46 protein-coding genes (2 of these 46 cut by a window edge) are annotated in these 57,671 nt (G+C 41.2%); 25 read left to right on the top strand and 21 right to left on the bottom strand.

The annotated features are described in order from the left end of the window. The 3 genes from glmS to QL984_RS06490 all read left to right on the top strand — a co-directional run. Positions 1-1,293, top strand: partial view of a glutamine--fructose-6-phosphate transaminase (isomerizing) gene (glmS, locus tag QL984_RS06500; protein WP_008466748.1) — the 3' portion only. It extends 528 nt beyond the left edge of the window; the window shows 1,293 of its 1,821 coding nt (coding positions 529-1,821); its start codon lies beyond the left edge, outside the window; the stop codon is at positions 1,291-1,293. Between the two features lie 110 nt (positions 1,294-1,403). Then, complete coding sequence (locus tag QL984_RS06495; RefSeq protein WP_128583406.1) at positions 1,404-2,594, top strand: alpha/beta hydrolase-fold protein; 1,191 nt, start codon at positions 1,404-1,406, stop codon at positions 2,592-2,594. A 150-nt stretch (positions 2,595-2,744) separates the two neighbouring features. Continuing rightward, positions 2,745-4,046 (top strand): DEAD/DEAH box helicase, encoded by a 1,302-nt coding sequence (locus QL984_RS06490; RefSeq protein ID WP_128583405.1) that lies wholly within the window; start codon positions 2,745-2,747, stop codon positions 4,044-4,046. A gap of 97 nt (positions 4,047-4,143) precedes the next feature. Here the strand turns inward: QL984_RS06490 and QL984_RS06485 are convergent, their stop codons facing one another. The 3 genes from QL984_RS06485 to QL984_RS06475 all read right to left on the bottom strand — a co-directional run bounded on the left by QL984_RS06485 (position 4,144) and on the right by QL984_RS06475 (position 11,343). Beyond that, positions 4,144-7,365 (bottom strand): S41 family peptidase, encoded by a 3,222-nt coding sequence (locus QL984_RS06485; RefSeq protein WP_082918294.1) that lies wholly within the window; start codon positions 7,363-7,365, stop codon positions 4,144-4,146. A 145-nt stretch (positions 7,366-7,510) separates the two neighbouring features. Next, complete coding sequence (locus QL984_RS06480) at positions 7,511-8,899, bottom strand: 5-methyltetrahydrofolate--homocysteine methyltransferase (RefSeq protein ID WP_138764426.1); 1,389 nt, start codon at positions 8,897-8,899, stop codon at positions 7,511-7,513. Between the two features lie 32 nt (positions 8,900-8,931). Beyond that, positions 8,932-11,343 (bottom strand): TonB-dependent receptor, encoded by a 2,412-nt coding sequence (locus tag QL984_RS06475; RefSeq protein ID WP_128583404.1) that lies wholly within the window; start codon positions 11,341-11,343, stop codon positions 8,932-8,934. Between the two features lie 330 nt (positions 11,344-11,673). On the opposite strand from QL984_RS06475, the gene QL984_RS06470 reads away from it, so the two are divergent. The 3 genes from QL984_RS06470 to QL984_RS06460 all read left to right on the top strand — a co-directional run bounded on the left by QL984_RS06470 (position 11,674) and on the right by QL984_RS06460 (position 13,491). Further along, a complete protein-coding gene (locus QL984_RS06470; protein ID WP_128583418.1) occupies positions 11,674-12,165 on the top strand; it encodes a transcriptional repressor in 492 nt (163 codons plus the stop codon). Then, entirely contained in the window at positions 12,165-12,581 is a 417-nt protein-coding gene (locus QL984_RS06465; RefSeq protein ID WP_033103579.1) for a MerC domain-containing protein, read from the top strand. Before QL984_RS06470 ends, QL984_RS06465 begins: the two co-directional genes overlap by 1 nt. A 73-nt stretch (positions 12,582-12,654) precedes the next feature. Further along, positions 12,655-13,491: an alpha/beta hydrolase-fold protein gene (locus QL984_RS06460; RefSeq protein ID WP_128583403.1), complete on the top strand. Its 837-nt coding sequence runs from the start codon at positions 12,655-12,657 to the stop codon at positions 13,489-13,491. Positions 13,492-13,535: 44 nt separating this feature from the next. On the opposite strand, the gene QL984_RS06455 is transcribed toward QL984_RS06460, so the two are convergent. From QL984_RS06455 to cynR, 3 genes are all read right to left on the bottom strand, one after another. Then, on the bottom strand, positions 13,536-14,438 hold the full coding sequence (locus tag QL984_RS06455; RefSeq protein ID WP_128583402.1) for a homocysteine S-methyltransferase family protein: 903 nt from the start codon (positions 14,436-14,438) through the stop codon (positions 13,536-13,538). A gap of 177 nt (positions 14,439-14,615) precedes the next feature. Beyond that, positions 14,616-14,861 (bottom strand): DUF3297 family protein, encoded by a 246-nt coding sequence (locus tag QL984_RS06450; RefSeq protein WP_008112798.1) that lies wholly within the window; start codon positions 14,859-14,861, stop codon positions 14,616-14,618. Positions 14,862-14,961: 100 nt separating this feature from the next. Next, positions 14,962-15,855, bottom strand: coding sequence for a transcriptional regulator CynR (cynR, locus tag QL984_RS06445; RefSeq protein ID WP_016898996.1), 894 nt, complete (start codon positions 15,853-15,855; stop codon positions 14,962-14,964). A 105-nt stretch (positions 15,856-15,960) separates the two neighbouring features. On the opposite strand from cynR, the gene QL984_RS06440 reads away from it, so the two are divergent. From QL984_RS06440 to QL984_RS06415, 6 genes are all read left to right on the top strand, one after another. Then, positions 15,961-16,620 (top strand): carbonic anhydrase, encoded by a 660-nt coding sequence (locus QL984_RS06440; protein WP_128583401.1) that lies wholly within the window; start codon positions 15,961-15,963, stop codon positions 16,618-16,620. 24 nt (positions 16,621-16,644) lie between these two features. Beyond that, the gene (gene cynS / locus QL984_RS06435; RefSeq protein WP_028834723.1) at positions 16,645-17,115 is read left to right on the top strand and encodes a cyanase; all 471 of its coding nucleotides are present in this window, start codon (positions 16,645-16,647) and stop codon (positions 17,113-17,115) included. Positions 17,116-17,192: 77 nt separating this feature from the next. Continuing rightward, entirely contained in the window at positions 17,193-18,401 is a 1,209-nt protein-coding gene (locus QL984_RS06430; protein ID WP_128583400.1) for a CynX/NimT family MFS transporter, read from the top strand. 187 nt (positions 18,402-18,588) lie between these two features. Next, entirely contained in the window at positions 18,589-20,178 is a 1,590-nt protein-coding gene (locus QL984_RS06425) for an alkaline phosphatase (protein ID WP_290172142.1), read from the top strand. An 11-nt stretch (positions 20,179-20,189) separates the two neighbouring features. Beyond that, complete coding sequence (locus tag QL984_RS06420; protein ID WP_058155545.1) at positions 20,190-21,986, top strand: alkaline phosphatase; 1,797 nt, start codon at positions 20,190-20,192, stop codon at positions 21,984-21,986. 120 nt (positions 21,987-22,106) lie between these two features. Beyond that, positions 22,107-22,835 (top strand): hypothetical protein, encoded by a 729-nt coding sequence (locus QL984_RS06415; RefSeq protein ID WP_290172138.1) that lies wholly within the window; start codon positions 22,107-22,109, stop codon positions 22,833-22,835. Here the strand turns inward: QL984_RS06415 and QL984_RS06410 are convergent. Continuing rightward, positions 22,810-24,705, bottom strand: coding sequence for a monovalent cation:proton antiporter-2 (CPA2) family protein (locus QL984_RS06410; RefSeq protein ID WP_290172136.1), 1,896 nt, complete (start codon positions 24,703-24,705; stop codon positions 22,810-22,812). The two genes, QL984_RS06415 and QL984_RS06410, sit on opposite strands and share 26 nt — an antisense overlap. 303 nt (positions 24,706-25,008) lie before the next feature. Between QL984_RS06410 and QL984_RS06405 the strand changes: the two genes are divergently transcribed. Further along, complete coding sequence (locus QL984_RS06405) at positions 25,009-25,533, top strand: hypothetical protein (protein WP_290172134.1); 525 nt, start codon at positions 25,009-25,011, stop codon at positions 25,531-25,533. Between the two features lie 38 nt (positions 25,534-25,571). Here QL984_RS06405 and QL984_RS06400 read toward each other — a convergent pair whose 3' ends face one another. From QL984_RS06400 to QL984_RS06365, 8 genes are all read right to left on the bottom strand, one after another. Beyond that, positions 25,572-26,462: a hypothetical protein gene (locus QL984_RS06400; RefSeq protein ID WP_290172132.1), complete on the bottom strand. Its 891-nt coding sequence runs from the start codon at positions 26,460-26,462 to the stop codon at positions 25,572-25,574. Positions 26,463-26,669: 207 nt separating this feature from the next. Further along, a complete protein-coding gene (locus QL984_RS06395; protein WP_290172130.1) occupies positions 26,670-29,204 on the bottom strand; it encodes a TonB-dependent receptor in 2,535 nt (844 codons plus the stop codon). A 275-nt stretch (positions 29,205-29,479) separates the two neighbouring features. Then, positions 29,480-30,325, bottom strand: a complete 846-nt coding sequence (locus QL984_RS06390; protein WP_290172128.1) for a DUF4198 domain-containing protein — start codon at positions 30,323-30,325, stop codon at positions 29,480-29,482. A gap of 34 nt (positions 30,326-30,359) precedes the next feature. After that, positions 30,360-30,869, bottom strand: a complete 510-nt coding sequence (locus QL984_RS06385; protein WP_290172126.1) for a DUF2271 domain-containing protein — start codon at positions 30,867-30,869, stop codon at positions 30,360-30,362. Continuing rightward, a complete protein-coding gene (locus QL984_RS06380; RefSeq protein ID WP_013466239.1) occupies positions 30,869-31,501 on the bottom strand; it encodes a PepSY-associated TM helix domain-containing protein in 633 nt (210 codons plus the stop codon). Before QL984_RS06380 ends, QL984_RS06385 begins: the two co-directional genes overlap by 1 nt. Before the next feature lie 82 nt (positions 31,502-31,583). After that, positions 31,584-31,979, bottom strand: coding sequence for a YbaN family protein (locus QL984_RS06375; protein ID WP_290172124.1), 396 nt, complete (start codon positions 31,977-31,979; stop codon positions 31,584-31,586). A gap of 142 nt (positions 31,980-32,121) precedes the next feature. Next, the gene (locus tag QL984_RS06370) at positions 32,122-33,408 is read right to left on the bottom strand and encodes a porin (RefSeq protein WP_290172121.1); all 1,287 of its coding nucleotides are present in this window, start codon (positions 33,406-33,408) and stop codon (positions 32,122-32,124) included. 111 nt (positions 33,409-33,519) lie between these two features. Continuing rightward, positions 33,520-34,002, bottom strand: coding sequence for a MarR family transcriptional regulator (locus QL984_RS06365; RefSeq protein ID WP_016899014.1), 483 nt, complete (start codon positions 34,000-34,002; stop codon positions 33,520-33,522). Between the two features lie 415 nt (positions 34,003-34,417). Between QL984_RS06365 and QL984_RS06360 the strand changes: the two genes are divergently transcribed. From QL984_RS06360 to QL984_RS06345, 4 genes are all read left to right on the top strand, one after another. Then, entirely contained in the window at positions 34,418-35,272 is an 855-nt protein-coding gene (locus tag QL984_RS06360) for a D-hexose-6-phosphate mutarotase (RefSeq protein WP_290172119.1), read from the top strand. Between the two features lie 16 nt (positions 35,273-35,288). After that, entirely contained in the window at positions 35,289-35,834 is a 546-nt protein-coding gene (locus QL984_RS06355; protein WP_036950028.1) for a PH domain-containing protein, read from the top strand. Continuing rightward, positions 35,824-37,374 (top strand): PH domain-containing protein, encoded by a 1,551-nt coding sequence (locus QL984_RS06350; RefSeq protein ID WP_290172117.1) that lies wholly within the window; start codon positions 35,824-35,826, stop codon positions 37,372-37,374. Before QL984_RS06355 ends, QL984_RS06350 begins: the two co-directional genes overlap by 11 nt. 143 nt (positions 37,375-37,517) lie before the next feature. Next, positions 37,518-40,331, top strand: a complete 2,814-nt coding sequence (locus QL984_RS06345) for a hypothetical protein (RefSeq protein WP_290172116.1) — start codon at positions 37,518-37,520, stop codon at positions 40,329-40,331. A 17-nt stretch (positions 40,332-40,348) separates the two neighbouring features. Here the strand turns inward: QL984_RS06345 and QL984_RS06340 are convergent, their stop codons facing one another. Together QL984_RS06340 and QL984_RS06335 are read right to left on the bottom strand one after the other, a co-directional pair. Beyond that, positions 40,349-41,512 (bottom strand): hypothetical protein, encoded by a 1,164-nt coding sequence (locus QL984_RS06340; protein WP_036957022.1) that lies wholly within the window; start codon positions 41,510-41,512, stop codon positions 40,349-40,351. Positions 41,513-41,560: 48 nt separating this feature from the next. After that, a complete protein-coding gene (locus tag QL984_RS06335; RefSeq protein WP_036957026.1) occupies positions 41,561-42,694 on the bottom strand; it encodes a PepSY-associated TM helix domain-containing protein in 1,134 nt (377 codons plus the stop codon). Positions 42,695-42,966: 272 nt separating this feature from the next. On the opposite strand from QL984_RS06335, the gene QL984_RS06330 reads away from it, so the two are divergent. Together QL984_RS06330 and QL984_RS06325 are read left to right on the top strand one after the other, a co-directional pair. After that, positions 42,967-43,581: a PQ-loop domain-containing transporter gene (locus tag QL984_RS06330; RefSeq protein ID WP_016899022.1), complete on the top strand. Its 615-nt coding sequence runs from the start codon at positions 42,967-42,969 to the stop codon at positions 43,579-43,581. A gap of 65 nt (positions 43,582-43,646) precedes the next feature. After that, on the top strand, positions 43,647-44,435 hold the full coding sequence (locus tag QL984_RS06325) for a PhzF family phenazine biosynthesis protein (protein ID WP_013466229.1): 789 nt from the start codon (positions 43,647-43,649) through the stop codon (positions 44,433-44,435). A 52-nt stretch (positions 44,436-44,487) separates the two neighbouring features. Here QL984_RS06325 and QL984_RS06320 read toward each other — a convergent pair whose 3' ends face one another. After that, the gene (locus QL984_RS06320) at positions 44,488-46,998 is read right to left on the bottom strand and encodes a zinc-dependent metalloprotease (RefSeq protein ID WP_013466228.1); all 2,511 of its coding nucleotides are present in this window, start codon (positions 46,996-46,998) and stop codon (positions 44,488-44,490) included. A 292-nt stretch (positions 46,999-47,290) separates the two neighbouring features. Here QL984_RS06320 and QL984_RS06315 point away from each other — a divergent pair, with 292 nt between their 5' ends. The 4 genes from QL984_RS06315 (at position 47,291) to QL984_RS06300 (ending at position 54,691) form a co-directional block, all read left to right on the top strand. Next, positions 47,291-48,469 carry an efflux RND transporter periplasmic adaptor subunit gene (locus QL984_RS06315; protein WP_028834707.1) on the top strand — a complete coding sequence of 393 codons (1,179 nt, stop codon included), beginning with the start codon at positions 47,291-47,293 and terminating at the stop codon, positions 48,467-48,469. A 13-nt stretch (positions 48,470-48,482) separates the two neighbouring features. Continuing rightward, positions 48,483-51,614, top strand: coding sequence for an efflux RND transporter permease subunit (locus QL984_RS06310; protein WP_013466226.1), 3,132 nt, complete (start codon positions 48,483-48,485; stop codon positions 51,612-51,614). 277 nt (positions 51,615-51,891) lie between these two features. Then, a complete protein-coding gene (locus QL984_RS06305) occupies positions 51,892-52,467 on the top strand; it encodes a hypothetical protein (protein WP_013466224.1) in 576 nt (191 codons plus the stop codon). A gap of 151 nt (positions 52,468-52,618) precedes the next feature. Continuing rightward, positions 52,619-54,691 carry an oligopeptidase B gene (locus QL984_RS06300; RefSeq protein WP_013466223.1) on the top strand — a complete coding sequence of 691 codons (2,073 nt, stop codon included), beginning with the start codon at positions 52,619-52,621 and terminating at the stop codon, positions 54,689-54,691. 64 nt (positions 54,692-54,755) lie between these two features. On the opposite strand, the gene QL984_RS06295 is transcribed toward QL984_RS06300, so the two are convergent. Beyond that, positions 54,756-55,229, bottom strand: coding sequence for a Dps family protein (locus QL984_RS06295; RefSeq protein ID WP_008112861.1), 474 nt, complete (start codon positions 55,227-55,229; stop codon positions 54,756-54,758). Positions 55,230-55,628: 399 nt separating this feature from the next. Between QL984_RS06295 and QL984_RS06290 the strand changes: the two genes are divergently transcribed. Next, the gene (locus tag QL984_RS06290; RefSeq protein ID WP_008112863.1) at positions 55,629-55,838 is read left to right on the top strand and encodes a hypothetical protein; all 210 of its coding nucleotides are present in this window, start codon (positions 55,629-55,631) and stop codon (positions 55,836-55,838) included. On the opposite strand, the gene QL984_RS06285 is transcribed toward QL984_RS06290, so the two are convergent. Beyond that, positions 55,835-56,440 (bottom strand): alpha/beta hydrolase, encoded by a 606-nt coding sequence (locus tag QL984_RS06285; protein WP_028834704.1) that lies wholly within the window; start codon positions 56,438-56,440, stop codon positions 55,835-55,837. The genes QL984_RS06290 and QL984_RS06285 overlap by 4 nt on opposite strands. Positions 56,441-56,624: 184 nt before the next feature. After that, entirely contained in the window at positions 56,625-57,161 is a 537-nt protein-coding gene (locus QL984_RS06280) for a YaeQ family protein (RefSeq protein WP_024602252.1), read from the bottom strand. A 91-nt stretch (positions 57,162-57,252) separates the two neighbouring features. Here QL984_RS06280 and ylqF point away from each other — a divergent pair, with 91 nt between their 5' ends. Next, positions 57,253-57,671: the start of a ribosome biogenesis GTPase YlqF gene (ylqF, locus tag QL984_RS06275; RefSeq protein ID WP_008465001.1), read on the top strand. Its footprint extends 526 nt past the window's final position; only the first 419 of its 945 coding nucleotides appear in the window; it begins with the start codon at positions 57,253-57,255; its stop codon lies beyond the right edge, outside the window.

Genomic DNA, 57,671 nt, shown 5'->3' with positions numbered 1-57,671 from the left:
AGCCCGTTAGTTATTGGTTTAGGCCTTGGTGAAAACTTTATTGCTTCTGATCAACTTGCATTATTACCAGTGACTCGCAGCTTTATCTTCTTAGAAGAAGGTGATGTAGCGCGTATTACTCGCGACACTGTAGAAATTTTTGATGCAGATGGCAACGCGGTTGAGCGTGAAGTTGTTGAATCAAACATCACACAAGATGCATCAGGCAAAGGTGATTACCGTCACTACATGCTAAAAGAAATTTATGAGCAGCCACTTGCAGTACGTAACACCCTTGAAGGACGTTTAAACGATGACCGCGTAGCGATTGATGCTTTTGGCGATAGCGCACAGCAAATATTTAAAGACGTAAAACACGTACAAATTATTGCCTGTGGTACGTCATACCACTCAGGTATGGTTGCTCGTTACTGGCTTGAGCAATTTGCAGGTGTTAGTTGTAACGTAGAAATTGCCTCTGAGTTCCGTTACCGTCAGTCATTTGTACACGAAAATAGCCTACTAGTAACTATTTCACAATCAGGCGAAACGGCTGATACTTTAGCTGCACTGCGTTTAGCTAAAGAGCAAGGCTATATGGGTTCAATGACTATTTGTAACGTACCAGGCTCATCGCTTGTGCGAGAATCAGACCTTGCCTTTATGACCAAAGCTGGCGCTGAAATTGGTGTAGCCTCTACTAAAGCATTTACTACGCAGCTTGTTGGTTTGTTAATGCTTACTGCGTCTATTGCGCAAGAGAAAGGCTTAGATCAAAGCGCGATTGTTAACGCTATTAAACTGCTACCAGCTAAATTAGAAGAAACGCTACTATTGGCTGATGGCATTGCAGACCTTGCTGAAGAATTTGCTGATAAACACCATTCACTGTTTTTAGGGCGCGGCTCACAATACCCAATCGCGATGGAAGGCGCACTTAAGCTTAAAGAGATTTCATACATTCACGCTGAAGCCTACGCAGCAGGTGAGCTTAAACACGGCCCATTAGCGCTTATTGATGCCGACATGCCAATTATTGTTGTAGCACCAAACAATGAATTGCTTGAAAAGCTTAAATCAAACGTAGAAGAAGTACGTGCTCGCGGCGGCATCATTTATGTATTCGCTGATAAAGACTCACACTTTGAGTCAGACGACACAATGCGTGTAATCAACGTAAACCACGTAGATGACGTAATTGCCCCTGTTGTATATACAATTCCACTACAGTTACTGTCGTACTATGTAGCGGTCATTAAAGGCACTGATGTTGACCAACCACGTAACCTAGCAAAATCGGTTACAGTTGAGTAAAATCAAAAGGTTATAGGTTTTTATTAATGTTAAAAAAGCGCTTAAGGCGCTTTTTTTGTGCCTGAAACTCTGTTAGCTTAAGTAACTTATTATTCTCTAAGGGATTAGTCATGCGTTTATTAACCGTTATTTGTTTTGTTAGCTTTAGTATTTTTAGTTCACAAAGTGCCTTTGCACAATCTGGCACTAAACAGCAAAGTACAGATTACTCTCAGTACACACATACTATTAAATCGGTTGTTTTAAACGAAGAACGCACAGTTGTCGTACAGTTACCAAAGAGTTATCAAGCTGAGCCAAATAAGGTATATCCTGTTATATATCGCTTAGATGGCGCGGGTAATATACCGCTTGCAAGTTCTGTTATTGAGCGTTTACAAAATGATAATCGTGCGCCTGAGGTTATTATTGTCGCTATTGAAAACACTAATCGACTTAGAGATTTTTACCCTACAGTGAATAAAGAGCCACAGGGCCCAGTTGGTGAAGGGGGCGGTGCGGCAACGTTTTTAGCGTTCTTTGAGCAAGAGCTCATTCCTTTAGTAAATAAGAACTATCGCACGCATGACTATAAGGTTATATCTGGCGCCTCTGCGGGCGGTGTATTTGCGCTATATGCTTTGCAGGCAAAGCCCGAACTATTTCAAGCGCATATTGCATATAGCCCTGCGGTTTGGTGGAATTATGGCGCATCGGTAAAAAGCACAAAATCGTTTATAACTAAAACGAAAGAACTTAACAATTACGTTTACATTAATATTGGCGAAGAAGCCGGTATAATGCGTGAAAGGTATGATGAATTACAGCAATCACTGCAATCACATAAAGTGCCAGGGTTACGCTTCTCTAGTGATGCGTTTGATGGTATCTCGCATAACTTAACCGCTGCTGCTGGCGTATTTAATGCCTATTACAACTTATTTTTACCTAAACAAATGCCTATAAGTGCTTTAACTGACGATGTAGCCTCTATTGATGGTTATTACAAAACATTATCTCACCAATGGGGCGAGCAGATATCTCCACCAGACCGTGCTGTTAGATCACTCGGTTATAACCTAACGGGCAGCAAGCAGTTTACCCGTGCTATTGAGGTGTTTAAGTACAATTTAAAAAACCACCCAAAATCAGTCGATGCGCTTTCTGCCTTATCTTATGGCTATGAAATGCAAGGTGATACTCGTCAAGCGCTTGAACAGATAGAGTCTGCATTAGCCATTGCAGATGACTCATACCCTTATATAAATTACTTAAAAGAAACAAAAGCTAGGTTACAAGCAGAGTTTGATAAGCGTAACTAGGGTTTTTAGTTACTGTTAAATAAAAACGACGCGCAAGCGTCTTTTTATTAGTTGTAGCTAAATATTATTTAAATCACTAACCCCTACTTAATACGTGCTAAATACGCTAAAATTACAGGCTACTTTTTTAGCAATAAGCCCGTAATAAATATGACCTCAGCCGCAAGCCCTAGCACGTTTACCGAACTTGGCCTTATCCCAGAGCTACTAGCTCGTTTGTCTGATCTTGAATACTCGCAACCTACGCCGATTCAGGCAAAAGCAATTCCAAGTATCTTGGCGGGGAGTGACTTAATTGCGGGGGCAAATACCGGCTCAGGTAAAACAGCAACCTTTGCTTTGCCTATGCTACAAACGCTATTTTTAGCAAAAGGCGCGAATAAAACGCCGAGCAAAGGTAACTTTGTTTCAGGGCTAATTTTAGTGCCTACTCGTGAGCTGGCAACGCAGGTGGCTGATAGTGTTAAATCATACTCTGCAAACTTTAATGGCGCGATTAAAACGGTAGCGGTGTTTGGCGGTGTATCGGTTAATACCCAAATGCAGGCACTACGTGGCGGTGCCGATATTATCGTGGCAACCCCTGGACGTTTGCTTGATTTGATCTCAAGTAATGCCATTAAGCTGGATAAAGTTTCAACCTTAGTGCTTGACGAAGCTGACCGCATGTTAAGCCTTGGCTTTACTGAAGAGCTTGCTGAGCTATTGGCATTAATGCCGGCTAAAAAGCAAACCATGTTGTTTTCAGCGACTTTCCCAGAGCAAGTAACGCTTTTAACGCAAGAGCTGTTAAATAATCCGGTTGAAATACAAGTTCAAAGTAAAGACGAAAGCACCTTAGTACAGCGCGTATTTACAGTTAATAAAGGCGAAAAAACCACGGTTTTAGCGCATTTAATTAAGCAGCACAAATGGCGCCAAGCGCTGATATTTGTCAACGCTAAAAAAGATTGTGAGCACTTAGCCAGCAAGCTTGAAAAGCGCGGCGTGAATGCGCAAGTGTTCCATGGTGATAAAGGCCAAAGCGAGCGTTCTCGGGTAATAGAAAAGTTTAAAGCGGGCGAAATAGAAGTACTAATTGCCACCGACATTGCAGCCCGTGGTTTAGATATTGAAAAGCTACCAGTAGTAATTAACTTTAACTTACCACGCAGCCCCGCTGATTACATGCACCGTATTGGCCGAAGCGGCCGTGCCGGCGAAGTCGGTTTAGCGTTATCGTTAATTGATTATGAAGACTTCCATCACTTTAGAATTATTGAAAAGAAAAACAAACTACGTTTAGAGCGCGAAGAGGTTACAGGCTTTGCAGTAAATCAAGCCAACCTTGATGCCGCACAAGCACTTAAAAATGATAAGCCAATGGCAAAGCCTGAAGGCACAGGTAAGAAAAAGAAGAAAAACAAATCCAACCAAGAAGATGACGTATGGAGCGGCTGGAGAAAAAGATAAGCCTTAATACATATAAGTCATTAAACTCGAATTATAAAAAAACCTGCAAATTTGCAGGGTTTTTTATTGGTATTAGCTTGTTTAGCTATGCAGCAAATTAAAACTTAGAAGGTGCTGGTGGTATCACTAAGGGTTGTTTAGGATTTTCTTTAAGCTCCTTTAATAACTCTTGTACAGCACGCTCTATTGATGGGTCTTGGCCTTTATAAATAAGCTCAGGACGATCGATTACTTTAATATCTGGTGCAACACCTTCGTTTTCTATGATCCAGTTACCTTTTGTATCTAAAATACGGAATGTAGCAGCAATTACTTGCCCGCCGTCTACAAGGCTTGGGTTACCAGAAATACCAATTAAACCACCCCATGTACGGGTACCAATTAGCTTACCTAGACCAGCTTGGCGGAAGTAGTAAGGAATTGCGTCACCACCAGAACTTGAATAGCCATTTATTAGCATGGCTTTAGGACCATTGTGTGCAAACTGCGGTGTTTTAGTTGGTTCTACACCACGGCGTTTCCAATAGTTAAGCGGTTTACGCGCAAGCCAGGTGATCATATGCTCAGGAATAAAACCGCCGCCATTGTAACGGTCATCAATAATCATGGCGTCTTTGGTTGTTTGCGGCATGTAGTTTTTAAACATGGCGCGGTTACCCTCATAGGCTGTATTTGGCAGGTGCACATAGCCAATACGCCCACTTGATAGCTTATCAACGTAGGCTGCACGCGAATTAACCCAGTTTAAATAACGTAGGCCTTGCTCACTTGCTATCGGTTTTACAGTTATTTGCCATGCGCCTTTGCTACGCGGCTTGTTGTTTAGCACTAGCTCTACTTGCTCGCCTTGGGTGTTTTCAAGGAGTTCGTAAAAGTTAGCAACGTCTTTTACTGAGCGGCCATTTACCGTAATAATGTAATCGCCGTTATGTGCTTTTACACCTGTGGTGCCAAGCGGTGAACGGAAATCGTCATGCCAGTTTTCACCTTTAAAGATTTGTTCTATTTTTACATAACCAGATGGGTCGCTTGCAAGCTTAGCGCCTAATAAACCATGGTTTTTACGCTCTGCTTTAGGCATATCACCCGACTGCACATAAATATGGCCAGAGTTAATTTCACCGGCAATTTCGCTAAGAACATAATCAAGGTCGCTACGATGGCTAATGGCATCAGCCATAGGTTGGTATTTAGCTAAAATAGCATCCCAATCTTGTCCGTGATGGTTTTCGTCGTAGAACCAATCGCGCAGTGTGCGCCAACCTTCTACATACATTTGTTGCCACTCTGCTTGCGGATTAATTTTAAGCGTCATTTTGCTTAAATCGAGCTTATTTGCGTCTAAATCTTGTTTTGGCTTAGGTTCAATTAAGCTGTAACCGCCATCTGTATGTACAAGTAGGTGTTCGCTATTGCTTGAAATGGTGTAATTACTAACGCCTTTGGCGACTATTTCTAGCTCACTGTTGTGATCGGTGCCTATTAGCTGTAAACCGCCATTAGCAAGAGTCAGTACGCCGTCTTTTACTGCGGTTAAGCCACGGTAATCGCCCGCAGGGGCATTAAGTGCGGTAACACGTTGCATAAAGTCATTGCTTTGCAGTGCATTTTTAACTTTTTTGTCGTCTTCTTTTTCATCTTCTTTATCTTGGACAATCGTGGCTTCGTCACTTTGTAAGGCAATAAGCGGTTTAACACTATCGTTTACTGCAGCTGCATAAATACGAGTTGCACGATTAAACATGTAATCAAACTCGTAGCTACTAAATGCCAGGTTAAAGTCGCGCTCTGAGCTAAAGTAAAGATATTGACCATCAGGCGAAAAAGTAGGGTTTTGCTCATTACTCATTTCGTCTGTTAAGCGCGTTACCTTTTTCTTTTTAAGGTTGTAGTGCCATAGCGAGGTATAACGGTTTTCATTATTTTTAACAAATACAATGTCTTGGCTGTTAGGCGACCAAGTATATTGAGTAATGCCGTCTTCGTCGTAAATACCGGTATCAATTTTGTGTTGCTTGCCCGATTTTGCATCTAACCACCAAAGTGTGTTGTTTTTATCTGAAAACAACAATTTAGAGCTATCTGGTGACCAAATAGGCGTAAAGCGCCAAATAGTGCCATTGCTAGTGAGTTGCTTAATAGCATTATTTTTACTGCGATCTTTTAAGTAAATTTCGTACTCGCCGCTTTCATCGCTCATGTAGGCTATGTAGCGCCCATTTGGTGACCAGCTTGCATCTATTTCGCGGCTTTTTTCTGTGTAAGATAAGTTGCGTGTAGGCCCTTGTTTAATTGGTACACTAAACAACTCACCACGGGCAGTAAATACAGCACGTTTACCATCGTGAGAGAGCGACATAGAATCAATAAAATCGCTAACATTTTTGCTATACGGCATTGCGTATTGGCGCACGCCAGCAATGTTAATGCTTAGCTTAGCGCTTTTTTGTGTTTTTGCGTCAAAGCGATATAAATAACCGCCGTTTTCATAAACAATCGCATTTGGGCCAGCTGAAGGCCAAAGTACGTCAAAGTTTTTATAGTTGGTAAGTTTTTTTGGTTCGCTGCCTTTGCGGTACTGGTAAAGGTTTAGCGTGTAATCACGGTCAGACACAAAGTAAATATTGTCACCAACCCAAGTTGGTTGCTGGTCGGTTGCACGGTTTGTAGTTAGTTGTTCTGAGGTGTTTTTTTCTAAATCATAAATCCATACATCTTGCGCACGACCACCACGAGTACGTTTCCACGTACGAAACTCTCGGTCAATTGGCGTATAAACATACTTGCTGCCATCTGGAGATAGCATGCCGCCACCAGTTTCTGGAATCGCTAATGGCTGCTCAAGTCCGCCATCTGCAGGAACCATGTAAGGGCGGCCCATACGTTTTCCCCATGGTGTGCGGTTAGCTCTAAATACCACATTTTTACCATCGGCGGTCCAATCTAAAACGCGGTAATCAAAACCTCCACGCGGTGGCATTGGGCCAACGTCATTATAATAAGTAAGTTGCTTTAGGTTTGAACCGTCACTGTTGATCACATAAATTTGTCGGCTACCGTTATACTCGGCTGAAAATGCAATGCGCTTACCGTCAGGGGAAAACTTAGGAAATGTTTCAAAGCCAATATGGTCGGTTAAGCGTTTGCTTTCGCCTGTTTGCGTATTCGCAATATAAATATCGCCACTGTAGACAAAGGTAACGGTTTGGTTATGGATATCTGGAAAGCGGAGTAAACGAGTGTCTTTAGTCTCATAGGCCGATACACCCGGCGCGATTGCTGCAGCCAAGGCAAGAGCCAATGTTGTTAGTTTTTTCATGGAATTACGTCCTATATTAATAGCTATCCCATCATAACAATAAGGTGCAAAATAGCGATGCACTTACGATAAAAGGTCTGTTACAAAATGTGAATAAAAAAGGTTGGCAAAAAGCGCCAACCTTTAAGTAAATACGGATATGAAATTAATGTTCGTGTTCTTTTTCTGCAATACCTAACCAAGTGATAGCCGCTGGTGGGAATGTAAGTTCTAACTCGCCTTCAATCTCTAAGTCTTCTAAGTGTACTTGCACAACGTGTTGGGCTATTGGGTCGGCTACGTAAGCAAACTGACCATTTTGCGCTACTGTCATACTAAACTTCATGCCTTCAGGCATAGTTGTTACGTCTTCTTGCGTGATATCAACTTGACCTGCTAGCTCCCAGTGTATGTGATCGTCGTGCGCATGCGCCTCAAGCACATTTAAAAAGCCTAGGCTGTCTAAAACTAAAAAGTGCTCGCCATTCGCTGAGAAAGAGTAAGAAACAGCGCTTGCGCCATCGGCTAGTTGCCATTCAAATTCTTCCATTTCAGCTTTCGCAGGATTTATACTCACAATCACAGCAGGGCCGCCGCCGTGACCAGATGCAACACCAATAAAGGTTTCGCTGCCCTCATGGCCGTATATACTACCAATGCGTAAGTCGCCGACGGCATCAATATTTATTACTTTTTCAGCGTGGTATTCGTCATCATGCTGGTGGGCTAATAGCACACCGTCACTACAGCCGAACGCTACGTAATCATGGTTTTGTGCTGCGCCGTGCAAATCAGGGCATGTTAACTCTAACGTTTGTTCAAGTTCGTATTCGCCATCATGAAAGTGATAAACACCTACCTGATCCGGCAAAATTTTAGCGTTTGATGTACTTTCGGCATCATCGCGGCGAATGGTCGCTAATAAATGCTCTCCACGAGGCTCAGCGACGCCGTGCATATTAATGTCGTAACTAATGCCAGGTAGGGCCGCTGTTGCGTTTGTTATGTCGTTATCTGTTAATACTTCAACAGACGCAGTTGTGCCTGATGCTGCATCACCATCATAAAATACCGCTAACTGACCATCGTGTTTTACCAAGTGAGTAGGGCGACTGCCACTGGTTAACTCATAATTACTAAAAGCAGGGCTTTGTTCGTAATCATGAAGGTGTGCGCCGTGATCTTCACGCCATAAGCCACCGTCTATAAAGCCGAGGTAATCTTGAGCGCGGCTAGCAATCACGGCATAACGAAAGTCAGGCGACGACGATAGCGTGTTTGAATCATTAGTAAGAGTGAATGTATCAAGAAGCTCATTGTCGTCTAAGTCGAAAAAGTTCGCTTCGTTGCTATCGCCAGCAAGTATCGCAAGCCTACCTAATGAATCAATAGTGTATTCATCACCGTGGTCGCCACCATCGCCATGATCGTGGCCGTCATCAGGTACTTCTATTGGGTCTTTTTCAACAATGTTTGTTTCTGCATCACCACAAGCGGTGATTAATGTGCTGCTTATTGCCAGTGCAATTAATTTTAATTTGAATAGTTTAGTCATGTTAATTTCCTTTATTTATAATTTTTTAGCGCTTAAAAATAACCGCGAATACCTAACGCAAAGCTACGACCTGGACGTGGTGCTATATTCTTTAAAAATGAGCTATGCACGCGCGCTTCTGTGTCTGTTAAGTTAGTGCCACGTAGATACACGGACATATCTTGATTTAGCACTGATAAGTCATATGAAACGCTGGCATCAAGCATGGTGTAGCCGTTTGTGGTTGTTTCTTCTGGCGCGGTACGGTCTTGCTCTTGATAACGAGTTACGTGAAGGTGCGCACTTAGCTTATTTGTTTGGTAGCTAAACTCAGTACCAAAACGTAGCGGTGGTGTGCGTGGTAAATCGCCACCGTCTTTAAGGCGTGCACGAACGTAATCTGAGAATAAATTAACTTTAAACTCATCGGTTAACTGCCATGCAAATTGGGCTTCAAAGCCATGCAAAATTACGTCATCTGTTTTAAATAAATAAACTGGGAGTTCAGATGAGTGATCATGCTCGTCACCGTGGTCATGATTATGCTCATCACCATGGTCGTGGCCGCTTTCGGCGTATAGGCCTGTGTCGATTTGGTAATAATAATTGTCTACTTGGTTGTAGAAAGCATTAAGAATGAAACCGATATCACCTTGGGTTTTACGAAACGTTAAATCAATATTGTTTGCTGTTTCTAGGTCAAGCGCTTGCTCAGATAAACCAAAATGTCCGTCTTCATGAATATCAAATAGTGCGCCTACTTCATAAGTACCAGTTCCAATGTGAGGGCCGAATGATAATAGCTCAGACACCGAAGGAGCGCGCTCAGAACGAGATACCGATAAACCCAAGTTGTAACTAGGTGCAAAATCCCACACGACACCTGTTGATAAACTGACAGGAGTGAATTCTTGTTCTACGTCAAATACGCGAGTATTGCCGGCATGTTCTTCATGAGCATGATCGTCATGAACATCGGTGTCATTGTGTGCGTGTGCATCAATGTTAGGTAGTAACACGTTATCAGCATCGATGGTTACCCGTTCAACTCGGCCACCTAATTGCACTAAAAAGTCACCAAAGTGTTTTTCTTCCATCAGTGCTATAGCAAAGCTTTGTGTTTGTGACGGTGGTGTGAATGCCTCTGAGCCTTGCGCTTCAACATCACTGTGTTTGTAATGAAAGCTCAAACCACCATTCCACTGCGCAAACGGGTTATGCATTAAGTCTACGCGTAACTCATTGGTTTCATTTTCAAACGTGGTACCCACTGCGCCATGTTCAATTTCAGCATGTTCGTAATCTGTAAAACCTGCGCGCAGGTTTACTCTATTAAGCCATTTGTTATCAAGGTTATATTCACCTAGCAACTGCACTTTAGTTTGCTCTAAGTCGGCATATACGCTTTCCTCAGCGCTATTAACATCTTCGCCACCATGGGTGTGGCCTGGAATGCCGTATTGACGATTAAATTGCTCAACAGCTATACCTACAAAACCTTGATCAAATAGATAGCTAGTACCTAAGGTAAAGCCGTCAGACTCTTCATTACTATTTGCAACGGTGTAATCGCCACTATGTTCTTCATGGTTATGGTCATCATGGGCTAATTCAGCGGCCACGGGTATTTCATAGTCATCGGCTTCACGCCAAAAGGCGTCGGCATAAAATGCAAAGGAATCAGTTCCTGTAGTGGCGTTAAACGAGGCTACTTTTTGATTATCAACAGAGTTGTGCTCAAGGTTCCATTCGCCGCGAGTTGTGCTGTCGGTAGGCACCCGATTATCAACTACATTAACCACACCACCAATGGCGCCGCTGCCATAAAATAATGTGGCAGGGCCACGTAATACTTCGATTTGTTTTGCGGTTGATGCCTCTGATGCAACGGAGTGATCAGGGCCAACGCGCGAAACATCACTGACATCAAGGCCATTTTGAGTAATTAGAACACGCGGCCCGCTTAAGCCACGAATAATAGGTGTACTTGCTACTTTTGCATGAAAGTTAGTATTAACCCCCGGGAGTTTTTCAAGGCTATCGCCAAGGGTTGCAGCTTGCTGCCGTCTTAATTGTTCGCCAGATAACACGCTAACGGGAGACGCGGATTCCATTGCCGACATGTGAATAGGCGTCGCTTCAATATCAATTACTTCAATGGGTGAACGTTCTAAGTTAAAGGTAATTGATTGGCTTTTATCATCACTAAATGTGATATCTCGATGCAGATGGGCATAACCAGGGGCGGTAATATGAAGTTCTTTTAAACCACTTTTTAAATCAGTTATTACGAACTTACCGCTTGCATCTGTTACTGCTGTTATATCTGAGCCTTCAACTTCTACAGTTGCGTTGGTCACAACTTTACCTTGGTTGTTTAGAACAACACCTTCGATGGTATTTGCAAGCGCATTTGTTGGTAGTAGGGCTGCTATAAACAAAGCTAATTGAGATTTTCGTGTCATTTGAATTCCTTTGCGGATGTTATATTGTATCAATTGTGCTTGAAATGTTATATTGTATCAATAGTTAATTAACTAAAAATCACTCAGGATATATAATTTGGCTGCTTCATCTACATAATTTAAATTAAATTTATTTAAATTCAGTGCTTTAAGTGTTTCTGTCGTTGTTTAGGTGTTGTTCGTGGGGGATCTGTTTGCTGTAAAGCAAAAGTTAGTTGTTACATTTATTTAGCTCTAGTTAATAAGTTTTTAGGTAAAACCACAGCGGAGGCATTGAGCAACAAGGATGGCAAAGTTAAAACATCAGCCCACTACATTAGAGTGGGTAATATGAATAAGCAGCAATTTAAAGAGATGATGGGTTTTGCGATAAAAAGATGTGAAGCCTTTGAAAAAAAATTAACGCCAAAACGTCAGCAGGTATTTGAAATTCTATTGAAAGCAAATAAACCTTTGTCTGCTTATGAGTTAACAGATCAATTTAATAAGCAAATAAATACACCGATTTTGGCAATGTCCGTTTATCGGATATTAGGTTTTTTAGAGTCGGTAGGTCTGGTACATAGATTAAAGTTAGAAAATAAGTTTATACCGTGCAGTTACGTTAATGATGATAGAGAGCATCAACTATCGATGTTTTTAATTTGTAGCTCTTGTAATAAAGCAAGTGAGGTGAATGACCTTAACAATTCGGTTAAATCTTTGTTTAGGGAACTGAAAATGAAAGGGTTTACGCCAGCAACTTCGCAATTAGAAATCTCAGGTGTTTGTTTTGGGTGCCAGCAAAGTACCGCTAACACAATTAAAAAGAAGGATAAATAATGAAGCTGACTCAAACGACAGCAGACAAGTTTGCCATTGGGCTTTCGTTAATGTGCACGGTACATTGTTTTGCAACACCGGTTATTTTAGCGCTGTTGCCAAGCTTTGCTGTACTACAAATAAATGGTGAACAGTTTCACTTATGGGTTCTTGCTGCAGTATTACCAACAAGCTTATTAGCTTTAAGCTTAGGCTGTAAAAAGCACAAACGTACACGTTATATGGCGTGTGGAGTTGTTGGTCTAGCTTTTTTGATAATTGCAGTATTGCTAGGTCAAGAAGAGGCCGAAAAAGCACTCACTTTAATTGGCTCCGCTTTTATCGCATTAGCCCATTGGTTTAACTACCAACAGTGTTTTAAAAAAAATAACGAAAAATGCCGCTGTTCAGGTGATAAATCAGACCAACTTGTTTAACACTGCCAGTGTTAAACATAGCGACTATGTGGCATTGTAATTATAAATATCGTTTTTTAGGTAAACTAATTTAGTGAATACTGCTTTAAAGCTTTTGCTGTTACTTTGTGTTTTCATCTGTTTTAAATTAAGCGCAAATACCCCTTACGAAATCCCCAGAAGTACTGTTGTAGAGCTCACTGATCCTGCTACCAAGCGGGTGTATCCTATTTTTATCCAGCTACCTAAGTCATATGCAAAGGAGCCTAATAAAACGTATCCTGTTATTTATTTAACCGATGCGCCGTATGCATTTCCTATTGTTGCCGGTGCCACACGGTTTCCAATGAATAGCGGCAAAATGCAACAGGCTATTATTGTGGCGATTGGCTATGAAAAAGGCTCAAGAGGAGCTAGTAGTCGAGTTAGGGATTATACACCCACTCAATCCCTGAGCTGGAAAAAACAAACCGGTAACGCTAAAAATCATGCACTGTTTTTAAAAAATACTGTGCTGCCGTTTATCGAAAAAAGTTACCGAGCAAGCAACACGCAAAGAACGTATATAGGTAACTCGTTAGGTGGCTTATTTGGCGCCACTGTTTTATTTACGATGCCTGAGCTATTTAGCAATTATATTATTGGCAGCCCGTCGGTTTGGTTTGATAATAATGCACTGCTAGCGTTAAAAGCGAATAAGCCCCAAATGCCAATAAAGGTTTATGTATCTGTGGGCGCAAAGGAAACGCCAGCCTTTGGTGAAGGGCAAAATATGGTTGAAGGCGCAGCGCAACTTGTGCAAAAAATTAACGCGCTTAATAGTGATAATATAAAATTAAAAAGTGTTGTTATTGAGGGAGCGCAGCATGCAACCGCATTCCCAACCACCGCAATACAAGGGCTCGATTGGGTATTGGGAAGCAGTCAATAAGCTCAAAAGGGGTTCTCGATACTTTTGTAGTTAAATAAGCGATATTAAAGCGCTTTAATATCGCTTTTCCACTTTACCAGCGCTGCTATGAATTCGGGGCCAATACCACAGCAGCCGCCAATAATTGTTGCGCCTAGGCTATGCCATTGCTTTGCAAACGCTACATACTCAGCGGGTGATAAGTCGCGGTAACCTTGCGAGCCTTCATTGGCTTTATAATCGCTGGCGATTGGTGTAAAACCATTTGCAAAGACCCCTAAATCAACATTTTTATTCTGCTGTTTTAGTACGCGATTAGTGTCGCGTAGCGCTTGTTCAATAACCTCAGGGATAGAGCAGTTAAAGAATATGCCCGCTATATTATGTTCGAGTAATGCTAAGATAGCGTCGGATACTAATTCACCAGAGCGCAATGTCGCTTGTTCGCTTACTTCATCATTTAAGGTAAATGCGTAATAACATGGTTTGTTTGAATTCTTAAGCACCCTTGCCATAACCCGCGCTTCTTCAATGTTTGATATGGTTTCACCAATCCAAACATCGACATATTCGTCTTGTGCTTTATACAGGGTATTTAAAATAGTAAATGCGCGTTCACTTTGGAAAAAATCAGCACGGTACGATCCAAATGCGGGTGGCAATGAACCCGCAACTAGCACGTTTTGATTAGTGTTTTGAGCTGCTTTTTTTGCAATTACAGCAGCTTGCTGTGCAAGTGCTGCACCTTGTGCTTGGTAAAGCGTTTCACCTAAATGAAAGGGGACACACGCATAGCTATTTACTGTAATAATTTCTGCCCCCGCATTTATAAAAGCTTGATGCGCTTGAGTTACGCATTGTGGTGCTTCTATTAAAGCTTGTGCACTCCAAAGTGGCTGTGAAAATGGCGCGCCCATGCGCTTGAGTTCACGACCCATGCCGCCATCTAATATTGTTAACCTACTCATAATGGACTTCTATACGTCTAAATAATTAAGGCTATTCAAACATACTTTTTGAAAATTCATAATGAAACTTCATCAGGTTGAGTATGAAAAAAGTTCAACATGTTAAAGCTGTTTTTAAAAGGCACAAAAAAAGCGACTACCCAGTAAGGTGTCGCTTTTCTTTTTACAAGTAAGCAATTACTTGTAAAACGCTTCTACAGTGCCTTTTACTTTCATAAGTAATGGCTGGCCGCGACGGTCTAGCGCTTTAGGTGCCGCTACTTTTATCCAACCTTCGCTGATGCAGTATTCTTCAACGTCAAAACGCTCTTTACCGTTAAGTGTAATACCGATTTCATGCTCAAATACTTCTTCTACATAAAATTTGCTACGTGGGTTGATAGACAGTTGATTTGGTAATTCTGGTTTGTTTGTATCAGTCATATTGGTGATCTGCGTTGAATTAATTATGCGCTATTGTAGGCAATAGCTGGCTTATGCTCAAGCACGACATTCATAAACTGAGCGGCTTTTAGTTTTATCGTTATATGTTTGAGCTTATTGCCTCAGCGGTGCTGTGAGCCAGCTCTATAAAAGCGGCTGTTGCGGCACTTTGGTAAGCATCTTGTCGCTGTAGTAACACCGCGGTACGTTTTAATAATGAAGGTGCAAGAGTAATGGCAACTAACTCTTCGTGTTTACTCGCTATGTTAGAGGGAAGCAAAGTAGCTAGTTGTGTATGGCGCACTATTTCAATAACGGCACTGAGTGAATTGGCTTCCATAAGTACATTAGGCTGCACCTTGTGTTGGCGACAATGACGTTCAATTTGTTCGCGAGTTGCAAACTCATTACTGAGCAGCACCAGTGATTGTTCATTTAAAGTGCTCAGGTCAATACGGTGTTTGCTAGCTAAAGCATGGTGTTTATTTACTACTAAAGCGAGTGTCTCTTGTAATAAAGTTTGGGCGTGTATGTCTGCACTATGGTTGCCTTCAAAGGCTATACCTACATCAAACTCATCATCTAACAAACGATTTTCCATGCGTTCTTGCGACATTTCTTCCATGCTTAAGGTGATGTTGGGGTAGTGCTGATGAAATGCGTTGACTAATGGCCCAATAAAATAAGTAGTAAACGTCGGCGTAATAGCCACTCGCAATGAACCTCGGCTGAGGTTTTGTACATCATGAATCGCCCGCTTACCTTCTTCTAAATCCTGCAAGGCTCTGTGTGCATAACGAGCATATACCTCACCCGCATCGGTTAACTTTACGCTGCGCCCTGAGCGGTCAAATAAAGGTGCACCGAGGGTTTCTTCAAGCTGTTTAATTTGTTGCGACAACGCAGGTTGAGACACATATAAGGACGCTGCTGCTTTGGTGAAGTTTTTGTGCTTGGCAACGGCCAAAAAGTAATTGATGTGGCGAAGTATCATAGCTAACTATAAGTATTTCTTATCGGTATCATAATATACCAGTCTTTTACCTTATTAAAAAGCGGGCGTAATATTCACCTCATCGACAATATAGAGACACCCGTTATGAAAGATATCATTGAAGGTTTTTTAAAGTTTCAAAGTGATGCATACCCAGAGCGTGCCGATTTATTTAAAAATTTGGCTACTAAGCAAAATCCACGGACTTTGTTTATTTCATGTTCTGACAGTCGTTTAGTGCCTGAGCTCGTAACACAACGTGAACCTGGTGGATTATTTGTTATTCGCAATGCCGGAAACATCGTCCCATCTTACGGGCCTGAGCCTGGCGGGGTTTCTGCATCAGTTGAATATGCAGTTACTGCACTGCAAGTGACCGATGTGGTTATTTGCGGCCATTCTGATTGCGGAGCAATGACGGCAATAGCAACCTGTAAGTGCATGGATCACATGCCTGCTGTTGGCAGTTGGCTGCGTTACGCCGACTCAGCTCGCATTGTCAATGAAGCGCGCAATCACGCAAATGAACGTGAGCATATTGAAGCTATGGTACGCGAAAACGTTATCGCACAACTTGAAAACATTAAAACCCATCCATCGGTGCGTCTTGCGCTTGGCGAAGGTCGCTTGGCATTACATGGCTGGGTTTATGATATCGAATCTGGCGGCATTGAAGCTTTAAATGGCGCAACGAATACGTTTGTTTCCCTTGCCGAACATACCGATGTTCGTGCATATCCAATTCAGCTTCCTGTAGCTGTTTAACCAACCATTGTAAGAGGTACTATTATGATCCAATCTCAAGTGAGCAACACGGCGCGCCTAGCATTAACCGATATAATTATTGCTGCAAAAGCAGAAAAAAATCTGTCGTTTGAACAAATTGCAGAGGGCACAGGTTTAAGCGACGTTTACGTGACGGCGGCTTTATTAGGCCAGCACCCATTGCCTGCAGAAGCCGCTGAAAAAGTGGCACAAACGCTGGGCCTTGATGCAAGTGCGGTTGAGTTACTTAAAGCTATTCCACTACGTGGTAGTGTCGAAAACAATATGCCAACCGATCCGACTATTTACCGTTTTTATGAAATGATGCAAGTATACGGTACAACGTTTAAGGCATTAGTTCATGAGCAGTTTGGCGACGGTATTATTAGTGCAATTAATTTTAAAGTAGATATGAAAAAAGTTGAAGATCCTGAAGGTGGCTCACGTGCTGTAATTACGCTTGATGGTAAGTTCTTACCTTACAAGCCTTTCTAAACGCTTTATAATATTTGTATATAAACAGTCGGCGCTAAGCGCCGGCTTTTTTTGGTTATTAAGGATGGTTTTTATTGATGAGTAATCACAGCACTTCTACTTCTTCTTATGTATCGGCGCTTTCGCTTTTTTGGCCAATGTTAATCATTGCTGTGCTCGCAATGACCTTACGACCCACGCTTACCTCTACCGGCCCATTACTTGAAGAAATTCGTTTAAGCACTGGGCTTGGTTTACAAGGGGCGTCTTTGTTAACCGTACTCCCTATGTTTTGTATGGGCGTGTTTCCATTATTGCTTCCTTGGCTTGGGCGTTATTTAAGTGAAAATGCGTGGATTGCTGGTGGATTGTTTGCAATTGCATTAGCTGGTTTTTGGCGTTTGTGGCTTGGCAGTGGTTGGGCGTTAATAATCAGTGCGCTATTAGGCGGTACAGGCATTGCAATAGTGCAAGCGATGGCTCCAGGAGTGGTTAAACGTTGGTATCCACAGCGAGTTCCTTTAGCTATGGGAGTGTATTCTGCCTCACTTATGGCAGGCGGTGGTATAGCTGCAATATTAACGCCGCGAGTGGCGGTGCACTATGGCAGTTGGCAAGCAGGGCTTGGAGTGTGGCTTATTATTCCTGTTATTGCTCTGTTGCTTTGGTGGTTAAGGCCGCAGGAGCCGATGGACGCAAAGCATAACAGTATTAAGCTTAATTTATTTTTTAACCAGCGAGCATGGTTACTTGCTGCCTATTTTGGACTCGCTAATGGCGGTTACGCGTGCATGATTGCTTGGTTACCTAGTTACGCTCAGGATTTAGGATGGAGTGCACAAAATAGTGGGGAGCTTATTGGCGTTATGACTGTTTTTCAGGTAAATGGTGCATTGGGTGCACCGGTATTTTCAGCACACCGCTTAGACAGGCGACCTTGGTTATTTTTTGCTGTTGCGATTCAGCTAATAGGTTTTATAGGATTAATATTGATGCCCGATTCTATGATGAACGTTTGGGTGGGGATGATAGGGTGTGGTTTAGGTGCTTGTTTTTCGCTAACACTCACCGTGGCGCTCGATCACTTGTCTAATCCAAAATTGGCAGGTGTACTCACTGCGTTTGTCCAAGGTGTTGGCTTTATTATTACCGCTATCGTGCCTTATATAGCAGGTGTTTTACTCGATGTTACTGCACGCTATCAAGCATCTTGGTTTATGTTGGTAATAACGCTAATTGCAATGCTGTTTATGACCACCCGCTTTGCTCCTGCTACGTATGCAAAGGCTATAAATATTACCCATTAACTTTTTAATGGGATTTAAGCTTTTTTAAATCCCATCCCCTTTCACTTTATTCTGCGTTTTATTGCCACCGTCATTTTTTCTTCATCAAAATTACCTTTATTAGTCATAACTCTTTTTTAGAGTACAGCGGTTGATGTTTTTTGTGTTCACACTTTTAAAAATAACCACTACATAATGGGAATTACGGATGAAAATTAAAAAAGTTGCTGCGGCAATCGCACTAACATTTGCGTTTAGCGCCGTTAGTCATGCCAATGTTCTACCGCAAAGTCAAAAAGACAGCAGCTGGTACAGCGCTGCCCAAGCAAAACTAACAACAAAAACAACGCAAGCGCAGGCAATTAAAAACACTAAAGCTAAAAATGTTATTTTATTTGTAGGCGATGGCATGGGTATTTCTACCTTAACCGCAGCGCGTATTTTACAAGGTCAACGCAATAATCAGCTTGGCGAAGAAGGCTATTTAAGCTTTGAGCAGTTCCCTTACTCTGCGCAAGTTAAAACCTATAATGTGGATGCACAAACGCCAGACTCTGCAGGCACCATGACGGCCATGATCTCAGGTGTAAAAACCGATGTGGGTGTTATTGGTGTTGATGAAGATATTGAGCGCGGTGAGTGCTCAACGGTGGCTGGTAATGAGTTACTTACAGCCACTGAGCTTGCTGAAATTAAAGGCCTAGCAACAGGAATTATCTCTACTGCCCGCATTACCCATGCAACGCCTGCGGCAACCTATGCTAAATCGGCTGATCGCAACTGGGAAGATATCTCAGACATGCCTGAGGCAGCAGTGAATGCTGGCTGTGAAGATATTGCCTCACAGCTGGTTAATTTTGAAAAAAACCTAGAAGCACGCTTTGTCGGAACCGATGTTGATGGCTTAGATTTTGTGATGGGTGGCGGCCGTCGTCACTTTTTACCAAAAGAGGCCGCGGCTAATTCTACTGACGCTATGAGCGCCGTAGAAGGCGATCGTACCGATGAGCGTAACCTTGTTACTGAGTGGCAAACACAGTATCCAAATGGCACTTATGTGATGGATGAAGCCGGTTTTAATAGCATTGCCGATGACGCCACTAAAGTATTTGGTTTATTTAACGAATCGCACATGCAATACGAAGCTGACCGTGCCAACGATATAGCAGGCGAGCCTTCACTTACCGAGATGACCACCAAAGCCATTGATGTACTGGGTAAAAACGAAAAAGGCTTTTTCTTAACGGTTGAGTCGGGGCGCATTGACCATGCTCACCATGCGGGTAACGCATATAATGCACTTAATGACACCATTGAATTTGCAAAAGCAGTACAAGCTGCCGTTGATAACACCAATCCAGAAGAAACCCTTATTTTAGTTACTGCCGACCATAGCCATGTATTTACTATTGCAGGTTACCCTAAACGTGGTAACCCAATTTTAGGTAAGGTGGTTGCTGTAGGGCAAACTACACCAACGCTAGCTGCTGATAACATGCCATACACCACAGTAGGTTATGCAAATGGCCTCGGTTTTAGAAACTTAATCGATGAAACGGATGCAGACGCAAGCTATGAAACAGCTGCGGTTGCAGGACGTGTTGAGCTAAATGGTGTTGATACAACAACGCCAGGTTTTCACCAAGAAACCACGGTACCACTGAGCTCTGAAACACACGCAGGTGAAGATATTTCACTGCATGCAACCGGACCGGGTGCTCACCTAGCTCAAGGTGTTATTGAGCAAAACGTTGTATTTCATTTAATTAATCAAGCTCTTGAACTAACTCAGCAATAATGGCGGCTCACATGAATAAATTAACAGTACTTTCTTTAGCAGTAATGGTCGCATTAACGGGGTGTTCGAGTGATGACGACAAAAACAGCAATAATATTTTAGCGGTCGATCTCCCAATTGCAGTGGGATCTGCGCAATGTATCAATGGCGGCGTAGAAACACAAAGCGGTGTTGATACCAATACAAACGGGCAATTAGAGAGCAACGAAGTAACGCACACTAACTTAGTCTGTAACGACCCAGCCACCTCATTAACGAGTGAGCAGCTGGCGTCTCTTAGCAATAACGTATGGTTTAGTGATGCACAAACTAAGCTCGCCGGCGCGCAAGATGCTGCAAGTAAAGTGGTAACTGAATCGGGTAAAGCTAAAAATGTGATCTTGTTTGTTGGCGATGGAATGGGTATTTCTACTGTGACAGCTGCCCGTATTTTAGCGGGGCAATTACAGGGTGAAATGGGTGAAGATCACCAATTAAGCTTTGAAACCATGCCGTACTCTGGGTTTGTAAAAACCTATAACGTGGATGCACAAACGCCAGATTCTGCCGGTACAATGACGGCAATGGCCTCAGGTGTAAAAACCGATGTGGGTGTAATTGGTATAGACGAAGCGGTTGAACGTGGTAGTTGTGCATCAGGCAAAGGACATGAGCTTGTTACATCATTAGAGCTGGCTGAGATTGCCGGTAAGTCTACGGGTATTGTTTCTACTGCACGTATTACCCATGCAACACCTGCGGCAACCTACGCTAAATCGGCAGACCGTAACTGGGAAGATATTTCAGATATGCCTGCTTCTGAGTCAGCTAATTGTGAAGATATTGCCTCACAGCTGGTTAACTTTGAAAAGAACCTAGAAGCACGTTTTAGTGGTGTTGATGTAGACGGAATTGAAGTGGTTATGGGTGGCGGGCGTCGTCACTTTTTACCAAAAGATGCCGCGTTTAACTCTGCTGATGCTGTTAGTGCTGTAGAGGGCGATCGTACAGATAATCGCGACTTAACCGCCGAGTGGAAAACGCAATATCCAAATGGTGCTTATGTGATGGATCAAGCGGGTTTTGCTGCTATTGATGCAACCACAACTGAGCGTGTATTTGGTTTATTTAATGAATCTCACATGCAGTACGAAGCCGACCGTGGCAATGATATTGCAGGCGAGCCTTCATTATCACAAATGACCGAAAAAGCGATTGATGTGCTTGATAACAACGAGCAAGGCTTTTTCTTAACGGTTGAGTCGGGACGTATTGACCACGCGCATCATGCGGGTAATGCATACAACGCACTGAACGATACTGTAGAGCTGGCTAAAGCAGTAAAAGTAGCGATGGAAAACACCAACCCAGAAGAGACGCTAATTGTAGTAACAGCCGATCACAGTCACGTATTTACCATTGCGGGCTACCCTAAACGCGGTAACCCAATTTTAGGTAAAGTGGTTGGTGTAGGGCAAACAGAGCCCAGCCTTGCTGCCGACGATATGCCTTATACTACAGTTGGTTACACTAATGGTTTGGGCTACAGAGACCTAGGTGCAGAAACCGATGCTGATGCATCTTACTTAGCAGCACCCGTTACAGGGCGTGTTGATTTAAGTAATGTTGATACTACAACGCCAGGTTTTCACCAAGAGGCACTTGTGCCACTATCATCAGAAACTCACGCAGGCGAAGATGTAGGTGTGTATGCAATGGGCCCTGGGGCGCATTTAGTAACAGGTACTAATGAGCAAAGCTTTTTATTCCATGTTATGGACTTTGCCGCTGACTTTGTAAAAGCCGCGGATGAAAAAGTAGCGCAATAAACCTTGCGATATAAAACAACCCGCACACTGTGCGGGTTTTTTTATGTCATTAAACTGCCATTATTTTTGGTTATGTTAAAGGCAATTAAGCTAAAAGCGATTAACTATAGAGATAGCCCAATGAAAAAAGTATTTTTAATAATGAGCGCATTATTTAGCGTAAGCAGCTTTGCTGAGCAGTGCGATATAAATCCACAGGTATTAAAAGCCACTTACACTATTATTAATAAGGCTCCACAAACGCTTAAAAATAATAAGGCAAACAGCCAAACTCTCACCCTTTGGCGAAATGAGCAACAAGTGGCGCACCAAAGCCAAGTTATAACAGAGCTTTGGCAGCATACGAGCAACAATCAAATACGGCCTATTCGTTATTTTAATGCGCAGCAGCGCGGTATTGAATATCAGCCATCAGAGGTGCAAGGAGTGCAAAACTGGAGTGCAAAAGTACAGCTGGTAGATAATCATCTCATTGAAAAAATGACATTAGTGAGCACTGAAGGTGAAGGCTGCAACGAAATAAAAAATTACAGCTTAGAAGAACATAACTCTCAGTATAACTTGGCATTTTTTACCCATTCAAAACTGGTAAAAACATTTAGCATTAGTAACCTAGCGAATAAAGCAAGCATGTCACTTAGCTTAGACGCGGTGCAAAATGACACACCAGCGATTAAGGCTCAGTTTGTAAAGTGGGATAACTTTCAAACCACCGACTATGCTGACATTGGCGATAACGAAAGCGACCCATTTTTAGCAAAAATGATTAACCTAGGTTTTATAGAGCACGGCGCCACCGGTTTTTATAATCCTCAAGGTGAGGCTATTCAAGGTGGACATCATCATTAGGTCGTTTTTTAGGCTTAGCAGAGTCTTCTGTTAAGCCATTTTCATAATCGTTGGCATCACAGGTATTTAAATTTTGCTGTGCTTGCTTATCTTGCTGTAATACCTGTTTTAAATCTTCCATACGTTGGCGTACTGCAACGCCGTAGCTGGCATCATCTCCCCAAAGCTCAGAAAGTTGTAACACAGATGCACGGTCATGATCCCTAAATAATTTACCAGCACGCTCAGCGTCTTCTTTGCTATTGCCAAGTAGCTGCAGTGATTCTATGGCTAAGTTAATGGCTGAGTCGACGGTTTCGCGGTTAAATGCATCCACTTTTAGATTCAGTAGTTGATACGCATGGCGACGATCGATTGCGCGCGCCACTATTTTTAATTGTGGGTAGTTTTTATGTGCCAGCTTAATAATTTCAATGGTTTTATCTGGGTTATCAATCGCAACAACCAGCATTTGTGCAGTATGCGCGCCTGCGGCTTCAAGCAGTTCTTGGCGAGCAGCATCACCGTAAAATACGGTGTTACCAAAGCGGCGCAGCAGTTCTATTTGGCTTGGGCTGTGATCAAGTACGGTAATTTCATAGCCTTGTGCATGTAATAAACGTCCCATAATTTGCCCAAAGCGGCCATAGCCCGCAATAATTACATGTTTAGCGGTATTTATTTGTTCTGGTTTATCAAACTCAGGCTTAGTGCTACTACTGCGTTTTTGTATTTGCTCATACAGCATCAGTAATAAAGGAGCTATCAACATAGATACCGCAACCACTAAGGTCACTAGACTGGTTTGTTCTGGGGTTAAAATACTTAATGTGGTGGTCACGCTTAAAAGTACAAAAGCAAATTCACCACCTTGTGCTAGTGCCAATGTAAACAGTAGTTTTTGCTTTGAGCTGATTTTAAATGTGACAGCAAGGGCAAACAAAATGCAGGCTTTAATGACAATTAATAAGGCAACTAAAGCAACCACGGTACTAAATTGATTAAATAATAGCTCAAAATTAATTGAAGCCCCTACAGTGATAAAAAATAGTCCTAGCAATAGGCCTTTAAAGGGCTCTATGTCGGCTTCTAATTCGTGTCTAAATTCACTTTCGGCCAATACTACACCGGCTAAAAAAGTACCTAAAGCAGGTGATAGGCCAATACTGTGCATTACAAGCGAAATAGCCACGACTAAAAACAATGCAAAAATAGTGAATATTTCACGCATGTGAGTTTGTGCGATGTATCTAAACAGTGGCGCAGAAACATATTTACCGCCGGCAATAATAGCGGCAATAACAGCTACAGAAACGCCTACTTGTTGCCAAACAGGCCAGCCTGCAATGATTGAATCGCTAATTTGTTTTGAGCTACTTGGTGCAGCAAACGCGAGTAAGGGGAGTAGCGCTAAAATAGGAATAATGGCAATATCTTGAAATAATAAAACCGAAAATGCATTTTGCCCAGCTTCTTGCTTTAACCAGCCTTTTTCTTCGAGGCTTTGCAATACAATCGCGGTAGAAGAAAGTGCCAGCATTAAACCAATGGCCAATGCGGTTTGCCAATGCATGGTAAAAAACCAATAACAAAAGGCAAAAATAACCGCCGCAGTTAGCACCACCTGTAAGCCACCAAGCCCTAAAATAGAGTGCCGAAGCTTCCATAGTCGTGAGGGTTGTAGTTCAAGTCCGACCAAAAATAGCATCATCACTACGCCAAATTCGGCAAAATGCATTACATCGGTTTGATCCCCTACGACTCCTAATGCATATGGGCCTATCAAAATGCCAGCAATTAAATAACCCAGTACTGATCCTAAGCCAAGTCGTTTGGCAATAGGAACAGCCACAATGGCGGCGGCTAAATAAATTAAAGCAATTTCTAGCATGGGGTGCTCTCTTGAGGTTAGGAGTTATTTATATTTTGATACTACTATAAATTAAGTTTGAGTTAATTGTGAAAGAAACATTATTAACGCATACTAATCCGCAATACTATTTAATCATTTTGAACGGGTAAACCAGATGTTAGTTGCGTTAAAAACTTCTCTTTTAGAACAACTAAATAACAAAGTTTTACCTTGCTATCGACACGATTGCCTTCCCTCAAAATAGCTCACTTAATTAAGCGAATTGGTATTACTTTATTGTGTACCATTAAATTTAATAATATGTTTTTTATAGGAACTAAAATGAGTATTAAGCTGCTTTTAAAAATTATGCTGACCACTGTGTTTGCTGCGGTATTTACACAAACGGTGCAAGCTCAACAGTACAAGGTTGAGTTTGAACCACAGCGAGCTGAGCTTGAACAGCAAATTACTGGTGATGAATTTAATGACTATTTAGTTAGTGCAAAAGCAGGTGATATCCTGAATGTGACTCTGACTCCTTCAAATTTAAGTAATTACTTTAATATTTTGCCCTTAGACAGTAATGAAGCCGTATTTATTGGCTCAATAGAAGGGCATGAAGCTAAATATCAACTCAGCACAGATGGAGATTATATTGTGCGAGTTTATTTAATGCGTAATGCAGCGAGACGTGGTGAAACAAGTGATTATAAGTTAACCATCATTAAACATGCAGGTGTAGCCGTGCCTGTAAAAACTATGCACCCAAGCTGGGATAGCGATGGCGATGGAATAAATGATTGTGAAAACGATGGCAGTTGTGACCACACCGTTGATTATACAAAACCAAAAACGGTCAATTAATTGACCGTTTTATATGATTTAAAAGTAAGATTAGATTATTAGTCTAGCTTTACTGAACCAGAGATATTATCGATACTAACATCGCCAGAGCCTGCTTCTGTAATTGTTAGCCCTTTAGCGTAATTAACGCGAATATCGCCAGAGCCATCTTCAATCGTCACGCTTGAGCCAATATGTTCAATCAACATATCTCCTGAGTTATCGTCTACGGTGACTGCGCCTTTAATATGTTTAATAGTTATGCCGCCCGAGCCATCTTCAACATTTAATAAGCCTGTTACGTTAGTCACTTGCATTTCGCCCGAGCCATCTTCAATAGCGACATTACCACTGACATTATCAATATCAATGCTGCCTGAGCCGTCATTTAATACTAAGTCGCCGACCACATTTTTTACGTAAATACTGCCCGAGCCATCATCAATATTTAGGTTTTTAGCACTATTGATAGATAAGCTGCCAGAACCATCTTTTACATCAATATTGCTTTGCATCTCGTTAATAACAATATCGCCTGAGCCGTCGTTAATATCTAAATTTAGGGTGTTAGGTACGGTAACAACTAAATTGATACTTGGTGATTGCCCGCTGTAAAAGCTAATCCCATTATTACTTTTATTTTGTGCAACAAGTTTTGCTTGTGTACCGCTTTTCTCAAGGGTGAGTTCGTATTCATCGTCAATGTCGGCGGTGTAAATGATGGCATCAACGCTAATATTGGTTGCAGTATTAGAGCCCTGAATATCGAGCGAACCGGCACCACTTAATATCGCTAGGTACTCAAGGTTATTGCTTGGTAGTGAAAGCTGCTGGGTTTGTTTAACTGATGCGACACTGGGCGATATGTGAAATACACAACCGCTGAGTAATAAAATGCCGCTAATTAGTGAAACGGGCTTAGTGAAGTTGAATAGAGTTGATGCGCTCATGTTTAGTCCTTTGATATTGATTATTTTAGTTAATATACAAAGTATAGAGCAAAATTGAGGCCGAAATGTAAGTTATTGTTTTATATGAAATGGCAGCAGTAGTTAAAAAGTTAAAATGCCAAAATATGGTTAAAAATACTAAATGTTAATAAAAAGGATGCACACTGCATCCTTTTGTAATTACTCTATTGTTAATGGGCGTTTTACTTAAAAATTGTAAGTAATGTTACCGTATAAAAAGCGCCCATCTAAACTGTAGGGTGTGTAAGGCGTGTACGGAAATATTTGGCCAAAGTTAGAGTAGCCAATATTATCTACCGTTGCTTGAGGGTACTGATCGAACAAGTTATTTGCACCCACTGCAAATTTCCACGCTTCGTTAGGACGATAAGCGACTTCTAAATCGGCAATCCATTTAGCATCTAAATATTCATCACCCTCGCTGGTGGTTGAAATATCTGCCACTTCCCCATAGCGAGTTGCACGCAAGGTTGTTTGCCATTGGTTAAAGCTCCAAACAGCCGATAGGTTTAACTTGTTATCGGGTGTGCCTTGCTCAAAACGGCCTACTTCACGACGGGCAAATACCACGTAGTCATCGCCTAAAGAATTTAGCTCGCTCGGGTTTGCATCTACATGAGTCACTTCGGTATCGTTAATGTTTGCCGCCGCATTTAAGCGCACATCACCCAATGTATTTAAATCAAGTGTGTACGTTGCCACAATATCAACACCTTGCGTGCGCGAATTGATGGCGTTGGTAAAGTAACGAACACTTTCGGTATTTAGCTCGCCAGCATTCGCTAGAATTTGCTGCACAGCGTTACCGCTTAAGTTTTCAGAGAGTACAATCCGGTCATCAATATCAATGCGGTACGCATCAACTGTTAAGCTAAAGCCACCTTGGGTATAAACAAATCCAGCGGTAACATTAACCGAGTCTTCTGCATCGAGCTGTTTTGCACCTAACGCTTGCGCTGCAGGAGCAGAGCTTGGGAATAGACCAACTTCAAAAGGCTGGTTATTTTCGAGAATAGTCGATATTTGACGGTACGAGCTTTGTGCAAGTGACGGCGCACGAAAGCCAGTACTTGCCGCACCACGTAACGATAGGTTGTCGTTAATACTGTAACGCGTGGCTAATTTTGAAGTAAATGTGTTACCAAAATCGCTGTAATCTTCATAGCGACTGGCTAAAACAACATTCCATTTATCAGTTAAGTAAGTATCAAATTCAGCAAATACAGCAACATTATGACGACTTTCATTGGTTGCGCTTTGCGGCCCAAACCCAGGAAGCACTTGCGCACCGCCAGCAGCAATTGGGTTGCCGTTGTTATCAAGCGCAGTAATATAAGAGGCTTCTTCGCCTTGCTCTATTTTATAGCTTTCACGGCGGTATTCAGCACCAATAGTGAAAAACACATCATCGGGTAGACCAAAATCAACGCTGGTATTAGCATCAAAATTAACTAAAAACTGATCGTAAACCATGGCGCCGTTATCAAACTCAGTTTGGCTGTTAGTACCTAACGAAGTATTTAGGCTATTTACAACCCCTAAACCAAAGTCATTTCGGCCGTAGTTGGTGCTTACATCCCAAGTCCAGTCGCCACTATCGCCTTGTAAACCAAGTGCCAGCGAGTAATCTTTTACGTCGGTAGCAATTTGTGGCAAAAAGCCATTAGGGTATAGCTCTAAAACATTGCGGCTGTCTTTTGCACGACGGTAAAATCCGCCCGAGTTACCTTCACGCTCTGAATAGCTACCAAACGAATAAACATTAAAGCCATTCTCTAAATCGTATCCCATATTGTAAAACAAAGCGTAGTCTTCCAACGCTGCTTTACCAAAACGGTGATTGTAGCGATCAATTGTAAATTCGCGTGGGTCTAGGCTGCCATCATCTAGGCGGTTGTATTGTTCGCGTGGATCAAAACCAGAGCGTTGAGTTGAGTCGTTATCACGGTATTCAATTGATACATTTACAAAACCATTGTCTGTTAATGAAAAACCTGAGTTTGCGCTAAGTGTGCGTGTACTACCGTCGTTAACGTGACGATCGTCGCCTAAATTAAATGCAAGGTTGCCGTTATCATCCGCATAAGTGCTATTTAGTTGCGGTACACCGGCCATTTGGCTGTCGTATTGGCCATAAGTTACGCTAACACTGCCGCCTTCGGTGGCATCTTTTAAAACAATATTGATTACTCCCGCAATGGCGTCAGAGCCATATTGTGCTGCAGCCCCATCGCGCAGTACTTCAACACGCTTAATTGCAGAGGTTGGGATCATGTTTAAATCAACCGCGGTAGAGCCGCGACCAACCGTGCCCCCTAAGTTTAATAACGCACCAGAGTGGCGACGCTTACCGTTAATAAGGACTAAGGTGTGATCGGGTGCAAGGCCTCTTAAAACCGCTGGGCGAGCATGATCGGTGCCATCAGAGAGTGTGGCACTTGGGTAGTTAAAGCTCGGGACTTGGTTAGCGAGCACTTGGCTAATTTCAAGTTGCCCCGTACTTGCCATATCGTCACTGCTAATAATATCTACAGGCACAGTACTTTGCGCAATACTACGCAAACTGCGACGCGTGCCTGTTACTGAAATTACTTCGATATTTTCTTCGACTTGGTTAGTTTGCTCAGCCGCATTAGCAGCTGAAAAAGAGGCGCTAAGTGCGGTGGAAATAGCCAAGCTAAGTGCTAATTTTTTATTAGCTGATAAATGCTGAAAAGTCATTAAGCGTGCCTTGAAGATTTTGAAAAGGGCGCATCATATATAAGCGGCTAATGCATCGCAAAGATCTAAATTGACTAAGTTATTCAACTATTTTCATAAAAATAAGTGATCGGAATAATAGATTGAAATAGGAACAGACAAGGAGGCTAAAATATAGGATTATGCTTATTTAGGCAGCGAAAATGACTAACTTGGTTTAAAGCTTTGCTAAAGGGGTTTAATTATAAAGAAGCTACAGGCCAAACGATTAATGTGGCCTGTAGGGAATTAAAAAGTTATTCAGGTGCTACTTCAAGGGTGGTAAATAATACATAGCGGCTGGCGTCTACATCTTTTTCGTTTACTGTCACTTTTTGAGAGGTTTCGATTAGGTATAGGCCTGGCTCTTTCCACGTTGTGCTAAACATGCCGTTTTTGTCGGTCGTTACTTTTATTTCGCCACGTTCGTTACGGTAGCGTGTATCGCCTTTTAAAATGCTGACTTCAATGCCTTCGCCAACCGGCTTTCCATCGCTTATTAGCTGAAAGCGCGCTTGCTCGCCAACAAATAGATCGTTTGGATGGGTTGGGCCGCTAAGCTCTAAGCCTTGACCTAATTGTACTGGTTTAGAGGTACCATTATGACTAACAAAGGTATCAACAGTAGAGATGGTTTTAATTGTAGTGATGTCGCTGGCGTCTTTAGGTAGATTGGCATCTGCTTTTTTGGCGAATACACGGCTTCGCTCACCTGCTGTATTTTTGTAGAATGTCATGTACATAGGTTTTTGCGTCATCGCAATATGATAGGTGCCTTGTTGCTGAAGTTTTACTGCAGCAGAGCTTTTGCGTTGTAGGTAGTAGGCACGAATGGTATCGGTAACTTGCTCGCCATTTGGGGCAAGTGCCATAAGCAGAGTGTCGTCGTACTCTGCGCCTTTTGTGCTTGGACGAAATGCTTTATCAGGTGCAAAAATTTCGTTAGAAATACTCACATCAATCATTACATAATGGGCTTTATCCCCTGATAGCGAAGTATGCGAAGGTAGTAACCAGCGGCCATGTGCACTTGCAGCTGTTGATACCAGCGCTGATAAACTCAGTACGCCAATGAGTGCTGTTTTTAATAAATTAACGTTCATTATTTTTCCTTTAAATTTGAATGATAAGTAGGGACTACCTAGCGGATACAGTGACAAAGCTGGTTGAAAATTCGTTTTTGCCATCAATGGTTATTTTTCCTGATTGGGTTAAATCAAGTTCAATACGGCTGTAATCACGCCCGCCTTCTTCACGAACAACTTCAATATTTAACAGGTATTTTCCTGCGGTAACTGATTTGCCATTAAGATCGTTTCCGTCCCAATTAATGGTATAAGTGCCTGCGCGTTTGGTTGCGCTACTAACCCCATCGAAGTTTGCATCACTTTTACCTGCTTTACGCCACCATTGGCGTAGGTCTTTAAACCATTCCGCTTTTTGTACCCAAAGCGCTAAAGTTGTGACATGTTTTCGCTCTGGTGTTTCGAGCCAAACTGCAACATAAGGGCGATGATAGGGCTGCACATCTAACTCAGGTAGAGTTAATTCGATTTCTAATTGGGGCGATTGCGCTGCCACCGAAGTGTGAAAACACACGGCAATTAACAACAATACGGTGTTAATTAAAGATTTAAACTTGAACATTAAAATACTCCTTTAATTTGTGGAACCCAGCATAAATAAATAACCAATGGTGTTGCGATTCCTAATACGGTTATCCATATTCCTGCTAAGCGTTTTTTTCTGTTTTGAAATAAAATAATCATGCCGGTGATGGCAAATAGAATCATCAGCACCGCTGATATATCAATAACCCAGCTCCATACTTCTCCTGAATGACGGCCTTTGTGCAAATCACTGATAACACTTAAAAACCCCCCGGTTTGATAATCGAGTAACAATTCACCACTGATAAAATCAAACTCTGCATAGGCATAGCCTGCTGGTAATGGGTAGTCGAGCATAACCAGTGAATCTTGCTTTTCCCATTCAATGCTTTTCACTTTATTAAGCCCATAGTGTTTGGCTAAGTAAGCTTCTATTTGTGGATAAATAGCAGGCAGGCTATTTAATTGTGTATTTGCTTGAGTAAGCAGATCTTGGGGGATTTGGACCGTAATTTGGCCATTGTTTTTATCGTTTTTTAACCAGTCAACATGGTTTAGCACTATACCGCTTACACAAAATAGAATAAGTAAAAAAAACAAAGCGGTGGAAATATAGATATGTAGAGTACGACTTGTACTATATAAAGTGCGTTTATTAACAAAGGGCATAAAAGGTACAAACTTATTTAATTTATACGGATGATAATGATTTACATTAGCTGTTACAAATTTATTTACCAAACTTTACACTTTATTTTTTAGGAGGAGCTGAGGGCTTAGAAATTAAGTAAGCCATAACCAGCACTTCAACAACAGCCACTTGGGCAATAATCCAAGCTGGAGGGCTGTTGTATAATAAAAATATAAAGCCTATTAGCATACCTATACCCGCAGCATATTTTGCCTTTACAGGAACCACTTGATGGGCGCGCCAATGTTGTAATGTTGTGCCAAAGCGAGGGTGGTTTAATAGCCAAGACTCAAGCGCTGCGGATGAGCGAGCAAAACAGGCTAAGGCTAAAATTAAAAACGGCGTGGTTGGCATAACCGGTAGGACAACACCAATAATGCCCAGTAATACACACAGTAGCCCCAGCAATTTAAAGCCGAAATTTTTATAATAAATAAAAACGTTTTTTATGCTCACTTTAGCTCTTTTTTAATTAATTAAACGGTAAAAGGGTAAGCTAATTAAAAGGTAAAATGAAGAGAAAATGGCTTAGTTGCATGTTATTAACTAAGCCATTTAGGGTTAGCAAAGGAAAAGAATTTCCTGATTGCACTACCTATTAAAAGTAATAGCCTAAATTAATATTAAAACGGCGCTCGGTATCGCCATCACCAATAATGGTACCGCCAATAAAGGGTTGATTGCGGGCTTGTACGAAATCAACATAACTAAAGAATCCGCCAGCAGTAATGCTCATACCGGTTATATTCATCCAAGTATTGGCGCTATTATCTGACTTGTTGTAGATGATCCCATAGTCGTTATAAAACTGCAGGTTGGTAACTGGGCCCCATTCTAGTGCGTAGTCATAGGCAATATTAAAGTTGGTCATTATGGCTTGGCTCGATACACTGTCATAATAGTCAAAAGCACCCACCGCAAAGCGGTTATTACCATCGTCTAAGTCGTAGTCATATTCACCGTGTTGCAATTGAATATTCCAGTTATTAATGTTGCTGTTTAAGTGAACAGCCCAAGCACTGTAATTACCAGCGCGGTCTTCACCGTCGTGAAGTCCGCCACTGAGTAACGATACCCCGATGTCAGTGGTGATATTTTTACTATGCTCAAGCTGATAAGTAGCGCGACCAGCAAAGGTGTTGTATTCACCAAGCTGCTTTGCTGGTTCAGCATAGATGCCTTCGTTTGCAGGACGACTACCAACAATATCATAAGAGTAACGATGATTTTTGTCTGATGCTGAGCCATCAACTCCACCCAGTTCATCATTTTTGAAAAAGCCTAAATCAAGTGTCCAGTTGTCTTTAAGTTTGCGCTTAGCAACCACACCTAAATCAAAATCATCTTCTAGGCCAACATAGTAGTTAGTGCTAAAAAAGTAGCTGTGGGAATTATAAGGACCGTTACCAAACGGCACGGCTGTTATGCCTGCCTGAGCTTCCCAGCCATCAATAAATTCGTACCCTAAGTAAGCGTACTTTACGACAGTCATATAATCGTAAAAGCGTATTTCACCATTGACTGAAATATCATTAATTTCGCCAGAGACATTTAACCGGAAAATATCAAAATCAAAGTCACCACCGCGATCTTCATTGTCTTCATCGTAAGAGTTTATACCGTAGTTAGCGCGAATAGCACCTCCTACCTTTATTCCAGATGATTGCTTTTCTTGCTGTGCAGTATCTGTAGAAGTAGCTTGCAACTGTTTACTAACTTGTTCTACTTGCTGAGACTTTTTTTCAGCGAGTTTGCTTTCAAGTTTATCTACTTGTTGCTTTAACTGCGTTAATTGGCTTTGGAGAGGTTGAAGATTTGATGCATAAGAATTGCTAGCAACACCACTTAAAATTAATGCGAGTGTTAGTTTTGAGAGTTTAGTCATAATAGCCGTTTTGATTGTGATTAAAAAAATAAAGGCGCAACGATGCGCCTCTTAGTGTGGAAAAAGGAGAAAATGGCAGACTAATTTAGTTTATTGTTTTTATACTGCGTTTTATTCTTTAGAAGTTTGAAACAGTGCGCCTACTTCTAAAAGAGGAGAGGCATCTAGCTTATCTGCATCCATCATTGCGGCAATACGTTGCATTGATGAAAGTAGTAGGCTCTGTTCCCATTCAGCAAGCGCTGAAAATTTTTCGATAAAGTGTTCTTGCAAGGGCTGAGGCGCTTTTTCGAGTAATTCTTTACCTTGTTCAGTAAGGTATAAGCTGACCCGGCGTTTGTCCATTTGACTACGAACGCGTGTTACCAAATTCTTGCTTTCTATTCGGTCAAGAATATTTGTGACCGTTGCCGGACTTAAATTGACGTTTTGCGCAATACGACTGGCGGTAATACCATCAGTTTGAGACACTTCTTGCATAATAAGCAGTTGTGGTCCAGTTAAACCCGCTGTTTTATTAAGTTGTTTTGAATGTAAGTCAATCGCACGGATCACCTTGCGTAAAGAAACTAGTAACTCGTCATATTTTTGCATTTGTTTGTCTCATGAAAGGCGAATCAGTTGCCGTAATCACGAAATGTTACACATCAAATAAATTGAATTCAAATGATATATGTTGTTTTAGCCTGCTGTTATTAGTTTTTATTGGTTTTTATTAATTTGAGCAGTAATTAAAATGGCATTTATTATCTTTATTTTATTAAAAGTTAATAACACTCTGTTTGCTAAGGCTGCGCACCTTACGTAAGTTAAAAGCGATACGCAAGCCACAGGTTTAAAACTTTAGTCGTAATTGAGCCGTTGATGTGGCATAAAAATATAGTAACTAATTCAATTTAAATAACTATTCTATGTAGCTTATGCTTTAAGCATGCATTATTGTTTGTGTACAGTAACCTGAACTCAGGTTAAGTACTAAAAAATTAGTCTCAGTGTTAAAGGAAATAAAATGCAATTATCACCCTCAGTATGTATTGAGCGTACACATAGCGGTTTGGAATTTATTAGTATTAATAGTCGCCAATGTAAGGCGAAGATATTTTTACAAGGTGGGCAAATAACTGAGTTTACACCCAAAGGTAAATTGCCACTATTGTGGGTGTCTGGGGATGAAACCTTTAGCGAGGGGAAGGGCATTCGTGGCGGTATTCCTATTTGCTGGCCTTGGTTTGGTCAACATGAAAATAAAGACTTTCCAGCACATGGTTTTGCGCGCACGCACGTATGGCAAGCCGATGAAGTGCATGAAACCGAGAACGAGATTACTGTTAGTCTTAAATTACCAATGAAGCAGATAGATTCTACCTTTTGGCCTCATCAATCTTCTTTAAGGGTTGAGTTTATTTTATCAGAGCAGTTAGAGGTGCGTTTAACCACCTGCAATTTAGGTAACACCCCATTTAGTTATACACAGGCGCTGCATTCTTACTTTCCAACTGATGATATTAATAATACTCGCGTAACAGGGCTGCAAGGGGCGCAATACATAGAATTTGGCCAAGGGCCTTATCAGCAAAGTGATGTGGTTGGTTTTACCCGTGAAACCGATATGGTTTATACCCAAGCCGCGGCTGTGCAAACCATTGAAACTCCTCAAGGGATGATCAGCGTTAGCAGAGAAAACTCGCGCTCGTGCGTGTTATGGAATCCATGGATTGAAAAATCAAATAGGCTATCAAATTTTGCCGATGATGATTATAAAAGCATGTTATGCCTAGAGGCTGCGAATGTACTTGAAGATGCGGTTACGCTTGAACCAAAACAAAGTCATACCCTAGTAACAACAATTAAGTGGCTTGGCTAAGCCTACCATACGCGTAATGGAGCAAAGTGTGTTTACTAATCAACAAATAACCGACCTACCGCAACATAAAAGCATAGTGTTTGAGCCGCTTGCGGACAAAGCATTGTTGCATGCACAATTGAATTGGTTGTTATTTTTCATTCCTTTTTGCTTAGTACTAGCGGCTGTTTGCTATTTTAATACAGACTTTGCTGCTATGGCGCAAGGTTACTTATTGGTTGCTGTTCCGCTATTAATTTTACTGTGTATGTTATATAGCGTGTTCAGCATAAAATTACAGGGCAGCGCGTTGCGTACCCACGATATTGCTTTTAAAAAAGGCATTATTTGGCAGCAGGTGACAATTTTACCGTTAGCGCGTGTGCAGCATATTGAAATACACCGTGGGCCCATAGAGCGAAAGCTTGGTTTAGCCAGTTTAAGACTTTATAGCGCAGGGGGGATGAGTGCCGATTTACAAATTAGCGGCCTGACCCACGAAAAATGCAAAAATATTCGTCAGTTTGTACAAAGCTATCGCCACGATGAAACCGCAAGCGAGGTAGCTGCCAGTGAGTGTTGATGCTGCGCAAATAACGTCACCTTCACTTAATTGGCAAAAAGTGTCGCCCTGGGCGCTGGCTTATTTTGTGATGCATTTTAGTGTGCGCTTCATAAAAGACGGCTTATTTAATTTACTGCCCGTGTTGGTGGTATTTGTTACCCAAGTAGAAAATAAACTCTTTTGGGGGCAGGTTGGGCTCGCGGTTGCTTTGACCTCATTGCTTGCCTATTGTTTTTTGTATTACCGTAGTTTTCGTTTTTGTATTACTGACGAGCATGAAATTTTACTTAATAAAGGCGTATTTAAAAAAGAGCGACTTACCTTAAAATTTTCTCGAGTGCAAAACGTAAATATAGCGGAGCCATTTTACTTCACCCCCATAGGGTTAGTTAATTGTATTTTTGATGCGGCAGGCAGTGTGGCTCAAGAAGCTGTTTTGCCAGGGGTAACTAAAGATTACGCGCAACAAATGCGTAAACGAGTGTTTGACTATAAAGCGCAGCAGCAACCATCAGCTGAAGTGGCTGATACAGCGCAATCTCATATTGAAGAGCAGAGCGAAAATAGTTTAGTTATCACCAATAAAGAAATAGCTAAGTTTGGTTTAATGTCGAATATGGCTATTTTGGCACTTGCGGCAATTGCCCCTTTTATGAATGTGGCCATCGACTTTTTAGAGCAGCAATTTATAACAAAAATAGAGAGTTATTATCAGCAAGAGCTCGGTATGATGGCTAATGCAGCTGTGTTAGCGGTTATTACTTTAATTATTATGTTGGTATTTATTGCGGTGTTTTTATCGGTGACTATGTCGCTCATTCGTTTTTATAACTATCAGCTTTACTTTAAAAATAATAAATTCAAACGTATTGCAGGGCTGTTAGAGCGTCATCAACTATCAATTAGTTTAGACAAAGTACAGTCAATCGTTATTAAGCAAAACCTAGTTGCTAGGCTATTAAAACGCTTTACTGTGGAGTGTTTGCAAGCCAGTAGCGGCGGTGCTGCAAGCATGGCGAAAAAAAATAAACAAACCTTAGTGCTGCCTGTGCTCACGCAGGAGCAAGTTGATAATGTGTGTCAGTGGATTTATCCGTGGTTTGACAGTAAAAAGCTGGCATTCAATGCGGTAGAAAGGGCGTTGTTATATAAAAACACGGTGTTTTATGCTTTGCTACCGAGCGTTGCTTCTGGTTTTTTTATTAGCTTTATGCAACTTAATATATTAATTGCATTAGCATTATTCTTGGTATTAGCCGTGTTAGTGTTTTTATCTTATAAACGTTATGGGTATTACCTTCATCAACAAGATGGGCGTTTTTATATGGTGGTACGCAAAGGTATGATTGGCGTGCATTACCGGGTCTTTGAGCTGTACAAAGCACAAAGCGCTCGCAGTGTGAGCACCTTTTTTATGCGTCATTCTGGCTTAAAAAGCCTGTATATACAACTTGCTGCAGGCGGTGTGTATGTCCCTTATTTAAAACAGCAAGATGCTGACTTCATTATAGATTTTACACTTATGCAGGCTGAGTCAGACCCTCGCAGTTGGATGTAACTTCCTTTGTTCAAAACTCAGATTAAATAATAAAGCGGGTGTAAATACACATTTGCACATGCTTTATTACACTTTTTTACTGCCCGTTTTTTCCATTTGATAATACTCTAAACATTATCAAATGTACTATTTAAGGGATTATTGTGAAAAAGTCACTCATTGCATCAGCCTTATTATTGGCTGCACCTAGCTTTGCTGCTAATTGGCAAACCATTCATACCGAGCATTTTAATATTCACTTTAGTAGTGAGCATACTGATTTTGCTAAATCGACTGCTGTGGAGCTGGAAATTGTTCGCACTAAAGTGCTTGAGCAACAAAACCGTGCGCTTGATAAAATCGTCGATGTGGTGGTGTTTGACCCTCTAAATGCAGCGAATGGCTTTGCCTTACCAACCTCTAATAATCCTGTTATGGCGCTTTTTACTACGCCACCGCAGTCGGATACCGTGATATCAAATTCATCGGGTTGGCAGCAATTGTTGGTGCTGCACGAATACATTCATTTAGTCCATTTAGCGCAGCCAACCCGTAACGACTGGCAGCAAAAGATTCGCGGTGTATGGGATATATACGATTTAACCTATGGTGATACACCGCGCTGGGTAGCCGAAGGGTACGCCACTTTAATCGAATCAAAAATGACAGGTCGAGGGCGCTTATTTGATAACTATGCTGAGGCAATACTTAGAGAGTTTGCTCAGCAGGGAGCGCTTCCCACCTATGGGCAACTAAATAGCGATGAGGGCTTTATGGCGGGCTCTATGGCATATTTAATGGGAAGTCGTTTTTTATATTGGCTAGAGCAAAATTACTCAGAGCAGCTACTCGATAATGTATGGGTTCGTATGCGAGCAGTGAAATCACGAGATTTTGACGACGCATTTTCTGGTGTATTTGGGCAAAGCGCTGCAAGGTTATATCGTCGATTTATTGCAGAGTATACCTATAAAGCGATGCAACAAGAGCAAACCGAATCACCACTTAATAGCAAGCTTTGGTTAGAACTTGATTTATACGCTAGCAATCCCGCTCTTTCAAATGATGGTAGCAAAATTGCGATAGTTGAACGTGATGAAAAGAGTAAAACAAAACTAATAATTTACAGTACAGAAGACAACACCAAAGCACGAGATAAGTTTACTAAGGTGCAAAAGGAGCTCCTAGAGAACGATAAGCAAGATGTTCCTGATACCCCGCCAATCGTGTTTAAGCGCGAACAAAAACAAGTACTAAATCAAATTAATCGCGCAGGTATTGCTAACCCGCAATGGGTAAATAACAACACACTTTATTTTAATGCCTACAGTAGTGAAGGATCGGGAACTTATAACAAAGTGTCTGACATTTTTAGCTACAACACCGACACTGGCAACATAGAGCAACTTACAGAGCTGGCCGGTATTCGCCGTTTTAGTGTTACCCGTGATGGTGAAACACTTTACGGTGAGCAAATAAGAGCTGGGTATTCTGAATTAGTAAAAGTCGATCTTAATACACAAACAATCACGCCATTTTTTACTAAGAGCTTAAAAACAAGTTATGATTACCCGACACTGAACCCCGATGAAACAAAATTAGCTTACTTATCAGCATCATTAAACGAAAATTGGCAGTTGTATATACAAGGCTTAAACGGTGATGCCAGGCGGTCAATCCCAATGCCTAACGGGTATCAGTATTTAAGTCAGCCGAGTTTCAGTCAAGATGGGGAATCTATCTATTTTGTTGCTGGCCTAAATAATAAAACTGATATTTATAATTATCATATAAAAAATAACACCCTCACCCGCTTAACTAACGGGCAAGAAGCGCTCGCATACCCGATTGAGGCTGAAGATGGCTCACTACTTTATTTCTCTATTAATGCCGATGGCCCTGATGTAAAAACGCTTACAACAAAAAACCGCACAGCCGTGACTGATTTCGCTGTAAACAGTGAAGCTCCATTGTTGATGGTAAATAAGCATACTCTGCCACCGGCAAAAATATATACCGATGAGATAGCAGAACAAAGCGATTACGCAGTACTTGATCAGCAAGCGACGTTTGCTTTGGGATCTCAGTATTATTCAGCGTCAACCAGTTTGCTAAGTGTAGGTATAAAAAGTAGCGACCTATTAAAACAACTTGATTTACAAGCGGGTTATAACATTGATTTGCATGACGGTGCATTACATGGCGGCTTTATACAAGCAAAATACAATGCGTTAAATACAAAGTTTAAGCTTGCGCTATTTGATTATAATTTGGATACATCACATCAATATCAACCTAGCTTAAACGCTGATATTGAAGCCCGAGGTGGTTATGCTGCAGTAAGCCACCCATTGAAGTTTGGCCAGTTACATTTAACCCCAGAATTGGCCTATAACTATACAGATTATAAAAATAGCCATAAAAATTGGACACGGTTGAGTATTGCTCAAAGCTGGCAACATGACCGCCAAGCATTTGCTATTGGGCAGAGTATTTATGCCAGCATTTATGATGGGCAGAATCACAGTAGTCATTGGCAAGGTTATGACTTGGCAGCAAAAATATTTGGTAAAGCGTTTGATATACCACTTTTTGTTAACTTTGAGCAAAAGCAAAGAGATGACAGTAGCCTGACATTAGGCGGCTTTAGTTCTAATTTAATTAATCAGCAGCAAAGTAGTGAATTTGTGCTTGCTGCTGAACTGCCTTTTTATAGTGCAACCACTGAGCGCTACCAAGGGTATGGTGGTGGCATTAGCTTTAAAGAGGGAATGCCTTGGCTTTATTACAAGCAACATCAATTAGATAGCAACGTTTATGCACAAAGTTACGGCTTAAAATACCAAGGTGACTTTAGCTTCGGGATGGGGCCTGCGGGCGTTAATGACTTAACCTTTGATATGGGGTTGTCGCGAGTAGAAGGTGACAGCTTTGAAGATGAAATGCGCGCGTGGTTAAGCTTTTACTATTCATTGTAAAAGCCTATTTAGCTAAGTTACTTACTCGCTTTTAAGGACAGTAACTTAGCTTGATATACATTTAACTTTTGCTTGTCTTTTTCGAGCTCTATCGCTTTCTCAAGTAATTTTTGTGTTTGGTGATTTTTTCCTTGTTGATAGCGAATTTTAGCAAGCTCTAAATAAAGTTCTGCAATATACGGCGCTTTTGTTATGGCTTGTTCAATATGCTCTGTAGCGGTATTAATTCGTCCTGTTTCTAGATCATTTTTTGCAATAACTAAAAGTTCATAAGGATCTTTTTCTACTTCAGCAAGTCGGCTTGCTAATTGTTCAACAAGTTGCTGATCACCAATTTGTTTGGCTAAAACTTGATAATTAGTAAGTAAATTTATATTTATCAGCTTATTATCTAAAGCAGTTTGGTAAATAAGCTGTGCACTTTTTAAATCGCCAGCTCGTCGATGTAAAATTCCAGCCATATTAAATAGCTCAGGATCATAAGGGGTGTATTTATTTGCTTGTAAAATAAGAGAGTACGCTTGATCAAGCTGCTTATCTAAAAGCGCGTCAGCAGCTAAGTTACTATAAAATTTAGAGATTAAATCATTATAATTAGCACTATCAGAATACACACTACCTCTGGTTGGGAAGTAGTCTATTAAGGTTCCTGGGCGAAAAAAAGTGATCACATTTTCTTCTTTTTCAGGCAGTTCCTCTTCTGGGGCATAAACTTTAGTTCTAAAATGGTTTGCTACATAAACCAAGTTATCTTCCTGTGCGTAAACTGGCTCGCTAGTCATTTCTTGAAAGCTGGTTTTAAGCCCTAATGTTTGTGCATAACTTTGGGTAAGAACAGCAAGGCTGATACAGTTACCTTGTGCAAGGTTGAGAGATTGAGATGATGTAAGCGTATCGCCATGATAATTAAAATTAGAGAGCTGATTTTCAAGGTAGTTATAAATAATACGGTCACTACGAATATTAGCTGTTTGTTGTTTTGTTACGAAGGCTAAAAAGCGTGCTTTTTCTGCCTCGGGAAGTTCAAATATAACCTTTTCAGAAGGTGTGGTTTGTTGTACAAATAATGTGTGATTAATTAATGAACTTAATTGTACGCGCTGAGTTTGCGTATTGATTTTGCTGCTGCACCCCACAACAAATAAAAAAGTTAAACTTATTATTACCTTGAACATATTCATTAACTCACTCCCTCGTTGGTTTCACTTTACAAGGGAGTGATTGTTTTATCAAGCATTCGCGCTTCGTCGTTGAGTTAAGCGATTTTTGTGTGATTGCTTTTTACGCTTACGGCGTGTGAGCCATAAATAAAAGCCTGTACCAGCGAGCCATACAGGGCTAAGGCCAACAATACACCATAGTATTTTACTGATAAGCCCAGCAAAATAACCAAAGTGTAGTTTTCTAAAACTGTCTATTACTTGCCAACCAGCACCAGCCTCTCGAATATCCCAGTTAGCGATGTGTTCACCTGTTTGCTTATTATAGGTTATGGTATTGGCATATTCACTGGTAAGTGGGTTACTGGTATTTACTTCGCCATAAAGAGTGATATTTTCATCGGACTCTCGTGGAAAAACTAAAAAAGTTGTATTAAAAGTGGGTATTTGCAGCTTGCTATCATTAAGAATCCGCTCAAAAGAGATGTCGTCACTATATAATTTATTTGTAATAGTGTGGTGCTCTTCTTCTGCGTGTTCTATTACTTCGTGATACCACACTGCACCATTAAAATAACCACCTGTAATCGCTAAAACGATAAGAATAGGTGAGCCTAAAACACCGGTCATCTTATGAATGTCACTGAGTACTATTTGTAACGTTGCGCGCCAGCGTACGCTAAATAGTCGCTGCCAAAATTTGCGGTAAATAATTAAGCCAGTAATACCTAAAGTTAATAAAAATAAAGCAAAAAAGAACCCTAATACGGTGCCTGTTTGCCCTGGTAAACTTTTTAAGTCGTTAAGTAAAAAGGTGTAATGGAGCTCTAAAAACCAGTCGGTAAAATAATGAGTTGTGCTTACGGGTTCTGATAAAACTTCTCCTGTGTATTGGTCTAAATGCAACTTATACCAATCGTCAGTGCCACGCTTAACCAAATAAAGCCGGTCGGCGGTGGTGTTATTAAAAAGCTCCCAGCTTCCTACTACATACTCAGGAAAGGCTGCTTCGGCTTTATCTATTAATGAGTCCATAGGTAAGCGAGCAGCTTGCTGCTGTACCACAAAGTGTTTGTCAGGCATCAGTAAGCCGTCTATTTCACTTTTAAACACTAAAACACTGCCAGTAATGCTAATAACAATTAACGGAATAATGGCAATTAGCGCCAACCAACTATGAATTTTAAACAGTGTTTTTCTCATTATTTTAGCTTGTATGTTAAATTACACGTATGCGCATGATAACAGTTATCATTTGTATTGCAATTAGTTAAAGTGGCGTGCTGTGAAGTTTTAGTAACGGTTTTTGTATACTCAAGTTGCCATCACTAAAAACTAAAGTAAGCGTTAAGCTTGTATAAAACCTAGCCAGCCCTACAATGCGCGCACACAAATAAAGCCTTTAAAAACAGATGTTTAAAAAGTGTTTTATTTCTTCCTTTTTATTAACAACAATGTAACGAGCGAGGTTTGCTTTGGCGTATTATTTGCCTATTTTGTCAGTGTTTATTTTGGTTTTTAGTTTTTTACCGCTACTTAATAAAATTATTAAAAACCGCAGTGTATCGGGTGTATCACTGCTAATGATGACATTTGGTTTAGCGCAAAGTGTGTACTTTATTAGCTACAATCTTTATTTTGCTCGCTTTTATATTGCCTTGCCGTTTTTTGCGACAGGATTGTTGAGTGGTTTAATTTTATACTTTTTTGCCCGTTATAATGCCGCTAAACGTCAGAAGCTGCAGTTACTTGGCATGCTTAGCTTTTCGTTATTACCTTTTTTGTTGCTGTTAAACCCTAACCTAGATACTGCCTCTGTGCTAAACGGCTTAACTTATGTGGGCTTAATTATGAGTTCGGTTCGGGTTATGCCACAAACCTATAAAACATTGCGAACAGGGAATATTAGTAACCTGAGTGCGCGCTATTTTAGTTTGCAATTTATAGCAGGTATCTGTGGTTTGTTTGCAGAGCTAGCCATGCCAGTGCAAAGTACTTCGCATATATTAATGTTTATTATGATATTGCTAACTAATGCGCTGCAATTTGCGTGTATGCAGTATTATCGCGTACGTCCTGTGTTGGCATAAAATTATAGTGACCGTTAATTTCATTTGTGGCACTTTGAGTGACCAATAAATAAAAAGTGCCCACTATGAAATTAACTATCCATCAAATCGATGCGTTCAGCAGTGAACTGTTTAAAGGTAATTATGCTGCCGTGATCCCATTGGAGTCTTGGCTTAGTGATGATCTTATGCTGAATATAGCTTCGGAAAACAATGTGTCTGAAACCGCTTTTACTTGTCAGTCGGCAGATGGAAGCTTTGCGATACGTTGGTTTTCGCCATTAATGGAGATTGATTTTTGCGGCCATGCTACTTTAGCGGCGGCCTATGTGCTTTGTGAGCAACATAGTATATCGCAGGTGTGCTTTAGCGCAGAGGCGGTGGGCAAACTGATTGTTAATAAAAATAACGATGGCAGCTTTGCTATGACCTTTCCTAAACAAGCCCCTGAAGAGGTTCAGCTCATCCCTGATGCTCTATTAGCTGGCCTGTCTATACAACCTGTTAAAGTGCTGAAAAACCGCCAAGCTTATTTTGCTATTTATGATAATGAGCAGCAGGTTGTAGATCTGAAAACAACCAATGAACAACTAAAAAAATTAGCCCCATTAGATGTGGTTGCAACAGCACCGAGTGTTGAGTACGACTTTATTTCTCGTTATTTTTGGCCTGCCAGTGGGGGTGATGAAGACTTTGTAACCGGCTCAATTCATACTGGGCTTGCCCCTTATTGGGCAGGGCAGTTTGGAAAAAATTCTCTCAGTGCTTATCAAGCCTCACAACGAGGTGGGAAGCTACACTGTGAAGTGGGCAATACAACAGTGACATTAACGGGTCATGCCGTAAGGTACCTTAAAGGCACTATTTACCTTTGAGTTAGTGTAAAAAAGGCCACGTATGACGTGGCCTTGGTTTACTCAGTGTTATTTATGCTTCTAGCGCTTTGCTAATTAAGCGGTCGATATATTTTTTATGTGCTTTGGTTGCGGTATCAGCGCCCCATGCAACCTTTTTATCGGCTATTTGAGTTAGCTGATATAGCGCGGCTGTTTTCGCTAAGTTATCGTATTTACTTGCTTTTTCTAGGCCTGCAATCGCAATTAGCTGATTAACATATTCAATCTGTAAATTATGACTGATTGAATTAGCGGTTTTACTATCAACAAAGATACTTGCAGTTAAATCCTCCATAAATTGCGTAAGGCTGTATTCATTACCATATAAAGCAGTATCTGAAATACGCAGTAACACAGCAGGATGTAGTAGTTGCGCTAGTACACTCTTTTGCATACCTAAAATCATTTTATGCGGTTTAGGGTCTTCGTTTTTACCGTAATGATTAAACCCACGACGCTGCTGCTGCATAAAGTTATACAATGGCTGCATGCTTTGCAGTACATTTGGAGCAAACACATACTCAGCTAAAATAGCCATTGCTTGGGTTTGACGCTCAAGTGGTACCGGTGTAAAAGGCTTTGCTGCATTTTCATCGCCCACGACGGCACGCTCTACATACACGCCACCAATTTGACGAGATACCACGCCTGCTTGTGCACGATACTGGCCAAATAGGCTGTTAGCTGAAGTAACAAGCTGTTGGTAAGACTCACCTTTTACTGTAGCTTTGTCTTTAAGTTCTGCAAAGAGCGTATTGATCAGTGCCATTCTATCTGCCCCGTAAGCTGCAGGGTTAGACGACAAGTCACCTATCATCACGCGAGGGTCTATATGGCGGCCAGGGGCACGCATGTCGTCGGCATCGTTACCAAAGGAAAGCGCATGTTCGCTTGAGCGAGCGAGTATTTTATCAAGGCGAGCTTGCTCTGCAGCTTCATCTTTAAGCGCTGCGCTGTAGCCGTAATTTATTGCCCAATCATCGTATGGACCTGGTTTAGTTTGGAAAATATCGCCTTGAGTCACACCCGTTGGCGCTATATTTGCTGGCGCATAGTCCATTACCGAGCCGGTAACTATGCCTTGGGTTTTACTTTTGTCGTGAACTTCTTTCTCATCCCACAAAATAGAAGACTTCATGTTGTGATTAAGACCTAGAGTATGCCCTACTTCATGTAAAACCAGCTGAGTTAAGCCTTGGCGTAACATTTGGGTATCTTCAATATCAGCGCCATTTGCTAAGCCCTTGGCCATTATTAGGCTTTGCTGTAATTCATGACCTAAAGAGCAATTGAGTTCTGAATAGTTGGTTGGCTGTGTATGGCTCATCGTGCCTTGAGTATACAGTGTGTCGTATATCCAGCGGTTTTTCATAAATACAAACTCAAGCATAATGTCTGAGCCTAAAATTTCACCGGTTAACGGGTTCGCTAATGCTGGCCCATACCCACCAAACGGTGGTTTGGGTGATGAAGTCCAGCGTAGTACGTTATAGTTAATATCGCCGGCATCCCAATCGGCATCGTCAGGTTGTATTTTCACTTCAAGTGCATTTTTAAAGCCTGCTTTTTCAAATGAGGTGTTCCAAGCAAGTACGGCATCACGCACGGTGTCACGCCATTCAACCGGTGTGGTGTTTTCTATCCACCAGGTAATCGGTTTTACTGGTTCTGAAAGTGCAGCGTTTGGATCTTTCTTTTGTAAATCCCAGCGCTTAATGACATCTTGGTATGGCGCCCAGTCGGTTGACGTCATTTTATCAAACTGATTGGTGAAATAACCAATACGTGCATCATCAAAGCGAGGTTGGTAATTGTTTTCTGGTAAAGCCACAAATGAATGTTGTACTTTTACCGACACACTTCGGGGGTCGCTTATCGCACCTGAACCTCGAACGGTTGGGCTGCTATTGGTAAAAACATAATCAACAACCACATCTAGGTTGTTAGGGTATGGGCGCTGTTTGATGATGCGTGATTTTTTATCGTCTAATTTACCTACTTTAAAACGCTTTTTAGCATTTCTATCGTTTGGGTTAGGCGTAGGAGATACTTTATGTAGCGCTTCACTTAAAAAAAGCTTATTTACATTAAAGGCTATTTTACCTTCTTCTTGTTTTTCTATTTTTATACTTGCAAGCACGGCTTCGCTGATGTTAGCTTCACTGGCTTTGGCAAGTGCGCTATTTTCGTTAAATAAGTAGCGAGGGGTTTTACTAATAATATCAATACGATCAAAGTATTTTCTAAATTCAATCAGCTTTGTTTCACGATACGACCCACGAAAATGACCCGCATCAGTTACACCATCAATGGTATGCGCAAAGTACACAAAGGGCGTATCGAGCTGTGATTCGTTTATCACCATTAAGTGATCGCCGGTTTTTTCATCTTGGTAAAGATTAAAAATACCCGCAAATTCGATTTGCCCTTTAATCATTTCAGTTAATGTTTGTGGTTTCTTTTCTTCTTTTTTTTCTGCTGCAACAGCATAGCTGCCACTAAGCGCTATACTCAGCGCCAAGGTAAGTGTGGTTAATTTCATCGTTTAGTCTTTTTTAGTTGTTAATGTAATTTTACTGTACGGTGTGTCATGCTTTTTCGCACAGTATGATTAATAAATACTAACCTAAAGTGATTAGCTTTATGATTTATAATGGTAAAAGATTGTAACAATACATTTATAAAGCGGCTTAACAGTGCTTTTGACTTACCTTTTATTTGCTGAAGAAGACCTTATTTATACCTTTTTGTAACAGTTGCTTACAAATGTCACGTTAATGTTTCATTAAGCTTTGGTATCATAGTGCTAATAGTAATTTGGGAGAAATAAACAGATGCAAGGTAATGTACTTAGATGGGCTTTTCCATTTGTAGCACTGGCATTAGGTGTTGCTGGTTTTGTTGCAATTAATGCGATTGCAAAAGAGTCAGATAAAAAAGAAGTCATAGACACTCGACCAACGGTGCAAGTTGAAGCCGTTTCCGCTAACGATCATCAAGTTATCATTAATAGTTATGGTGAAGTGCAGCCACTAGAAAATACCCAACTTTCAGCGCAAGTGTCAGGTGAAGTCGTCAGCTGGCATCCAAGCTTTGTGGCGGGTGGTGTTGTGGGTCGCGGCGAAACCTTATTTACTATTGAAAAAGATAACTACGAGGCTGCGGTATTGCAAGCTGAAGCTGAACTTGCCCGCGCTCAAGCGATGTTAATTGAAGAGCAAGCGCAAGCCAAAGTCGCAGAAGACGAAGCAAAACGTTTCCCAAATAAAGCACGTACAGATTTATTTTTACGCAAACCACAAGTGCTGAGTGCGCAAGCATCAGTTAAGTCGGCGCAAGCAGCATTAAAAAGAGCCCAACGCGATTTAGACAATTGTGAAATCACCGCACCTTACGATGCATTAGTGGTTAGTCGGAATGTGGGGGTTGGCCAGTTTGTTAGTATGGGCGCTCAAGTTGCCGAGCTGAATAATATTGAAACCGCTGAAGTGATTATTCCGATCGCAGGTTTTGACAGTGTGTTTTTACCTGAGCGCGTTAAAGGGGTAACGGCAACCGTTATTAAAACAGGATTCAATGGGTTTACTCGCCAAGCAGTAATAGACCGCGATTTAGGGATTGTTGATAACGCGACTCGCATGAGCAGTTTAGTGGTAAGAATTGAAGATCCTTACGGACTGACTAATCAGCAGCCTGCAATTAAATTTGGCACTTATGTACAAGTAAACTTTGCCGGCACTATGCTCAATAATATTTATCGTTTACCGCAAGAGTTAGTAAATAACCAAACCGTGTGGATAGTTAATGATGAGCAACAGTTAGAGCCGCGTAAAGTAAAAGTGATTCGTGAAGAAGGCGAATATTTTTATATTAGCGATGGCTTACAAGCCAACGATAAGCTCGTTACCACCTTACCGGAATACCCTCAAAAAGGCATGGCAGTAAAAATAGCCGGTTTAACAGAGACTAAAAATACAGATGCAGCAGAAAATGCATCCACTGAAAAACTTTAAGGTAGGGTGAGTTATGAATAACACAGAACAGCCCAATACAACCAAACAAACAGGGTTAATTGCGTATTTTGCTAACAACTCTGTTGCTGCCAATTTAATGATGTTTTTTATTATTGTAATGGGGCTTATAAGCTACTTTACCATTCAGCGACAAATGTTCCCTAATATAGAAGTTAACTATATTACTGTAAATGCAAACTACCCGGGGGCGTCGCCACAAGAAATTGAAGAAAGTATCTTAATAAAAATTGAAGAGTCGCTAAAAGATATAACTGAGATAAAAAAAGGGGTATATCGCGCTTTTCGTAATGGGGGTTCTGCCAGCCTTGAAATTAATACTGACGCAGAGCTTACCGACGTTCTCGATAAGGTAAAACTGCGAGTAGATGGTATCGCGACTTTTCCTGCAGGAATGGAGCCGGTTACCATTAGTCAAATAGAGTTTCGCCAAGATGTAATTGGTATGACGCTCGTTGCCGACCTACCGCTAAATGAGCTTAAGCCAATCGCAAATCAGGTTGAAGATGAACTCTTGCAGTTATCGAATGTATCTTTAGTGGTAAACGATGTGCCACTGGATGAAATTGCCATAGAAATAGAACCCGATACATTGCGCCAATATAATTTAACTTTATCGGATGTAGCGAACGCGGTACGTCGTTATTCGGCTAACTTTTCAGCCGGACAATTAAAAACTGATGCGGGTGTTATTTCGGTTCGAGTAGAAAATCAGTTTTATTCTGGTGAAGAGTTTAGGCAAATTCCGGTAAAAATTGGCGCCAATGGTGCCAAAGTGTTGCTACAAGATATTGCAATAATCAAAGATCAGTTCGTTGAAGGTGAGCGTTACTTTAAATTTAATGGCGAAAACGCGGTTTATTTATCGGTAAAAGCCACCGAAGATCAAAACATTATTCCGGTGGCCGATTCGGTTAAAGCGTATATTGATCAAAAAAATAAAGAACTGCCATTGGGTGTACGTATAGAGCCGCTAATGGACTTTACTTACTATCTAAATGCACGCTTAGACATGATGAAAGCTAATTTGCTGCAAGGTGCAATTTTAGTCGCTATTATGCTTTCGTTATTTTTACGTTTTAAGCTCGCCCTGTGGGTAATGATTGGTTTACCAGTGTGCTTTTTAGGTGCGATGATGCTGATGCCGTTATTTGGTATCACAATTAATATTGTGTCTTTATTTGCCTTTATTATGGTGCTGGGGATTGTGGTGGACGATGCCATTGTCATAGGTGAAAGTGCCTACACCGAAATAGAAAAAAAAGGCGGCGGTGTTGTTAATGTGGTTAATGGCGCTAAACGAGTGGCAACCCCCGCCACCTTTGGTGTACTAACAACCATTGCGGTATTTGCGCCGTTTACGCTTTCAAGCGGCCCTGAAAGTTCCTTTTTTATAGGTATTTCAGTGGTGGTGATTTTATGTTTAATATTTAGCTTGATTGAATCTAAGCTGATATTACCGGCACACATTGCGCATACTCACTTTTCACCTATTAACCCTGACGGTTGGCGAGCACGCTTTAATAAGCGCTTTTTTGGCTTTGTAAATGGACCGTATAGGCAGTTTATTGTTAATTGTATAAAGTGGCGTTGGACGGTGCTGTTTAGTTTTATTGCGCTACTAATTTTCACCTTTGCGTTAATATCGTCTAATCAGGTGAGAATGATCCCATCGCCTAAAGTGCCGCATGACTTCCCGCAAATTAATGTTGAGATGAACGATAACGTATCAGACATTCAAACTATTAATGCTATTCGCCAAATCGAAGCCATGGTGCTTGAAATAGATAAGCAAACCGAGCGCGAAGAAGGGCAAAAGATGATTCGCGATGTATTGGTATTTAACCAAGGTCGTACAGAGGCGCAGTTATTAGCGCCATTGGTTGATGAAGATTTACGCCCTTATAATGCCTTTGAGCTTTCGCGCCGCTGGCGTGAAGCGATGCCTAATATTGCGGGCGTTAAATCGTTAACTATTCAGGATGATGTTGGCGGTGGAGGTGGCGGCGGTAACGGTGAGTTTGGTTACTTACTGTATGGCTCTGATATCGATACATTGAATGAAGCAGGGCGTCGCTTTATTGGATTATTGCAGCAGCAAGAAGGCTTATTTGATATAAGCTCTACCATTGACCCTGCTAGCAAAGAAGTACAAATGAGCTTAAAACCAGTCGCCTTTGACTTAGGGTTAGATTTGGCCTCAATTGCAAATCAAGTCGGTGCCAGTTTTTATGGTGGCGAGGCGCAACGTGTTATTCGTCGCGGTGAAGAAGTACGGGTGATGGTACGTTACCCTAAGCTTACTCGCGAAGCGTTTTCATCGCTTAAACACGCGGTTATCACCACGCCCCAAGGCAAAGAAGTATTGCTAGGAGATGTGGTTGAGCTAACTGAAACCCCTGGTATTAGTTATATTCGTCGTGAAGGTGGTTATCGTACTGTTTATGTGTATGGCAACATTGATGAGGAAGTGATTGAGCCAGGCGAAGTGGTTAAGCAAGTAAAAGAAAATTTACTACCACAACTGTTGGACGAATACCCAAGTGTTAAGTCAGAACTAGGTGGCGCAATTGAAGAGCAACAAGCGCAAGCTAATGAGCAATTGTTATTTTTTGCTGGTGGTATGATTTTAGTTTATATATTACTTGCCGTGCCGTTAAAAAGTTACTCACAACCTCTCATTGTAATGTCGGTTATTCCATTTAGTTTAACGGGGGCAATATGGGGTCATTTTTGGTTTGGTTTAGATATTAGCTTAATGTCGGGCTTTGGTTTAATTGCTGCTGCAGGGGTGGTTATTAACGACTCCTTAGTGATGACTGATTTTATTAATCAGGCGCGTCGAGCTGGTATCAGTATAAAAGATGCGGTTATTGAAGCAGGCTGTGCACGTTTTAGGCCCATATTACTTACCTCAATTACGACCTTTGCAGGGGTATTGCCGATTATGTTTGAAACCAGTTTACAAGCCAAATTTGTAATACCTATGGCGGTAGCTCTGGGCTTTGCGGTTATGTTTGCAACACTGATCACCCTTATTTTGGTGCCGTGTTTGTATATTATTTTAACCGACATAGGCGCGCTATTTAAGCGCCCGTTCGCAAGTAAAAAAGCGAGCGTAAGTTAACATCACCCAGATCATGTAGCTGAAAAAAGCCAACCGTTTATAAAGCGGTTGGCTTTTTTGTTTTATGCTCATTAGTGCAAACTTTAGTATTGTTTTTAAACTCTGGTTACATTCTTTTGTTTGATTATTGCAACATTGCGAATTACAATCAGTCGGTATTGGTATTACACAATGGTTTTTAACCTAATACTTTAGTTAACGCATATTAGCTCATGAGCTAGTTTGCCTGTTGAAAGCCATATGTTATGGGCGACGTTTGACTCTTTAAGGTTTTGCAGTGTTTATACATTCATCATTAACATGTGGAGAATGGTTAACTATTGGTTGTCTTGGGCTCGATCAGTATAGCCAGCTCTTTGTTGGTGATACGGTTAGTGTGAGCTTTTACGATGAGCATGGCGAATTAACTCAGCTAGCGTTTGATTATGAAATACTCTCTCCAGAGCAGGGCGAACCGCATGCTTGGAGTTTGCTGGTGGTTGAGCATATTAATATGCATATTCCGCTTGTGTGCGCTGGCAGAATGACAGAGCAAGGATTGGTGGTTGCGTACCGACATAACAAAATATTTGCACTTGAAAGCAGTGGTATTTGTAGCGCGGTGGTTCACTTTAATCGCGCTGAAAAAAATAAAAAATTAATCACAGTCAATAGCCTTGGATACGACGCGGTTTATCCTCAAAATGGCGATATGTACAGTGCGGGCACAAAAGTATTACAGCCAAAAACAGGGCATATATACCAGTGTAAGGCATGGCCATTTAGTGAGTTTTGCCGTGTGAATGAGAATAGCGCTATGTTTGAGCCAGGCGTTGGTGAAAGCTGGGCGATGGCTTGGCAGCAAATACAGTAAATCAACTTCCCTTAGGTATAACGACAACAATAAAAATTCTCGTAGTTTTTAGTTATCGAATTTATACCGCTTTAGCCCACTCAACTATGAGTGGGCTTTTTTATTTTTATGATAAACTGACCGCCATTGTTATTTTTTAAGCGGTTTTTTTGTGTCTTCTTCTGATTATTCTTTAAGCTTATTACCTAATTTCCCTGTTGCTAAAAAGCAAGCTCATGCGCTGACTACTCATGCTAAAACACGCAGTGATGATTATTATTGGATGCGCGATGATGAGCGACAAAATGCCGATATACTCGCACATTTAGCGCAAGAAAATGCCTATTGTGATGCACAATTAGCTGCCATTAAGCCACTACAAAATACATTATTTGAGGAGCTTAAAGGTCGTATTGTAAAAGACGATAACACTGTACCGGTAAAAGACGGCCAGTATTGGTATCACTCAGAGGTTCGCGGAGATGATGAATATGCGCGTCATTATCGCAGCCGCAGTATGGCAATGGCTGATAAAGAACTACTACTTGATGTTAATGAACTTGCCAATGGCTATGAATTTTATGAGTTAGGGGAAGTGGCACTGAGCCCCAACGAGCAATTAATGGCTTACTCTGAAGATACCGATGGCAGACGGATATACACAGTACGGTTTAAAGATTTAAGCAGCAATAAAATGCTCGACGATATACTTGAGATTACCGAGGGGCAAGTGGTTTGGGCGAACGACAATAAAACCGTATTTTATGTAAAAAAGGATTTAAAAACCTTATTAGGTTATCAAGTTTTTAGACATGAACTAGGGACTGAGCAACACCAAGATGTGCTGGTATACGAAGAGCAAGACAGCAGCTTTTTTATGGGCTTAGGTAAAAGTCGTGATGAAAGCTTAATTATTATTGATTTAGCGAGCACAGAAACTAACGACATGTGGGTGCTTGATGCCAATCAACCTAAAGGTGAGTTTACCGCTTTAATGCCGCGCGAAGAGGGGCATGAATTTGATATCGATAAGCTTGGTGGTACTTTTTATATAGTGACTAACTGGCAGGCCAAAAACTTTAGATTAATGACCGCAACAAGCGATACCATAGCGGATAAAAACCAGTGGCAAACACATACCCCTCACCGTGAAACTGTATTATTAGAAGGCGTTGAACTATTTAACGACTTTTTAGTGCTTAGCGAGCGCGAACAAGGCCAAGCACGCTTTGTTGTGGTTAATAAAAACGGCGAGCGAATGCACCTTGAGTTTGATGATCCTTGTTACTACGCCGCTATTGCGATGAACCCAGAGCCAAGTGTAACCCATGCACGCATTTACTATTCAAGCTTAACAACGCCAGGCTCGCTCTATAATGTTGATTTAACCACAGGCGAAAAAACCTTACTTAAACAACAAAAAGTACTCGGTGATTTTAACGCAGAAGACTACCAGTCAGAGCGACTTATGGTAAGCGCTCGAGATGGGGTAAAAGTGCCGGTGTCGTTGGTATATCGTAAAGATAGCTTCAAAAAAGATGGCTCAAATCCGTTGTTTCAATATGGTTATGGCGCGTATGGGATCACCATAGATCCTAGCTTTTCGAGTACGTCACTTAGCTTACTCGACCGTGGTTTTGTCTATGCGATTGCGCATGTGCGTGGTAGCGAAATGCTAGGGCGTTCATGGTACGAACATGGTAAGAAACAGCATAAACAAAATAGCTTTAATGACTTTATAGATGTAACCAAAGCGCTCACTGAGCAAGGATATGGCAACAAAAGTAAAGTGTTTGCCTCTGGTGGCAGTGCTGGGGGGTTATTAATGGGAGCTGTGGTAAATCAAGCGCCTGAGCTTTACTGTGGAGTGGGCTGCCATGTGCCATTTTTAGATGTACTCACCACAATGTTAGATGAAAGCATTCCGCTTACAACAAATGAGTATGATGAATGGGGTAACCCAAATGACCCCCATTTTTACGACATTATTGAAGCGTATTCACCGTACGACAATATTAGTGCGCAACACTACCCCAATATACTGGTGACAACCGGTTTGCACGACTCACAAGTACAGTATTGGGAACCAATGAAATGGGTGGCTAAAATGCGTGAATATAAAACCGATGATAATATTTTAGTGTTTAAAACCGACATGGATGCAGGGCATGGAGGCGCATCGGGTCGCTTTAAGAGTTTAGAGGAAAAAGCGCTAGAAATGGCCTTTTTTATCGCTTTGTCATAGCCCGTAAATGATTTTTACAAAAAAGCCTCAGTAATAACTGAGGCTTTCTATTTTTTAAAATAACTTAATCTAGGTAGGCTTTTAACATCCACACTAGTTTTTCTTGCTCTTTAATGTAGTCACTCATTAATGACGCGGTACCTTCATCATCAGCTTCAGCGGCTTGTGCAAGAATATCGCGCTGCATTTTAATTAAGCTGCTGTATCCGGCCAGTAAGTTCTCTACTGCGGTTACGCCGTCGCTGATCCCTTTTGCTTCTTTAATTTCACTTACTTCTAAGTAATCTGAAAATGCATGTAGCGGTGCACCATCAAGCGTTAAAATACGTTCTGCGATTTCATCTACTTTTAACAGTAGTAAGTTATAAATTTCTTCAAACTTTAAATGTAATTCAAAAAAGTTTCGGCCTTTAATGTTCCAGTGAAAACCACGCGCATTCATATATTGAATTTGATAGCTGCTTAAAAGCGTATTCAGTGACTTAATAATATCTTCACTTTTTGTACTGTTTAAACCAATTGCATTTACTTGCGACATACATTGCTCCTTAAATAACCGTTTTATGAATTTGTTTACACCTTGTTCAATACAGTCAGTATTACCTAAGATGGTGTATTAATAAAATCGTTTATACATATTGGTGTCATAGCTAAAAGCTATCACCTTAGCTCGACTTTTTAAATAAGTTAGCTAACGCTGTTCAATAGATATGGGTTGTGTTTATAAAAATACTACCTTGAGCAGCGAAATTGTTTATTTTGTGAGTACAAAATATGATCTAAAACAAGCTTTTGAAAGGCTCAGCACAGACTTATTTTATTTATTGATTTAGGTCAAAAAACGCGCACAAGTAAAGCGCATAATCAATATAACCCAACTTGATAGAGAGTACTTTATTAAGTTAAGGGGCTACTTGATTAGATGCGGAGAGAAATAATGGAAGCTAAAACACGTAAAGAAAATAAAGCTGAACTCATCGTTATTGGTATTGCTTTGGTCGCGTTTGTTGTTGGATTAGTTGCGCACTTAGCGGGTGCGAGTTTTGCAAACTCTGATACCTTTGGTTATATCGCTGCACCCATGCCGCTGGTGTTAGGTATTATATTTTTGATCAGCTATAAAGTGGCCGCTGCAGCTGAGGATTAAATGTCCTCGTTCAAGCGCTCAAGAATATAATTAACGACTTGGCGAGAGTAAATCATACTTGTATGGCTTAAATGAAACACCTTGTGTTCAGCCATACCCTTTAGCTTGGTTTCATCTAGCAATACAGTGCCATCAGAGCGGCTGCCTTTTACAATGAGTGGCATTAAGCCAATCGGTAAGTCGCCGGCAATGCTATATAGCTTGGCTTTAAAAGGCCAATCACCATTCTTAGAGAGTAAAAACTCAACGCTATTTTTTAATAATAGCTCGAACCCTTTTTGCTGCATTTTTTCAGCAATATGGCTGCCAGTATGTGGCGTTCCTAAGGTGATTACCTTTTCAACATGATGACTTGGCGCTGAGTTTGCCTCTAAATAGGCGCGAGCAACTAAGCCCCCCATAGAGTGACACACTAAAGCAGAAGGCTCGTTGCCAATAAATTCATCTATTTGCGAAAAAATAGCATCCCGATTAGGGTCACGCGTATTGTAGGTAAGGTTTAAAACTTTCACCCCCGACTCCTCCAAGCGTGAGCACAACGGGCGCATCACCAAGCCAGACATATATAAGCCATGTAAAACAATAACGTGTTTAACTTTCATATGCCCCCTAATACCAATTTTATTAAAAACATGATCATTCTAGCGTATTAAATAATCCGCTACCTACGTTAAAAATTATTTATATAGAACAACTATATGTCACAATTTTCGCCTTGTTACCGACTTATTTACTTGTCGCTATAATAGATAACTAATTTAATGCAATTGGTATAACCTATTCTAGTTACATTAATTGCTGAGGTTTTATCTCAATGTTAGTGGTGTCGGTATTAACCCAAACTTCACCATCTTGAATGGTAATTGCCAATTTAATATTACGATCAACCAACGCAGCTAATAGCTGAGTAGCAGCATAATCAAGACTAAAGATGCTTAAGTTTTTAAACTCATATAATTTAGGCTGATGCTTTTGCCACCAAATAGCTTGGTTATTCTCGCCATAGGTATATAAAATTACTTTTTTAGCTTTATTACAGGCTTTTTTAAGGCGCTTTTCATCTGGTAACCCCAGCTCAATCCACAGCTCTATTTCTTCACTGTAATTGACATGCCAAAGCTCCGGCTCATCATCAGCGCTTAACCCTTTGGTAAACTCTAAACCATCACAGCTATTAAGTGCAAAAGCGAGTAAGCGGATCATCAACCGCTGATCTGTTTCTGATGGGTGTTGTGCCAAGGTCAGGTGAAAGTCTTGGTATACGTGACGGTCCATATCGCTAAGCGATAACTGCGCCTTCATGATGGTAGATTTGAGAGCCATAGTGTCTTATATGAAAAAATTTGCGTCAGTATAGCGCAATTAAATGAATTGCCAGTTAAAATAGCTACAAATTATATGTTAGGAGTTAAAAATGGCTATCCAGTGGTTCCCTGGGCACATGAATAAAGCCCGAAATGAAATTAAAGAAATAATGCCACAAATGGATGTGATCATTGAAGTGCTAGATGCGCGCATTCCTTACAGTAGCGAAAACCCGATGGTGGCTACCCTGCGTGAAGGTAAGCCGGTCATCAAAATTCTCAATAAAGCCGATTTAGCTGATCCTAAAATGACGCAAACCTGGAAAGACTATTTTGAGCAAGAAAATGGCGTAAAAGCCATTGCATTTGGTAACGATAAAGCCGCAGAAGTGCATCGAATTAATGAGCTATGTAAAAAGTTAGTGCCACATAAAGTCGGTGCCGATAAGCAAATTAAAGCCATGATCATGGGTATTCCTAACGTAGGTAAATCGACGCTCATAAATGTGCTTGCTGGGCGTATAGTGGC

The sequence above is a fragment of the Pseudoalteromonas sp. APC 3495 genome, from assembly GCF_030407645.1.
GTDB lineage: Bacteria > Pseudomonadota > Gammaproteobacteria > Enterobacterales > Alteromonadaceae > Pseudoalteromonas > Pseudoalteromonas tetraodonis.
Note: the sequence above shows the minus strand (reverse complement) of the source record. Positions and strands in the feature narration are given on the sequence as shown.

Coding starts and splice junctions, on each gene's coding strand:
- QL984_RS06335 (WP_036957026.1), bottom strand. CDS start 42,694: ATGAGAAAAACACTGTTTAAAATTCATAGTTGGTTGGCGCTAATTGCC.
- QL984_RS06370 (WP_290172121.1), bottom strand. CDS start 33,408: ATGACTAAACTCTCAAAACTAACACTCGCATTAATTTTAAGTGGTGTT.
- QL984_RS06440 (WP_128583401.1), top strand. CDS start 15,961: ATGAAAGATATCATTGAAGGTTTTTTAAAGTTTCAAAGTGATGCATAC.
- QL984_RS06425 (WP_290172142.1), top strand. CDS start 18,589: ATGAAAATTAAAAAAGTTGCTGCGGCAATCGCACTAACATTTGCGTTT.
- QL984_RS06400 (WP_290172132.1), bottom strand. CDS start 26,462: ATGAGCGCATCAACTCTATTCAACTTCACTAAGCCCGTTTCACTAATT.
- QL984_RS06450 (WP_008112798.1), bottom strand. CDS start 14,861: ATGACTGATACAAACAAACCAGAATTACCAAATCAACTGTCTATCAAC.
- QL984_RS06280 (WP_024602252.1), bottom strand. CDS start 57,161: ATGGCTCTCAAATCTACCATCATGAAGGCGCAGTTATCGCTTAGCGAT.
- QL984_RS06480 (WP_138764426.1), bottom strand. CDS start 8,899: ATGACTAAACTATTCAAATTAAAATTAATTGCACTGGCAATAAGCAGC.
- QL984_RS06360 (WP_290172119.1), top strand. CDS start 34,418: ATGCAATTATCACCCTCAGTATGTATTGAGCGTACACATAGCGGTTTG.
- cynR (WP_016898996.1), bottom strand. CDS start 15,855: ATGATACTTCGCCACATCAATTACTTTTTGGCCGTTGCCAAGCACAAA.
- QL984_RS06380 (WP_013466239.1), bottom strand. CDS start 31,501: ATGCCCTTTGTTAATAAACGCACTTTATATAGTACAAGTCGTACTCTA.
- QL984_RS06355 (WP_036950028.1), top strand. CDS start 35,289: ATGGAGCAAAGTGTGTTTACTAATCAACAAATAACCGACCTACCGCAA.
- QL984_RS06325 (WP_013466229.1), top strand. CDS start 43,647: ATGAAATTAACTATCCATCAAATCGATGCGTTCAGCAGTGAACTGTTT.
- QL984_RS06415 (WP_290172138.1), top strand. CDS start 22,107: ATGAAAAAAGTATTTTTAATAATGAGCGCATTATTTAGCGTAAGCAGC.
- QL984_RS06385 (WP_290172126.1), bottom strand. CDS start 30,869: ATGTTCAAGTTTAAATCTTTAATTAACACCGTATTGTTGTTAATTGCC.
- cynS (WP_028834723.1), top strand. CDS start 16,645: ATGATCCAATCTCAAGTGAGCAACACGGCGCGCCTAGCATTAACCGAT.
- QL984_RS06365 (WP_016899014.1), bottom strand. CDS start 34,002: ATGCAAAAATATGACGAGTTACTAGTTTCTTTACGCAAGGTGATCCGT.
- QL984_RS06390 (WP_290172128.1), bottom strand. CDS start 30,325: ATGAACGTTAATTTATTAAAAACAGCACTCATTGGCGTACTGAGTTTA.
- QL984_RS06430 (WP_128583400.1), top strand. CDS start 17,193: ATGAGTAATCACAGCACTTCTACTTCTTCTTATGTATCGGCGCTTTCG.
- QL984_RS06410 (WP_290172136.1), bottom strand. CDS start 24,705: ATGCTAGAAATTGCTTTAATTTATTTAGCCGCCGCCATTGTGGCTGTT.
- QL984_RS06320 (WP_013466228.1), bottom strand. CDS start 46,998: ATGAAATTAACCACACTTACCTTGGCGCTGAGTATAGCGCTTAGTGGC.
- QL984_RS06315 (WP_028834707.1), top strand. CDS start 47,291: ATGCAAGGTAATGTACTTAGATGGGCTTTTCCATTTGTAGCACTGGCA.
- QL984_RS06295 (WP_008112861.1), bottom strand. CDS start 55,229: ATGTCGCAAGTAAATGCAATTGGTTTAAACAGTACAAAAAGTGAAGAT.
- QL984_RS06420 (WP_058155545.1), top strand. CDS start 20,190: ATGAATAAATTAACAGTACTTTCTTTAGCAGTAATGGTCGCATTAACG.
- QL984_RS06485 (WP_082918294.1), bottom strand. CDS start 7,365: ATGAAAAAACTAACAACATTGGCTCTTGCCTTGGCTGCAGCAATCGCG.
- QL984_RS06310 (WP_013466226.1), top strand. CDS start 48,483: ATGAATAACACAGAACAGCCCAATACAACCAAACAAACAGGGTTAATT.
- QL984_RS06490 (WP_128583405.1), top strand. CDS start 2,745: ATGACCTCAGCCGCAAGCCCTAGCACGTTTACCGAACTTGGCCTTATC.
- QL984_RS06285 (WP_028834704.1), bottom strand. CDS start 56,440: ATGAAAGTTAAACACGTTATTGTTTTACATGGCTTATATATGTCTGGC.
- QL984_RS06470 (WP_128583418.1), top strand. CDS start 11,674: ATGAATAAGCAGCAATTTAAAGAGATGATGGGTTTTGCGATAAAAAGA.
- QL984_RS06455 (WP_128583402.1), bottom strand. CDS start 14,438: ATGAGTAGGTTAACAATATTAGATGGCGGCATGGGTCGTGAACTCAAG.
- QL984_RS06495 (WP_128583406.1), top strand. CDS start 1,404: ATGCGTTTATTAACCGTTATTTGTTTTGTTAGCTTTAGTATTTTTAGT.
- QL984_RS06340 (WP_036957022.1), bottom strand. CDS start 41,512: ATGAATATGTTCAAGGTAATAATAAGTTTAACTTTTTTATTTGTTGTG.
- QL984_RS06475 (WP_128583404.1), bottom strand. CDS start 11,343: ATGACACGAAAATCTCAATTAGCTTTGTTTATAGCAGCCCTACTACCA.
- QL984_RS06290 (WP_008112863.1), top strand. CDS start 55,629: ATGGAAGCTAAAACACGTAAAGAAAATAAAGCTGAACTCATCGTTATT.
- QL984_RS06405 (WP_290172134.1), top strand. CDS start 25,009: ATGAGTATTAAGCTGCTTTTAAAAATTATGCTGACCACTGTGTTTGCT.
- QL984_RS06395 (WP_290172130.1), bottom strand. CDS start 29,204: ATGACTTTTCAGCATTTATCAGCTAATAAAAAATTAGCACTTAGCTTG.
- QL984_RS06465 (WP_033103579.1), top strand. CDS start 12,165: ATGAAGCTGACTCAAACGACAGCAGACAAGTTTGCCATTGGGCTTTCG.